Source organism: Pontibacillus salipaludis, from assembly GCF_014642405.1.
GTDB lineage: Bacteria > Bacillota > Bacilli > Bacillales > BH030062 > Pontibacillus > Pontibacillus salipaludis.
This window is the reverse complement of record NZ_BMIN01000009.1, coordinates 114,538-162,517: the sequence shown is the minus strand read 5'-3', so window position 1 is coordinate 162,517 and position 47,980 is coordinate 114,538. Positions and strand designations below refer to the sequence as shown.

Below are 47,980 nucleotides of genomic sequence, written 5' to 3'. Positions count from 1 at the left end.
TGCCTCCGACTTCCTTTAGATTCTGGGTCGCCCCAGACACCCTTGTCTTTGGCTAACGGCTACAACGACCTTCACCGTTCGGGACTTTAACCCTAAAGCTTACGTCCATGCCGGGCACACCAAAAAAGGATTATTAAGAAAACCTTAATAATCCTTTAATACCTAGTCCATATTCTGATGTTTCAATAGGTGTACAAGAGGAATAAAAATCGCTACCAGCTTCCTTTGACTTAAGTAAGAGAGCTACCCCTTAACTCATGGTCTTGGATGTCCCCTTTTTCCTTCAAGAAAGAAAGAACGCAGTGGTTAAACTCTTTAGGTTTATCAATATTTACTACATGTCCGCTACCAGGAATAAGAAGTAATGTCGAGTTCCCTGCCTCTTTAGCATCTTCCCTAATATACCTCTTAAACATATGATCCTCTGCACCAGTTAAATAAAGTTTAGGAATATGAGAGGCTACTTCTTTAACATTCTCAAATGTTCGTTCCACCGTGTGGAGGATTCTATACCAACCGAGGAACTCTTTTCGTTCCATTTCTGTAGCTTCTTTGATAAAAGCGTCTCTAGAAGATTTATGACTATTCTTAGGCATTAATATATAAGCAAATAAAGAGTAAATCCACATATGAGGTGCCATGTTTTTTAACATCCCTCCAAGAGTAAGTAAGACTCTTGATAAAGGATTTATTCTTGTAATTGCACCTCCAAGTACAACTGTTTCTATCCGTTCTGGAGCAATAGACATAATGTTGTGTATGAGCACCGAACCTAAGGATATTCCGACAAAATGAGCTTTATCTATACTCAAATAATCCAATACTCTTAGAACTTCTTTTGAAGCTAATTCAAACGAAAAATCTTCATTATAACGATCGACACTTGGTGAATTCTTATGTCCTGGTAGATTAATAGCAATGATATTAAAATTCTTTCTAAACTCCTTAATTTGCGGGAAGAAGATACTTGAATTTCCTCCAATCCCGTGTAAAAGAACAACATATTCCTTACTACTGTCTTGGCCCAATACTTTATGTTCTAACAAAACGACAATCCTTCCTCATATGCTTTATAACTAGTTGTGGTGATCGTAAAAATCCATTCAATCTGAGATTTTTTTATCCTTAAAGATACAGTATCAGATCATTTGCTCTCTAGGCAATTGAAATTAGAAAAAGGATTATCCACTAGAAGAGAAATTTTACAATTAGCTCCCTAATAACAGCAAGTAATCTACCTATCTATCTGATCGCCCGAGTAGCTATGAATGTACGTATATACTGATCGATCAATCTCTCTCCTCCAAAGTCATCTTCGTAAAATCCAGCAATAACAAACCCTGCATCAATTTGGCCTTGAATTTGGTCTTCTAAAGAATGAGCATACTCAATCGTATCCCCTGACTCAACATAGGCCTTTACTTCTTCCGGATCAAGATGATCAAGCGTGGAAGATGGAACGGCATATTTTACATCCAAAACACCTTGCTCTTCTTTCAATTCATCAAATAACCATAGTAGAGGGTTCGTAAATCCAGAGATCAAGCTACCACCATCCCTCAGAACACGATATGCTTCTTTCCATACCGGGCGAATATCATCAACAAATAGATTGGAAACAGGATGGACAATGATATCAAATGTTTGATCCATAAAGGCACTCAAGTCAGACATATCTCCCTGAACGGCCTTAATCTTTAAACCTTCACTCTCTGCAACAAGTTTGTCCTGCTCAAGCTGCTTATCTGAAATATCTAGAACGGTTACATCAGCACCTGCTGCCGCTAAGATAGGCCCTTGTTGTCCACCTCCTGAAGCAAGACATAATACCTTATTCCCTTCTAACGATTCCGGAAACCATTGACGAGGCACTGGTTTCTCTGTCGTGACACAGATCTCCCAATTTCCAAGTCTACTTTGCTCGATAATTTCTGAATCTACAGCTTTCGTATACCTTGATTCAGCCTCTACTTTTTTGTTCCAAGCTTTCCGGTTATGTTCTGATAGATTCATTTCGGTGTTCCTTCTTCCTTTATGAAATTATTATTTTCGGCATACATAAATCATCTCTTTGCTAGTAGAGGTAAGCGGACCTTCTTCCCAATCCCCATATATATGAAGAATAGATAGTCCATGCTTCTCTAGAAGTCTCTTCATTTCTTTCGGAAAAACAAATCGGAGGGCTATGTGAGATTTTTCTTCGTTTATCATCTCATCAAATTCATTCTTGTATCGCCGTGTTGTGGTATTATACTGTACCTGACTTAAAGCGTCATATTGACTAGAGTGATAAACATCGACTAAAACCCCCGTTTCTTCATCCTTGTAAGAATGCTCAAATACCTCTTCCGGTTCACTTAAGAGTTCATAGGCATTCGGAAAGCGAGTACCAAATATAAACACACCATTCTCTTTCAGGTGGCGCCTAACGGATGCCAGCAACCCATCCTGAGAGTCATTGGTGAGAAAATGTTGAAATGAATTTCCAACAGTAAAGATGAAATCCACTTTCTTATGGAGGTTCAAATCTGCACAGTCTTCTAGGATCCAGTTAATAGTGTCCCCTGCTCTTGTTTTTCGTTTTGCTTCCTCTAACATGCCCTGATGTACGTCTATACCAGTCACATCATATCCCGCACGCGCTAAGGGGAACGTTGCTCGACCTGTGCCACAAGCCAGATCAATAATAGGACCATCTTGTTTCTTCGCCCACTTCAACAGAAGAGGAATATCACGCTTATTCGCATTATTCTGTCCATCATAACGAGCCGGATCATCATATTCTTCTAAATTATATATTTTATCAAGGTTTTCCATAGATCTCTCCAATTATTAAACTAACAGATTGTAAAGACATAAAACGAAAGGGAGCATTAGAGTACTCATTCCTACAGGACGTTTACCATAGTATTACGATTATGTATCTTCTTGATTTACTAAGGCGTTTTTTATAACAGGCGCATCAGGAGGATTAAGTGAAGAAGGGAGGCTAAAGGGAGAGAAGAATTGTAAGTCCGCTACTTCCTCTTCTTGTTTTTGCAATGTGCCACTATAATCGTTGCATAAATAAGCTGCTGTCACGTTATACACTTCATCCCCGTTGGGCAGTTTGTAATAGAATTCTTCACCAGAATACACTCTTAGTAATTTTAGATCTTTGGCTTTTAACCCTGTTTCTTCCTCCAGTTCTCTATAGGCCACTTCTTCTAAGTTCTCCCCTAACTCCATAGATCCTCCAGGAAGTCCCCAGCACTGATTGTCTTTCCTCAACTGTAACAATAATTCTCCTTGTTTATTAAATAGCAATACACATGAGCCCGGCATAAGAAGAGGCCTTGTTCCTACCTCTTTTCTTAAATCTTTTATATATCCCAACACCTATTCCCCTCTACTGTTTTTTAGCTTTTCAACCAATTCTATAACCAGCTGGATGGATCCTATTATCTTCTTCATGTTTTCTACGAACAATTACACACTCCACATTATTCCAAATGAATGGACTGTATTCAATTAAAATTCTAAAACAACAGACGTACCCTGAGAGAGTACGTCACTTCTTATGAGTTAACGACTAATTCATGTTGATCATTAACTATAATTCGGTCACCTGTGTCGAGGAGTATCTCTAAAGGGTAAACTTCCGCTTGTTTGTCTGAGAAGATCCACCGTCTTCCTGGTTCGATTAACAATAAAGAATTCCCATCCTCTCTTCTCCCCATAAAATTAAGAGCAGAACCGTCAATCGGTTCCTGGTCTCGTTCTAGGATACCGATACGACTTAATTTCTCTCCCGCACTTTGAGCATCTTGAACGGTTACGCTGATCTCACTGATCTTCAAAAGGCTTTGCGAGGAAAATGGATCGTCACTATCTTTTGATATAGAATGTCTAGCAATGAACTCAACAATATTTCCTGCAGGGTCATAGAAATATAAAGAATGAGCAGGAAGGTCTGAAAAATCTACTTCATCTTCCCCATCTTCCGTGTTCAATTGAACTCTTGATTCTACCCAGCTTTTTGCTTCGTTAAATTTGTTAGAAGGAATATTAAATGCAAAGTGATAATATGGATTTCCTTTTACATTCGTTGAAGAAAACTCTAATAAACTAGAGCCTACGGCAAGCTGAAGATTTTTTTCATCTTCTTTTATAACTTTCATACCTAGTACAGTTGAATAGAAATTTTTTAAAGCTTTGATGTGATTTGTTTTTAAGCTAACTTTTTTAATATCCATCATGCTTACCTACCTTCACAAGTATTTATAATTATTATAATTGAACATAATAGATTAAAATAATACCAGATTGTAATAGTTAGGTATAACATTTACTTATATTAAAAAAACGCTCCATCCTTACTGTAAGGATGGGCGCAACTTAAGTTTAGCGATAAACGCTAGCGCACGTATTCGCCTGCGGTTCATAATAGCAATGATTCTTATATTGTCCTGCAAAAGGCTGACCGAACCATGTGGGAGGACATGCACCTGATGGGTTGAAGTACCAAAGGGAGTACTTTGCAGGGAACTGTCTCCAGAATTTTAAATTCTTCTCTGCTAATCGTTTTTCAGCCGATCTAGCTCTGTTGTAAAACAGATTCCCCTTTTGTACAGCTTCAAATGAGTAATTTCCTCCTTGAACTTGATAAATAACATCAGAAATGGTTCTGAGATCTTTAAAATCTAAACAATCTGATGCAGTTCGGTTTACAATAACATTACCGACATACAACATTCCTTGTTTTCCTTCACTAACCGCTTCTGCTCTCATCATCCTCGCCATTAAAGCAACGTCTGAATCTGTATATTTCACTCTCGGCATACTTTCACCTCACAATTTTGTATGCAAAATTTCTTTCGTTGTCTAACTACTTGTGAAAACCCAATATTTATAAGTATGTAAGAGCTGCTTATCCTATTATTCATTTTCTATTTACTCTTCAGGTAAGGAGTAAATATAGAGAAATCATGAAATTTTTTCCCTTAAGACCTTTTCGTTCATGCCCCAATAAAAAACAGGGCAAAATCTACTTGATTTCGCCCTGCAAAGACATTCAGTTCTTCATTACACCTGACTTTTCTCTTCCTCCTGCAACTTCCTCCACAGAATCTTCCCGGAACTTGTTGTCGGAAGGGAATCGCGAAACTCTACGAGCCTAGGATACTTATAGGCAGCCATGTGTTCTTTCGCCCATTCAATGATCTCTTCCTCAGCTACTGTGCCTTTTGCCTCCTCATTTAAAATCACGAAGGCTTTTACTGTTTCACCCCGTCGTGGATCAGGAACTCCAACAACACATGCTTGCTGTATGGAAGGATGATTATAAAGTAGTGACTCCACTTCTGTAGGCCACACTTTGTACCCTGAAGCATTGATCATCCTCTTAACCCGATCAACAATAAAGAAGTATCCTTCCTCGTCCACTCTTCCTATATCCCCTGTACGGAAAAATGTTTTCCCGTCAATATCAAGAAATGACCCTTCATTATCAGATTCATTGTAATACCCTACAAAGACTTGAGGGCCATTTACAACAATTTCCCCTGTCTCATTTACTCCAAGCTCTAGTTGAGTAGCAGGATCAATAATACGTGCATCGACATCGAATGAAGGAACACCAAGGCACTGAAGTTTCGGACGATCAGGTGGATTGAAGTGAGTATGGGATATCGTTTCTGATAAACCATATCCTTCAATAAACTTAAGCCCCGTCATCTCATATAGCTTGTTACCAACAGCCTCAGGCAATGCAGCTCCACCACCTGCTAGTACTTGCAGACTTGAGATGTCATATGAAGAAAGAGTAGGGTTTGAAAGAAAATCAATCAGCATCGTACTGATCATAACCCAGTGTGTCACTTGATTTTCCTCAATCATTTTAGCTGCCATCTCTCTGTCCCAGCGAGTTACTATGACCATTGTACATCCGCCATATACTGGAGCGTGAAGACTATGAAGCATCCCCGTTACATGGAACAGAGGTAAGGTAGTAAGGTGCACACTATCCATTGTAATGCTTACCCAGTTGTAAGCAGATACTGCATTCGCTTGAACAGTTGAATTTGTATGCATACACCCTTTCGGTTTTCCTGTAGTACCAGAAGTATATGGCATAACACATAAGTCATCAGGACCTGCTTCAGCTGGCTTAGGTGAAAGACCAGCTGCCAGGGCATCTTTCCAATAATACGTTCCGGCGTGATGGAAAGATTGACGTGGCGCAAGCACTTCAGGCGGGAGATCTTCCATATGCTCTGCAGGCAGATAATCACTGTAGGAAGCTACCACAATGGACTCAAGAGAAGTCGATTTTAAGAGAGGTTGTACTCGATCGTACAACTCTTGTCCAACGATCGCGTTCTTAATTTGACTATCTTGAATGAAAAAGGCAAGCTCCTCCGACGTGAGCATGGGATTAATCGGGACGACAAGGGCATCCGCACGATTAATACCATAGAAGCTTACTGCATATTGAGGAGAGTTCTGCATAAAGATCAGAACAGGTTCTCCTTTTTCAACATTTAGCTTGTGCTGCAAATAACCAGCAAGTGCCCCTGCTTCTTCTTTAAACGTTCGATAGGAAATCTCACTTCCGTAATAAAGCATTGCTGGATGATCAGGAAAACGTGCTGCTGCCACCTCCAAATTATGATAGAGTGTCGTTTGTGGTACAGACAGACTTTTCGTTACACGATTCGGGTAGTACTGAAGATGATTCGTAAACATAAATCGCCATTCCCCTTTCCACTCTTAGGTATAGTAGTTAACCTACGTTATGGTACAAGCACTAGCTTCCCTTTCGTTTTTCTGCTCTGAAGTAATTCATGTACGTTTGCTGCTTCAGCAAGAGGATAGACTCCCCCAATTGTAAGTTTCAGCTCATCCTTTTGAACAAGAGCTAAAAGTTCCTGAAGGCTTGAACTGAATAATTTAGGTTTTTTCATAATTTGTGGTAAAAAGAAGCCGACAACTGATAAGTTCCGGTTCATTAAACCTGAAGGATACATTTGAGCTGGGTTTCCACTCGCGACACCATACACCACGACACGTCCAAATGAGCGCATGCACTTAACCGTTTCATGGAAGATCTCGCCACCTGCCATCTCTAATGCAACATCAACTCCCTTTCCGCCGTTTGCTTCTATTACCTTCTCTCGCCAGTTATCTTCCGTGTAATTCACAATCGCATCTGCCCCGAGTGACTTGGCAAGTTCTAACTTCTCTTCTGTACTAGCGGTAGCAATAACCTTACCTGCTCCGAATGTTTTAGCCAATTGTACAGCAAGAGATCCAACACCACCAGCGGCTGCGTGAACAAGAACTGTTTCTCCTGTTTCAAGCCGTCCCATCGTTTTTAAAATATGATAAGCGGTCAAGCCTTGAAGAGGGAGAGCAACAGCTGTTTCAGGTGTTACGCCTTCTGGTATTGGAATTAACATCTGAGCATTAGCCACAGCGTATTCAGCATATCCCCCTTTCTCAATGAGCGTAACGACTCGGTCTCCCTTTTGTACGTTTGAAACACCTTCTCCAATCTCCTCAACGACTCCAGCAACTTCCGCACCAGGGATAAAAGGCAGTGGAGTTGGAACAACATATGCTCCCTCTCGGCGAGCCGTATCTGCATAATTCACCCCAATAGCCTCAACTTTAAGAAGCACCTCCCCTTCAGATGGACTAGGATTATTTAGATCTTTGATTTCTAACACTTCTGGTCCTCCATAGTTCTCAAACTGAACAGCTTTCATAAAACTCCTCCTTATTGGCCTGTAAATGCAGGCTTTCGTTTCTCAACAAACGCGCTAACGCCTTCCTGATGATCCTCTGTTGAAACCATGACCGTCTGAGTAATTCGCTCTTGCTCAAGAATCGAAGCAAGATCGGCTGTTTCAGACTGGTTGACGAGCTTTTTCATCATACTGATCGCACGACCTGGTCCCATTGCAATTTTAGTAACGTATCCTCTTGCTGAAGCTTCAAGTTCGCTTTGCTCATATACTTTATTGACTAACCCAAGCTCCATGGCCTGTTGGGCTGATACAGGTTCCGCATTAAAAAGAAGCTCTTTGGCTTTATACGGACCAAGCTTTTTCGTTAAGAAATAGCTGCCACCTCCATCTGAAACCAATCCCACCTGGGCAAAACTTAAGACAAACTGACTTTCTTTAGCGGCGAGAATTTGATCACAAGCAAGTACCAAGTTCCAGCCAGCTCCTGCTGCGAAACCATGAACGATTGCTATAATCGGCTTCGAGCATTCTTTCATCGTCAGTATGAGTTCATTTAAATACCCTAAATGATCATACACATCTGTAGCCGTTGCTTGCCCCATCTCTTTTACATCTCCACCTGCGGAGAAAGAACGTCCTGCACCAGAGATGGTAATCGCTTTAATAGAATCAGAGCGATCTGCTTGTTTCACCGCCCGTGTTAATCCAGTAATCATTTCTTCACTGAATGCGTTAAGGCGATCTGGCCTGTTTAACACACAAGATAAAACAGGCCCCTCTTGAGTAATTTGTAAATGATCATTGCCTTGTATCAAATCATATCCTCCTTTATATTAGCGAACGTAATTGGTCGCTTCGATCATGTGAGACGCTATGACACGGTTTCGTTCTATGCGATTCTCTGTAAGAAAGGCATTCAAATTAACGGAAACACCCATCAGGAATTGGGATCGGATTTCGCCTTTTAACAAGGATGCACCGAGATACTTCGCGTTCGTTTCAACTTGTGCTAAAGAATGCTCCACAAACGTCTCCGCAAGTTTTTCTTTTAAACTATAGGTACGATCCCCATGTTCTCTCGCTTTCTCTGCCCGAACTACGCATGATTCTGCCTGATAAAGAGCAATCGCAATATTAGCAAGCTTCATCAGGGTTTCCTGTTCATTCTTCATAGCGTCCCCGTAGGCTTCGTAGGCAGCACCCGCACATACTAAGAAAATGTTTCTGTAGGTATCTACGACTTGATGGAGGGAAGCGAGAATGTCGTCTTCTTTCTGAATACCACTTTCAAGCTTTGCTTGTGCCTGCTCAATTAATGAACGTGCATCTACTTCCCCTTTCGCCACTCGTTTAAAGAACGCCCCAGGGATTAGTAACCGATTAATTTCATTCGTTCCTTCAAATATTCGATTGATCCGTGCATCCCTGTAGGCTTGTTCAACTGGATATTCCTTAATAAAGCCGGCTCCCCCATGAAGCTGAACGCCTTCATCTGCCATGTAATCAAGAGTCTCAGAACCTACAATTTTACAAATTGCCGATTCTAGAGCATGTTCATTCATTGCTTTAGCAATCGCTTTATAATCGACAGAATCCTCATAGCCTCCTAGAGCTGATTCTACAAGCCCTGCTGTACGGTACATAACCGACTCGGCTGCAAATAATTCACTCGCCATCGTTGCAATTTTTTCTTGTGTTGCCGGAAAGTCTGCAATGCGCCGTTTAAATTGCTTTCGTTCCGTTACCTGTGACAAGGTCGCATCAAAGACAGCACGTGAAGCGCCAGTGGTTGCAAAGCCAAGATTAAAGCGCCCTAAGTTCAGCACATTTAAAGCAATAACATGACCACGGCCAACTTCCCCTAACAGATTCTTTACAGGCACCTCGCAGTCTTCAAAAATGACTGAACACGTTGAAGAACCTTTGATCCCCATCTTCTGTTCTTCCGGTCCAATCGTGACCCCAGGAAAATCCTTTTCAACTATGAAAGCAGAGAAATGCTCCCCGTCGACTTTGGCATAAACAATAAAGGTATCAGCAAATGCAGCATTCGTTATATAAATTTTAGTTCCATTCAAAATATAGTGCGTGCCCGCTTCGTTCAAAGCGGCTGTCGTTTTAGCCGCTAATGCATCTGAACCTGCCTCAGGTTCAGTCAGGCAATAAGCTCCAATATATTCACCTGAGGCAAGTTTAGGAAGGTATGTCTCTTTTTGTTCTTTTGTTCCGAAGTACGTAATAGGTAGGGTCGCAATACAAGTATGATTACTGTGCGCTACAGAATATCCGCTCGCACTCCCCAGGGCTTCACCAACAATCCCTTTGCTAATTTTGTCTAATCCCAATCCTCCATAAGCTTCTGGAATGCTGTGCCCAAGTAAACCAAGCTCCCCAGCTTGCTTCATAAGGGTTGCAACTAATTCAAAGTCTCCATTCTCGATGGTCTCCCTTTGAGGGTAGACTTCTCCTCTTAAGAACTTCTGAGCTGTTGTCTGAATCATCTTATGCTCATCTGATAAATCTTCTGGAGTAAACATTTCTAGAGGCGTTATACGATCCGTTAAAAACTGACCACCCCTGATCATCTTATCGACTGGATTCATATTCCTTAACCTCCTTAATCGACCCGCTCCTCTTGGAAAATACGGGGACAATATTATATTGGTTTTCATTAGACACAAACGATAGATCCTCTTCTAAGCCATAAGCAGTCATCATTTCTCCAACTCTCGTTTCAGCTAAGACTTCTTTAGCGGTCCGTTTTTCGTTGCTGTATACCATTAAGGCACCTCGAGCCGCATCAGATAATTCCCAGTCACCTTTTTGTATCAATGAATGTAGGAGTCCCCCCGCACCGTAATAGTCCTCAAGACAGAACGAGTTCGCTGATCCGGAGCACACAAGTACAATATTTTCTGTTCGGTGTTCTTGGTAGAGCCGGTCGGCTATAGCACCTATATTTAAGAGTGAACATAGATAGACCATTGAAGCTCCCTCTGAACGGCGAGTGGCAACTGTACCATTTGTTGTCGATAATATGAGTAGACGATTATAAACAACTCGATTTAACGCTAGTGGATTAGGTGGGAGAAAGCCTTTAATTGTGATGCCTCCATACTCCCCTGCAACGAGTGGGTTTTCATGCTGAAATCTTTTTGATACTGATTTCGCTTCCTGTTCGTTTAGAACCGGTATTACTTCCCGTGCACCATTCGCTAAACTTGCCGTAATAGTGGAAGTAGCAAGGAGTACATCAAAGACAACGGCAACTGAGTTGTTCTGCCACCTAGAAGGATCAATATCTTCTTTTTTCATCACTACATGAATGCGCCCCACCTCTACACCCTCGCTGTTTCTTCTGCTAGATCAATAAGGTGATTCACAAAATGATTCATATGCGCAAATCGTGGGTCGCTTGTCTGCCCCATTTTGTAACGGTAATAGATTTGTTGTACAATCCCAGCGAGCTTAAAATAAGCGAACGATAGATAGACGTCCATATTCGTTACGTCCCTACCACTTTTCTTCGCATACCGTTCTATAAAGTCATCCCGAGAGAAGAAACCTTCTTGTATGGTTAATGGTGGCTTCCCTAATCCTTTTCGTAACGACTCTGGGTCATCCTTCTGGATCCAGTATCCTAAAGCTACTCCAAGATCAGCCATTGGGTCACCAACCGTCGTCATCTCCCAGTCAAATAAACCCACCATCCTGCTATAGTTGTTTCTATTAAACATCGCGTTATTTAGTTTGTAATCATAATGGATAACTGAAGCTTCAGAAGAAGATGGTATGTGATCGATGAGCCATTTCTTAATTCGCTCACCTGATTTCACATCATCTGTCAGGGCTTTGTCATAACGCTTAATCCAACCGTGCACTTGGCGCTCCATAAATCCTTCAGGTTTCCCCATTGTTTCAAGTTCAGTTCCTTGATAGTCAAGGTTGTGTAGTTCGACAAGTCTGTCGACCATCTCTTTAGAAATCGATTGTCCTAGTTGATGAGAACCTTCTACTCCTTCTGGCCATTCCGTATCAAGAACGATCCCCTTTTTCCTTTCCATTAAAAAGAAGGGGGCTCCTAAAACGGATTCATCACCATACACAATAGGTCTAGGGGCAAGAGGGAACTTATCGTGAAGCGCTTTCAAAATTGTGTACTCTCGATTCATATCATGAGCTTTTGGAGCAACCGGTCCAAGAGGGGGGCGACGTAGTACCGCTTCAAAGTCCCCTTTCTTCAATTCATAAGTTAAATTCGAATGACCTGCACCAAATTGACGAACCTGAAGTTCTCCTGATGGATAGGAAGATAAATGACGCTTAAGAAAATCTTCGAGCGCTCTACTATCAAGTTCTTCTCCGCTCCTTACGGGTTGTGTATCCTGCATGATTTTCCCCCTTTTTAAACGTTCACTACAAACTGATCTAACTTCTCTCGAATAGGATCAGAGAGTGGTTTACTTTTCTCTGTTTCTACATCGAATGAAACAATGACCGACTCTCCTCTAGCGATTAATGTATTTGTTTCATCATCATAAATCTCTTGAAGAGCCGTGAAACTACTATTACCAATGCGAACGACTTTCGTCTCAATAACAAGGACCTGCCTAAAATAAGCTTGCTTAATAAAGTCACATTTTGCCGATGCCAGAACATAATTCTGGTCTTCATCGAAAATATCCGCATCATAGAAAAACTGAATTCTAGCATCTTCTAAATAAACAAAATAGTTACTATTATTTACATGCCCGAGTAAGTCTGTTTCACAAAACCGAACCATTACTTTATGTTGATGCACATCGTCACCTCACCTTTATGAGCGCACTCTTCCGTTTTCACTATATTCATAAAATCCTTTACCTGTCTTACGGCCAAGCTCGCCCGCTTCCACTTTATCCACGATCGTTTTAGGTGGCTGATCAAGTGGATTACCTGTCTCATTATATTGTTGTTGCATAACGTAATATCCAACGTCAATACCAGATAAATCTAGCAATTCGAACGGTCCCAGTGGATGGCTGAGGGCTTTTTTCGTAATCGTATCGATATCTTTGAAATCAGCATAGCCATTTTCATAGAGACTCATGGCTTCCTTTTGAATAGCAAATAAAATACGATTTGCTATAAAGCCAGAGATCTCCTTATGAAGAAGGACAGCCGTTCGATTCATCTGCTCACTAACTTCCATAGCAATTTGTGCTGTTTCTTCAGAAGTATGGTCTCCCTTTACCACTTCCACACAATCCATGACTAGGGCCGGGAAGAAAAAATGCATATTGCATACGCGGTCTGGACGTTCTGTCACGTCAGCGATCAGGGAACTGACAATAGTAGAGCTGTTCGTTGCAAGAATCGTTTGCGGAGGAGCAATGTTATCAAGCTGTTGAAACACTTCACGCTTTACGTCTAGCTTCTCAACTACGGCCTCAATAACAAAATCAGCATTTCCTGCCGCTTCTTCAAGACTTGGTGTAAATGTAAGGCGATTAAATGCTTCATTCTTATCTCCTTCTGAGATCTTCCCTTTCTTCACCCATTTATCCATAATCCCTTCGAGTGTTCCCTTTGCCTTCTCAAGTGCCTCTTCATTTAAGTCTTGAAGTACTGTTGAATACCCACCTAAAGCCCCAAGCATCGCAATCTGATGCCCCATTGAACCCGCTCCAATAACCGCTAACTTATTCACTCTCATATACACTACCTCCTTATAGTTGGATCCCTTCTAGGACCATTTTCATATAAAGGTCAGTCAGTTCGTCTTCTGTTACCTCACCGTCAGGTTCATACCAAAAGTAACTCCAGTTGGAAACGCCTAAAACAGCAAATGATAACATATCAGCACGTAAATCACTTCGAAATTCTCCATTGTCTATTCCAGCTTGGATAATATGCTGTAAGTTTCGCTGAAATTCGTCTCGTTTAGGAAGTACTTGTGAGGTATGCTTCTCACTTAAGTGTCGCATTTCCCGGAAGAATACACGGGCACTTTGGGCACCTGACTTAATATTACTGATGATCATCTTTACATTAGCGTAAAGCTTCTCACGCTCTGTAAGCTCTTCATCTTGTAAAATGGATTCCTGCTGTTCTAGCAACCCTTCAATAAACCTAAGATGAATATGCATCAACACGTCTTCTTTATTAGTAAAATAATAGTAAAAGGTTCCTTTAGTCACACCTAATTCTCTTGTGATATCCTGAATCGATGCTTCTCGGAAACCTCTTTCTCCGAATAGAGCTATGCTTGTATTGATGATTTTCTCTCTCATGTATAAGTTCCTCTCGTTAGTAAGTTGTGATTATGATTAGCAGTGGGCCTGCATGCCGCCATCCACAACAAGCGTCTCGCCTGTCACGTAATTAGATGCAGCTGATGCAAGAAAAAGGGCAGCCCCTTTCAAGTCCTCTTCACTACCAAAACGGTTGAGTGGAGTGCGGTCTAAAATATACTGTCCACCTTGCTCTAGGACAACCTTGGACATTTTCGTTGGGAAGAAACCTGGTGCAATTGCATTTACATTCACACCATATGCCCCCCACTTTACTGCAAGGTCCTTCGTAAGTGTTAAAATGGCTCCCTTACTTGCGTTATAGCCAACCGTATCCATAAAGCGCGGATCAGCTCCGCCTAATCCTGCTACGGATGCAATGTTAATGACTTTCCCAGACCCTTGTTCAACCATAACTTTACCTACAGCCTGAGCCATGAGGAAGGTCCCTGTCGCATTTACATTCATAACTTTCTGCCACGCTTCTAAAGGCATCTCAAGTGATGGCGCTCCCCAAGTAGCACCGCTGTTGTTAACCAAGATATCAATTGTTCCAAATGCTTCTGTTGCTTGTGCTACAACTTCATTCACTTGTTCTTGATTCGTGACGTCACATTGTAAGGCAAGCGCCTTCATCCCATATTGTGTTTCTAATTGAGTGGCAACTTTTTCACAAGCTTCTTTTTTACGTGAGCATAGGACAAGGTTAGCACCTGCTTCAGCAAAAGCTTCTGCCATTTGCGCGCCTAACCCCCTCCCTCCTCCTGTAATTATTGCTGTCTTACCTGCTAAATCAAATAATTGTTGAATACCCATTATACTCCTCCTTCACTGATGTTTAGAGAGTTCGAGTTTTGCAATTTGACGACGATGAACTTCATCAGGCCCATCTGCTAAACGCAACGTTCTAGAGTTTGCCCATTGAGCTGCTAACGTGAAATCGTCACTAACACCTGCACCACCATGAGCCTGAATGGCACGGTCAATAACATTCAAGGCCATTTGCGGGGCTACAACTTTAATCATAGCAATCTCTGACTTAGCCTCTTTGTTCCCGACTGTATCCATCATATATGCGGCTTTTAATGTCAGCAGTCTCGCTTGTTCGATTTCAATTCGTGAGTTTGCAATCCACTCCCGCACAACCCCTTGTTCAGCAAGTGGTTTATGAAAGGCAACACGAGTTTGAACGCGTTTACATAAATCATCAAGCGCCCTCTCAGCAGCCCCAATTAATCTCATACAATGATGGATCCTACCTGGACCAAGACGCCCTTGCGCAATTTCAAACCCTCTGCCTTCTCCAAGAATGATATGATCTGCAGGAACCCGAACGTTTTCAAAATCAATCTCTGCGTGACCATGAGGAGCATGATCATACCCAAATACTGGCAACATTCGATTAATCTTAACGCCTGGTGTATCTAATGGAACTAGGATCATCGACTGCTGCTTATGACGCGGGGCATCAGGATTTGTTTTCCCCATAAAAATGGCAACCTTACAGCGGGGATCCCCTGCCCCAGAGGACCACCATTTGCGACCGTTTAGAACATATTCGTCCCCGTCTCGTTCAATCCTCGCCTCGATGTTCGTTGCGTCAGAAGAAGCAACATCAGGCTCTGTCATAGAGAAACAGGACCGAATTTCACCATTTAATAAAGGTATGAGCCATTGTTCCTTTTGAGCATCACTCCCAAATCGTGCGAGCACTTCCATGTTCCCTGTATCTGGTGCATTACAGTTAAATACTTCTGGACCGATTAACGAGCGCCCCATTTCTTCACACAAAGGAGCATATTCAAGGTTTGTTAATCCGGCCCCATATGTAGCTTCAGGTAAAAAGAGATTCCACAACTCCTCTTTCTTAGCCTTTTGTTTCAATTCTTCTATAATAGGCGGAACTTGTTCAAAGCGAGATGTTTGGTTATTAAGCTGTTCTTCGTACAACGATTCATTTGGATAAACGTAATCCTCCATAAAGGAACGTACCCGCCCTAATAAATCGTTTACTTTGGTGGAGTAATCAAAATGCATGGTAGACCTCCTTCCGGCTTACATACTAACCGGTTAGTATGTAATTCCATTGTATGCTGATTATTCAGAAAATTCAAGGGAAAGGTTTAACGAATATAGGCAGAGGTTACATGAGATATAACCTGAACTCCCTTGATGATTAACAATATATACCATCATCATCGGATTGAATCACTTTGTTACTAGATGCTACTATGGAAAGAAGACTGTACAGAAAGGTGATGTCATTTGAATTTTGGCGATCAAGTTGTTTCGGTTAAGAAATGGCTTCTCTATTTAATATTATTAGCAATTCCAGGCGTTAACATTGTCACCCTTTTTATATTGGCATTTGGGAATAAAAATGAAACGGTTAGAAACTATGGTAAAGCCTCTCTCCTATTAATCGGGATCATTCTACTATTAACTTTAATCATTGCTTTCATAGGATCTTCATAATAGAAGCCCCATACTTGTTTTGTATGGGGCCTTTTGTTAATCATCACCTATGTAAAGAGCACTTGATCAGCCTTTGATAGAGGCTGAATTGTATCCATATAATACTCTTCAGCTTTCCAATACCTTTGCTGAAATTTACCTAAATCTGCTTTCGTATGTTCCGATTCCCTACTAAACCTCGTTTTTCTTGGACACTCTATATAAAAAACATAGTCTAAGTATTGTCTCCATGCATTTCTTTGTAAGAAAACCCCTTCTACTATAACCACTCCATCCGTAGGCAAATTAATTATTTCGTCCCGGCATTCATCTTTTGAAGAATAATAGAAAGGAAGAGTGAGAGAAGACGCTGTTGTAAGTTTACGGAATAGCTCATCCCTTAACTGTTTAACTTCCCATTGGAGATGATAATACTCCATCCACGGATTTAACCCTGTTTGATACCTCTTATGTCTTTCAACAATATGATGATCTAAATGGATAATGGTACTAGCTATCTCTTCTTCATCCAATTGAGCTTTTACTTTTTCAGCAAAAGTCGTTTTTCCAGAACGACTTAAACCATCGATTCCAATGACGGACCTCCCTTTTTCTTTGGACGAACCTTTCAATTGATTAAAATCCAACATGCTCTTCCCTCCGTTCTATTTCAACAAGACTCATTTCGTTCTGCTCTTTTTAATCCAAAGTACACAATCAGATTCAAACTCAACAGGATTTGCATCATACCTTCTTTCTCATTAAAACCTACCCAAATAAGAAGTAACATAGAAATGATCATAGCCATAAGCCATATTAAACATTTCTTCATATAATCTTCTCCCAAATACTATTAGGGTCCTTAAGGTGCAAGTGGTGTGAACAGAAATATACCATACATAGTAATAACACTTGTTAAAATAAGAGTAAGAAACAGCCCTACTGAGGGTATGAGTTTCTTTTCATCCATTTTAAACAATGCAACTATAGAGCAAATTAAACTCACAAATGTCCCAATCGGCAAACCAACTAGCAAAACCCCTGTAGCTGATGTGGGTGTAAGGTACATAAGCATAAACAGTAATATCGGAACGCCTAAAGATAAATAGCTAAGCCACGTGATTTGTCTGTGTTCTACCTCTCGTCCCCTATACAACGCTAACCCTACCAATAACATGCCAATTGTAAAATTAATAATGACTACGGTAGTCATATGCATCTCCCCTATCGTTATGATTGAACCTTCATAACCAACTTGATCTACTTCCTCTATTTGATTTGCTCCCCTTTGAGGTGGAAAGGATTATCCGATTACAAAACGGACTTTACAACACCAGCTTAGTATAGCTAGACCCCAATAATGAAAAGGCGAATTCTAAATAGAATTCGCCTTTTCATTATTATTTTTCTGTCTCTTCTATAAACTTCTTGATCCGCTTCTGATATTCCTCCTCCGCAACCGTATACCCGTCCGTGTGAGTTGCATTTGGAACAATCCATAGCTCCTTTATACCAGGAGCTGTTGCATAGAGGCGCTCTGCCATTTCTGTCGGAACTAATTCGTCGTCCTCTCCGTGGATAATAAAGATCGGTACTTCAGACTTCTTCACCTGATCAATCGTTGAAGCTTCTTCAAACGTATATCCTGCCCGTAAACTTGTTACCATACTTGTAACTTGAAGCAGAGGGAAAGAAGGAAGGTTATACAGATGCTTCATCTGGTGCGCTAGCTCTTCATTTACCGAAGTATACCCACTATCAGCAATAACCCCTTTGACTTCTTTCGGCACATCTTCGCCAGCAGTCATCAAAACCGTCGCAGCCCCCATGGAGAAACCATGCAAGATAATCGATTCAGCCCCCTTTTTTTCAACTAGAAAATCAATCCATTGCAAATAATCAAAACGATCGTGCCAACCGTAACCAATGTAATCCCCTTCACTGTCACCATGCCCTCTGGCATCAGGCTTTAAAATATCATAGCCTTGTTCATAATAAAATTTTGTAATTCCTGGCATTTGTTCTTTATTGCCTTTATAGCCATGAGAAAGAATGATAGTCTTCCCGCTCGGTTTTTCATTTTCCAAGAACACAGCTTTAAGAGTTAACCCATCATCGGTCTTCAATTTAACATCCTGAAAATCCTGCTCCTCAGTCCATTCCCTTACCATTTCTTCTTTACGCTGTTCTTCATCTAGTACACTAGCTGCTTTTGCAACGTCTGCTTCTCCCCCGTGTAATTCAACCGCTCCACTACTGCTGTTGATTGCTACTCCATAAAAATAATTCCCAGCACCGATCAGACCAATAACTAAGAACAACAAGACAGCAATTAAACTCCAGCCGATTCTCTTTTTCATATTCCGCTCTCCTTTTTCTAGTATCGTGTCCAGCTAACAAAACAAACAAGAAAGCGCTTTCTTTCACTCGTAATCTTCTACCAAAAAAATCAAATATAAGATATATATTATACATAAATATCTGACTAATTGGTAAGAGGATGAACATTACCTTGACCACCCACGATCATCTTGTTATCCCTCTCCAAATGATTCTTTCTCTTTTTGCAAATTTTATATATAATAGATTTGTAAAGCTTATTATGCTAGGAGGACCATTATGTCTGAAAAAACTTTCTCAACTGTAATTACATGTATGGACGGACGTGTCCAGCTACCCGTAAACGAGTGGATGCAAAATCAATACAATACCCCTTATGTTGATACGATCACAGCAGCTGGTCCCGAAAAGGTTATTCTCGCAGGAGCCGCTTCAGAAGTGGATTCCATGAAAGAGAAAGTCACCATTTCTTGCGACGCACATGGATCTGAAGTTGTAGCGGTAGCAGGCCACCATGACTGCGCTGGAAATCCGGTTGGCCGTGAACAAAAGGTTGAAGAAATCAAACAAGCTGTTGAAGCTGTACAATCTTGGGGCTTTCCTGTTCAAGTAGTAGGACTTTATGTTAATGAAAAATGGGAAGTCGAAACGATATAAGAGAGAAGATCAGCTCCTATCGAGCTGATTTTTTCTTATTCATTTCTCTCCACTCGCCTTCTAACATTGCCATTTCATATAAACTCCAGTACTCTTCTCCAATCCTACGATGATCTCGGAGAAGTCCCTCTGTTTTAAAGCCAACTCTCTCATAACAACGAATGGCAGATTCATTGAAATCAAACACACCAAGCGTAACACGATGTAATCCCATATCCTCAAACGCTTGTCTCAACACCTTTTCTATAGCTACGTGAGCGACCTTCTTTCCCCTCATAGAATCATGGACAAATACTTTCCCTATACGAGCAGAACGATTACGATAATCAATTCTTCCTAAGGAGATATGACCAATCATACTGCCTGTTTCATCTTCTATTATTTTATATATGAATCGATCAGAACCATTTTGATTTGCACCAGCTATATAATTTACAAGCTGACTTTCGTTCAATGGGTAAGTGAACTGTGTGCCACTCCATTGTAAAAGAGATTCTTTGGATGGAATCCAACTGATCAGTTGTTCGAAGTTTGACTGATTGAAGTATTGAAGAGTAATCAAAATATACCACCTTCATAGATTCACCTTTATAAGTAAATACAAATTTTAATAGGAAAAATTACTTTTTACTAGTTTAACATATTATCCCATTAGGATAGCTGCAAATTTTTATCCCTTTAAACATATGCGTTTATTACTCACAATAAAAAGAGGCCTAAATCGTGACAACGATTTAGGTCTCCTGAATTTATTTATGAGGTTTTCTTTTCTAATTCTTGTGTTTGCTGTTGTTTCTCCTCAAGTACGATGCCTTGATCAACCGCCATCTCTCGAGCTACTTTAGGTGCTAACCATACCGGTGGTAGCATGAGAATGGATACAGGTACAGCCGTCACAACAATAAAGTTTTGTAGTGTTTGAATACTACTCTCACCAATACCAAGTAACGTTGAAGCAATGGCTCCAAATAATAATGCCCAGAACACGCGCAACAAACGAGGTGGATGCGCATGACCTGTAAGCGTTACAGCCACAGAATAGGACATGGAATCTGCTGTAGTAGCAACAAATACAATGGTTACAACAAGGAATCCACTAGCCATCACGGTACCAAAAGGAACTTGCTCCATAATCGCCATAACAGCAGCCGGCATTCCTGAATTATTGAGCGCATCAGAAATAGCTCCTGGATTCTCCATTTCATAGAAAAGTCCCGATCCTCCAACAGCCGCAAACCAAAAATTACTAACGATTGGGGCTAATATTGCCACAGCCAAAATTAATTCTCTAATTGAACGACCTCTTGAGATCCGGCTGATAAACATCGCCATTGCAGGTCCGAATCCAATGAACCAACCCCAGAAGAAGATCGTCCAGTAACCTAGCCAACCATCATCCCCTCTGTATAGACTCATGCGCACAAAGTTCTGTATTTGGTAAGCCTCAGCTCCAATAAATGAATCAATAATAAAGAGTGTTGGTCCTAGAATAAGCATTCCTAACATCAGGATTAGAGCTAACCCAACATTAATACGACTTAAAAGCTGAATCCCTTTATCAACACCTGTAGCTGCTGAAATAGAAGCGACCACTACAAGAAAGATAATCACAATGGATTGGGTGAAAATCGTATCAGGAACATTAAATAAATACTGCAAGGCATATCCCACTTGAAGTCCTAAAAATCCAATTGGCCCAATTGTTCCTGCTGCTACTGCAATAATCGATACAATATCAGCAACTGAGCCCACTATGCTACCTTTGCGAAAGATTTTCTCTCCAAACATCGGATATAGCATCGTACGTGGCTTAAGGGGATACCCTTTGTGATAATGTGCATACATCAAGACAATAGTCGTTACTGTACCAAGACTCGCCCATGCAGTGAAGCCCCAGTGGAAGAAGCTTTGTGCTAATCCAGGAACTACAGACTCAGCAGGGCTCATTCCTTCCTCTGCAAATAAAGGAGGTGTCGTTAAATAATGGTACAACGGTTCTCCGGCTGCCCAGAAAACACCTCCTGCTGCTAATAACGTACATAAAATCATAGAAACCCAACGGAATAGGCTGTATTCAGGTGTATCAAGCTTTCCTAATTTCACTTTCCCATATTTCGAAAGTGCTAGCGCAACTCCGACAACAAATGTAGCGAGTAATAATAATTGCCAGAATGCTCCAAAGAATGTAACAGAAAAGTCGAACGCGCTTGTAATCCATTCTCCCATTAGTGTGTCATTAACAAGGGACATTACAAGAAATAGTATGAGGAATCCTCCACTAATGATGAATGTGACCCAATCAAGCCCCGTTCTTCTATTCGTTTCGTCTGTCATTGTTTTCCTCCTGGTTTTTGTTATATCTTTTGCTAGATATAGTTCGTATTTTGTTCTTAGATGCTCTGGAATTTTTCATTCTTTTATTAGAAAGCGTTTCTCCCCTTTATTTCCGACCTTTTTCACATAGTGTTTAATTATATAGATTGTGAATAAAGACGTCAAAATGAAATTTTCAATGATTTAAGAGGAATACAGAGGATTTAGAACCTAAACAAATACGATACCAGTGAGGCTTTAAATTATGAAGCGATTTGAAAGGTTTTGGCTTATTTTATTAATTGACCTGGATAAGTTTTTCGTGTTCATGGCGATGTTCTTTATAATAAGTAACTTCTTGTTGTAGGTAGTCTGCTAGGTTAGGGCATTCAATACCAGACCCTCTCAGGTGCTCACAAGCTTGATCGCAATTATACGCTGCCTTCAATTGAAAATAGTCTAGGGTTTCTCGCTCCACCTGAACCCATTTACGGAATGAGGGGACAGATAATGTCTTATATACGATTGAGGTCGGTAAAGTATAGGAAGGCTTCTTTCCAAGGAGGGTCTCACAAATTAATCGATAGGCCTTCCTCGCCGTTAAAGGATTAGGATCTGTTAAGTGATAAACACTCCCTGACGCCCTCTGATCATTGGCCAGAAAGACAGTAGCATTTACTACGAAATCGATTGGTACTAAGTTAATAAGGGCTGCTCCCTTACCGATATAAGGAATTGGAATTCGGGCAAACTTATCAAGAAATCTCATTACAAAGTACGGACCATCAAATTTTGCCGTTTCCCCAGTTTTAGAATCCCCCATTACAATACCTGGGCGAATAATAGTAGTAGGCAGTTCCGAAATATGCCTCTGTACCCGTAGTTCAGCTTCATATTTTGTAGCTTCATAATGATTCTTAAAAGACTGGCCACAATCAAGTTCTGTCTCCAATATCTCTCCCGCCCGATCCCCGGAAACAAAAGCTGTACTAAAATAGACAAACCGCTCCAACGAATAGATCTGTCTGACAAACTGCAGCACATGTTCTGTGCCAGTTACATTTACTTTATAAGCTAGATCCTCAGGCACAGCCAAGTCATAAATAGCAGCTAAATGAAAGACATGTGTCACTTTATTGTATAATCGATTCTTAGTTTCTTCGTCCACACCTAAATCAGGAAGAGTAATATCCCCTTTAATAATAGTGTATCTAGAATCCTTAACAAGCTTATCCATCTCTATAGTAGCTTTATAGTATTGATCCTTGTAAACCAGCAATTCAAAATGAGCGTTTGGGTCCTCCATCAAAAGCTTTTGAATTAATTTTGATGAAATAAATCCTGGAAATCCCGTTATAAAGTAAGTTCGCTTCAAAACATAACCTCCTTTTTATCTATGAACGTCTATTTATAAATCTATTCCTTGTTTACAACAAACAGACTAAAAGAGAGGGAGGAAGAGCTAGTAAAGGATATATTCAAAACGAGTAAAGACATTTGCTCTACTAGAGTACACCTTGTAAGTTGAGGTTACTTCATTGTTGTAGGATATCGATGTTTGATGAAATTTATAGATTGTTGTATGAGCGAACGAAGCACCTCCATATCTATATCATCTAGTTTGTTGACATACACACAAGCCTTCCCTGTTTTATGCTTCCCTAATTGACTGAGGAGTTCTTCTCGGTTTGGTTCTCCTTGCGCTAAGTAGAGACTATGCTTCGCTTTTCTGGGGGAGAATCCAACAACAGGCGCATCCCCCTCATGTCCTGAGTCATATTTATAATGATAAGATCCAAACCCAATAATCGATGCCCCCCACATCTTTGCCTCGCATCCTGTAATTTCAGTAAAAAGATCAAGTAACCGGTAGGCATCTTCTCGCTTTTTCACACTCTCTATTTGTTCAATAAATTCTAGTACACCTTGATCATTAGGTTGCGTTTTCAATGTATACAAAGATAAACCATCCTTTTCATTTTATTTAATCCATGCGTATTATTTGCCAATACGATCATATATTGCCATACTTACAAATGGGCCAAAAGACTCAACCCTTTTCTATCAATCTATTAGGAGGTTATTTACATGAGCATTTATAATTATTCGGCTATGGCCATGAACGGACAAGAACTATCACTTGAACACTATAAAGGTAAGGTGCTGTTGATCGTGAATACTGCCGGAAGGTGCGGCTTTACATATCAATACGAGGATCTACAACGCCTTCATGAACGTTATCAGGACAAAGGGCTTGTCATCTTAGGCTTTCCATGCAATCAATTCGACAACCAAGAACCTGATGAAAATGAGAAGATCCAAACAACATGTCTATTAAACTATGGAGTCTCCTTCCCCCTTTTCCAAAAGATCGACGTAAGAGGCGAAAACGCTCACCCTCTCTTCGCCCATCTATCAGGTAAGAAAGCGTTCGAAGGATTTGATAAAACACACCCTGTTGCGAAAGTGCTGATCCCACTACTAAACGAAAAACATCCCGAATATCTTACTGATGACTATTCTATTAAATGGAACTTCACCAAATTCTTAATTAATACAGATGGAGAAGTAGTCAATCGATTTGAGTGTACAACAGACACAATCGATATGGAGCAAGATATTGAAGCTCAGCTTTCAAAAATGACTGTTTAACTGAACATCTTCTAAACCGCTCAGGAATTAGTTCTGAGTGGTTTAATTTTAGATCTACTTTCTTTTGAGTTTCCTTCTAAAGCTGCCCCTTTTCTCTTATAACCCTGGTCCATTCTAAGGAGCTTGTTGATTTAATCTTTCTTTAATAGCCTGTATAACAATTTTATTTGTTTTAACCCTGGCAAAATATTTATCTTCCCCTTCAATAACATGCCACTTACATTGAGGAGGTGACGTCTTATGTAGCATGTCCTCTACAGCTTCCTCATACAGTTTCCATTTCGATCGATTTCTCCAATCCTCTTGAGTAATCTTCCATCGTTTTAAGGGATCTGCTTCTCTTTCCTGAAAACGCCTTAGTTGTTCTTCATTTGAAATATGGAACCATAACTTGATAATGATATATTGATCATGGAGGAGCTTACGTTCAAACTGGTTTATTTCCTCATACGCTCTGCTCCATTCTTCCATATTAGCAAACCCTTCTACTCGCTCGACCAACACTCTTCCATACCAAGATCGATCGAATATGGCAATTTTGCCGTAAGGTGGTATCTTCGTCCAAAAGCGCTTTAGATAATGATGACTCTTTTCTTTTGATGTAGGTGCGCTTATTGGATGTACTTCAAAGCCACGTGGATCGAGACCGCTTGTCAGTCGTTTAATGGCCCCTCCCTTACCAGCTGCATCCCACCCTTCACAAACAATCAGACATCCCATTTGGTGATCGACTAATAACCGTTGGAGCTGAAGCAACTCCAACTGGGTTTCTTTTAGCTCTTTTTTGTATTGCTTTTTGTCACTTATCTTCAAGGAAAGATCTACAGACTCAAGCATATGTCCACCCTCTCTTTCTCCTCTTAAGCATGCTAGTAAAATCATGACCACTTATCGCACATGCATGAAATTAGTTTTCGTATGTTTACTTTATTCATAACGCTTCTAAATCCCAGCCCAATTTCGTCGTTTCATCACACTGAAAGCCTTCAAGACTAGTAGGGTTTATCCACTTATCAAGGGAGGCATGAGTGGAGAATAACAGACTAAACGGGCAATCGAAGTGACATGTAAGTCCAAATTCTTCATTGTCTCCAATAAGAGTAGTAGGTTGCTCACAAAGAGATATTAATTCTTCATCAGAGTAATCATCTAAATCGATCGCTCCCTTTTTTACATTAAGCTGGGAGTAATAAGCTTTTGAGCACCCCACTTCTTTTAGCATAGAGAAAAAAGCTGGGAGAAACAGTATGGGGAAACTATCTTCATAAGGAAAAATTATATCCTCTTCTAAGGAGTGTTGAACGGTAGCAAGTAAGTCTTGGCGCTCTGAAGACGTACGTAAAGCACCGTAGAAAGTCCTTAAAGCCACAGAAACTTGCTCATCCATCGTTAACCCCGTTTGTTCCTTTACTTCAACCCAAGTTACTAATTTTCCATAGTGTAAAATATCCTTGTTATCTATAAACGGTTCTTCCCTACCTTGTCTTACTTGTTCTTGTTCAACCCATCCTTTAGGCATTTGAACAAAAGGAGAGTAAACTATTGCAACTGAATGATAAAGATCTGGTAACTGTCCAATTATAGTTGAGGTGAAAGTTGAAGGTTCAGGATAAAAATATTCTATGCAAATAATCATTCACCTCCCTTTCTATTACATTCTCGACGAAACCAAGATTCCCCTTCAGATCCCTTTTATAGGTTTAAACGAACGAAGGATCGACCATAATCCTACTATATAAAGAAAGGCAGGAGTTGTTATGAGTTCATTTGTAACCGGCATGCATTGGGCCTATTTTGCTATCATGATGATCGGAGCTATTTACTTTTACTTTTTAAGTCGAAATCCACAAGGCGTCCCTTCGTATGAGTATGTACTTGCCATCACCATACCAGCTTGGTCTGGAGTTGCTTATTTATCGATCGCCTTAGGTCAGGGACTTCTCGAGGAAGCAGAGAAGACGATATATTTTGCTCGTTACCTCGACTGGGTCATCACAACCCCTCTACTTCTACTTGCACTGGGTTTAACGGCAATGATTGAACACAAGAAGAAAAACATTGCCCTTCTGTTCTCGCTTGTAGTCGCTGATGTATTTATGATTTTGACTGGTTTGATAGCAGATTTTTCTGATGGCGCTGTAAAATATATATGGTATGTACTGGGGGTATTAGCACTTTGTCTAATCTTATATATCATATGGTACCCTTTAAAAAGAATAGCTGATCATACGGGTGAAGAGTTGTCTAGACATTACAAACGAATTGCCCTTTACCTTACTGTCTTTTGGGTTCTCTATCCGACTGCTTGGATACTCGGTTCGTCTGGATTAGATGTGACTCAAGAAACAATGGAGATCCTTGCTTTCATTATCCTCCCTATATTTTCAAAAATAGGTTTTAGTGTACTGGATTTATATGGGTTGAGACGCCTCCAATTGAAACAACTTTAAAAGAGAAACGCGCCTTTCTATTAAATTTTGCTCGCTCCTACTATCGGAAATAGGAAATGACCTTTATAATAGACAAGCATGAACTTATCGAAGGAAAAGGTGTGTAAAACATGAGCTTACTCACAGTAAAGAACTTAAGTCACGGCTTCGGGGATCGTGCGATCTTTGAAGACGTTTCTTTTCGTTTATTAAAAGGAGAACACATTGGACTTATCGGAGCCAACGGTGAAGGTAAGTCTACTTTTATGAATATTATTACAGGTAAACTAGAGCCTGACGCCGGTAAAGTCACCTGGTCAAAGCGAGTGCGAGTTGGGTATTTAGATCAACACGCAGACTTAGCACAAGGTATGTCGATCCGTGATGTTTTACGAACAGCGTTCCAATATTTATTTGATATTGAAACAGAAATGAATGGTTTATTTGCCAAAATGGGTGAGGTAGAGCCAGAGGAACTTGAACAGCTGCTTGAAGAAACGGGTCGAATGCAAGATGAATTAACAAACAATGACTTCTACACCATTGATGCCAAAGTAGAAGAAGTCGCAAACGGTCTTGGCCTGGATGATATTGGCTTAGAACGAGATGTGAACGATTTAAGTGGTGGACAGCGTACTAAGGTACTACTCGCTAAGCTACTTCTTGAAAAACCAGATATCCTGCTACTCGACGAACCAACAAACTACTTGGACGTAGAACACATTGAGTGGTTGCGTACGTTCCTTCAAAATTACGAGAACGCCTTTATCTTAATCTCACACGATATCCCATTCTTAAATAGCGTTGTGAACTTGATTTATCATATGGAAAACCAAGAGCTTACAAGGTACCCTGGCGACTATGATGAATTCTTACGTGTATATGAAATGAAGAAGCAACAAGTTGAGGCTGCCTATAAAAAGCAGCAAAAAGAAATTGCCAACTTAAAAGATTTCGTGGCACGTAACAAGGCTAATGCTGCTACAAGTAAAATGGCGATGTCTCGTCAGAAGAAGCTTGATAAAATGGACGTTATTGAACTGGATTCTGAAAAGCCAAAACCAAGTTTCAATTTTAAACAAGCCCGTACACCAGGCAAATATTTATTTGAAACGAAGGATCTTGTCATTGGATACGATGAACCTCTTTCAAGACCATTGAACTTAGAGATGGAACGTAATCAAAAGATTGCCCTTTCAGGTGCAAACGGAATTGGTAAGACAACCTTGCTTAAAAGTATATTAGGAGAAATTCAGCCTGTCTCAGGTTCTGTTGAGCTTGGCGATCATCTCCATATCGGGTACTTTGAACAAGAGTTGAAAGAAGAAAGTAATAATACTTGTATAGAAGAAATCTGGGAAGAATTCCGTCACCTCACACAATATGAAGTTCGTTCCTCCCTTGCAAAGTGTGGCTTAACACAAAAGCACATTGAAAGTAAGGTGAAAGTGTTAAGTGGTGGTGAGAAAGCCAAAGTTCGTTTATGTAAGCTAATTAACAAAGAAACAAACCTGCTTGTTCTCGACGAACCGACCAACCACCTCGATGTGGATGCGAAAGCAGAACTAAAGCGAGCGTTAAAAGATTATAAAGGAAGCGTCTTAATCATCTCTCACGAACCAGACTTCTACCAGGATATCGTAACTGACGTGTGGAACTGCGAAGACTGGACAACAAAAGTATTTTAAACAAAAACAGGCCCCAAATAAGGGCCTGTTTTTGTTTAAAGACATCACTTTATCACTTCACAGCGCTAACGCGTGCCTGGCACCCTTTACTACTGTACAGCAAGACCGCGTGCCAGACACCCTTCATCTCTTTATTGTGATAAAGAACTCTAAAGGAATAGTAAACCTAGTGAGATGAATATGCCGCTTACGATAAGTACGATTAAGCAAAAGCCCATGATGTCTTTAGCTTTTAGGCCAGCGATTGCTAAGGCTGGCAATGCCCAGAATGGTTGAATCATATTTGTCCATGCATCTCCCCAGGCGACTGCCATGGCTGTTTTTGGGATCGATACGCCTAATTCTTTTGCAGCTTCAAGCATAATCGGTGCTTGCACTGCCCACTGTCCTCCACCTGAAGGGACGAAGAAGTTAACGATTCCAGCGCTAATGAACGCGAAAAACGGAAACGTAAACTCATTTGATATGTTTACAAACCACGAAGACATCTCTTGTGCAAAACCTGATGCAACCATCATCCCCATAATTCCAGCGTAAAACGGGAACTGAATGATAATCCCGCTTGCCCCACTTACTGCTTCTTTGACAGATTCAATAAATGCTTTCGGTGTTCCATGAAACAGAATACCAAGGAATAAGAAACCAAAGTTGACGATATTTAAATTGAGTTGAAATCCATTACTTGCAAAATAATAAACTAAAAAGGCAAGACCAAGCACCCCTGTGATCATGGCTAGAATTTTACTGTTCTCTAAACGATCAGCTGGTGTAAGCTCACTCTTTTCCACAGAAGCAGCTTGATAATCACGGCCTTCCTCTAAAATGGATCGATCAATCAAGACCCTTTCATCTTTAGATGGCATCATTCTGTGGTTCAGAATAGGTAGTACAATAAATAATGATGCGACAATCGCTAAGTTAAATACCGAAAAAATGGTTTCATTAGTCGAAATAATACCTATGATATCTTGTGAGAAATGGTCCGGTGTCGCAATTGTTAACGGAATAGAACCCGCTAATCCACCGTGCCATACGATAAAACCTGAATAAGCACTAGCTATTAATAAACGATAATCCACATTCCCCACTTGTTTAGCTAGCTCTTTCGCAAATAACGCGCCAATAACAAGTCCAAACCCCCAATTCACCCAGCTTGCGAGTAAGGATACCAGTGTGACAAACACGATCGCTTGCCCTGGTGACTTCGGTTTAGAAGCTAATGCACTAAGCATCTTTTTAAAAAATGGACTACTCGCTAACACAAATCCTGTTACAAGAACTAATACCATTTGCATAGAAAAGGATAATAAGTTCCAGAATCCCTCACCCCAATATTGAACCATGGCAACAGGCGTACTCCCGGTGACACCCATTCCGAGCAAGAATACAACGAGTGTAAGTATAATGACAAAAACAAATGGATCTGGTAAATATCGTTGCATTAGCCGATTTGATAAATGAATAGCTCGTTTCATACATCATCCCCCTTTTAATAAAGCGCTTTCAAAATACCCCACATACTAAGCTACCAAAACAAACGGCATAATTCAAAGAATTTTTTGATTATTACAAAATATATAAAAGAGTAGGACAATTTATACATAAGAAAAGAGCGAACCTCTAACTATGAGGATTCGCTCTCTGTAGTAGCTTTGTTAGTATCTTTTTCTACCTTTGGTCTCTTTCCATATTGCAACTCGCGAATAGAAAGTCCAAAGTCCATTTGGAGGTGAGGATAATCTTTAAAGGAACTCCAATCTCCCCCCCACTCAAAACCAAGGTCTTTGGCAATGGATACGACCTCCATCCAGTCAGCCTTTCCATTTCCATTACCATCACGCGTTGTGTCCCATACCACGTCTCCACGGTTCGTTTTCAATGCAAAATCAATAGCAAGACCGTAATTATGATACGATTCTCCTCCGTCTGCATTCGTAACCACAGAACCTTTACCTGATCGTCCTTGTTCATAAAGCTCATTTTGCCTCTCAATTGAACGATGACCATCTGTAATGACTACAGAAATTCCTTTCTCCTTAGCTCTATTAAGTAATTCATTTTTAGCTTTCTCAACTTCCGGGTGCAGTTCAGTAGGCATAGGGGCGTCTTTCTTTTCTATCGGCTGAAATACTCCCACTGAGTTCCCTGAAGAGTCTGTGTTGGCAATAAACCACAAAAGTAAAGCGCCTGTCCCTAAAAGCAGTATTAAAAAAGCTACAATATTCGCTAGTATTCTCAAGTGCTTCTGCATTCCTCTCCGCGTAACTTTCTTTATATCCTTACAATATCACACAGAAGGTCTACGAAACACAAGATTACTTCCATTGATGTGCTCTTTCGGTTTAACTCACTTACACAAGAGGAAATATATCCCTAAAGTATTAAAGCGGAGGGTTGAACATGGCTAATAAAAAAAATCAACAAAATCGAAAGCTAACAGAAGACGATCAAAGCTTTAAAGAGAAAAAAGAAAAAGAAGGATTGATTGACGGTGTTCCAACAGAAGATCAACGTCAAGAACTAGTAGAAGAACAAAAGAAAACCAAGTCGAAAAATGACTCCTCTACAGAAGAGCTCTACAGTGAAGATTTTCAAGAATAATATTTGCAGGTTTATAACTCTAAAGGTCAGGGTATTCTAATAATTAGTTCCCTTTCTAAAGGTAGTTGTTGTAGCAGTATAAAACATATTGACTTTTCACAAGTAAGATACTATAATTAATTATTGTGCCTTCGCTAAAAGGTAACTATATCGGAAATTGAAAGAGTGATGTGTATGAGACTGGCATTCTGCTATGTTTTAATACAACTTAATCACACTGGATCAGCTTCGGAGCTGTGAGGATGCAATAGAGGTAGGGATTGCGTCGTTTAAGTTGAAAAACTACCTTGTAGAATTTATAAACCGCGGCAGTGTTTGAATATCTAATCAAACACGTACCTTGCAAATAAGCAAGCAAGATAAATGAGTAAAATCATTTTTTCCTAAGTACGATAACAAAGCGAGTCAGGTGACGACCTGGCTCGCTTTTCCAATTTATAATCCCTGTTAAATACATTGCTTCAAGAGCAACATGCAACTACTTTATCCATATCACCTTCCCCCACCCAAATTTCACCATTTCTTATTTCATACCTAATATTCGCCTCATTTAATCGCTGTATTTGCTCATCGGTCTCTTCAGTCCAGTATGTATAAGTCTCTGTTGAACTACAAGCGGCTAATGTAATGAGTGTGATTAATAATATGAGTAACCAACATTTTTTCATTTATGTTCCCCCTTAACTCATGCCGTTATTATAAACACAATTTTGATTAAACTCAGACCTCTCCCCCCCACTTCCATTTCTCTAATTTTATCTCAGTCCCCCATCCTTTTCGTTTCATTCCACAAAACATTCCAAATTCAACCACAACTACTCCGGAATTTGATACGATACTGGTAATACATAAATGAAGGAGTTTCGGCGATGAGAAATAGATTAATGATGGGAATAGGTCTACTATTGTTAATTGGGGTTGGACTATATTCTGTTTTTGACTCCCCTGAAAAAGTAGAAAAGATTGATTTACCCCAGGTCAAAATGGCTTCGTCAATGAATGATGTAAAACAATACTTTTATCGAAACGTCCCTGCATTAGAGCGAGCAGAAGAATTATCACTTATAGGGGAAATCAATCAAACGTATGAATTACCTGGCGTTCAAGCGGAAGTTACAATAGATGAAGCTTGGTACAATGGAAGAACAATTTACTTGTTCTACCACAGGGATGTCGCTTCAATTGGGAAGGCTTCAATAAATAATAAAGAAGAGATGCCAGTACCACAGCTTTATACACCTAATGTACATAATCAATCTTTCATAGCAAAAGTTAATGACGAATCCATCCCTCTTCTAGCAATGGCTTCAGACATAGAGGGTAAACATGGCATCCAACTCGGCAACAAATTCTATTCATTTGTACCATTAAGCGTTGACAGTAACGTTCCACTTGAAGGAAATGCATTGACCATTAAAGGTTCCCCCATGATTAACGTAGACGGACAAGTTCAGGAAATAGACCTTTCCGTTTCTTTCAAAGCTCATGAAGATGTGGTTAAAAGCATGAGGATTAATGAAACGTTCTCATACAAAGATTATAACATCAGTTTTAATTCTATTAATTTTGGTACTTTTGGTACAGATCTCAGAGTAACCATTAAACATCCTAAAGATGAACTCCCAAAAAATATGCATGTTTCTGCAACAACGAACCAAGGAGAAAGGCTTCAATTTTCTGGCTGGTTCGTAGAAAATAAACAAACCCAAGAAATTGATAACGATTATATTATCAAAGGGCATCAAGTGGTCCAGTCATTGCCAAAAGAGATGAAATTCACGTTGCAAACGGTTAGCTTTGAAAGTGATCAATCCATTACTTTCAAAATGGACACGACCAGACTTCCAAATGATTTAGAAGAGAAAGATACCTATGAAGAACAACCTGAAGAAACCATTGAAGTCTTCGATCAGGCAGAGGTGAGTCTCGAATCCATCCGATATAATTCTTCAAACTTAACGATTAGACTTAGAAAGGAGCTGACAAACGGGCTAAAGGCACCATTTCGTACAGTCAGCTTCAGAGTAGACCCCTCTCAATTTCAGCCAATCGCTTCCACAGCTTCTGACTCTGACACTACCATCCTATACAGTGGAAGAGAATCACACTCTCTAGGTGAAATAGAAAAATTAAGCCTTTCAATCCCTTCTTCTGAAGTAAGAAACGAAGATTACGTTCAGATTTCCTTGAACAATCTTCCTTTTTCGATTGTTTTTAAGGAAGCAAGAAACGTCGAGCTTTAACCATAATGAGGCAGAGCAATCCTCAATGTAAGAACCTACAAGAATAACCAGCTCAAAAGCTGGTTATTCTTGTCTATACGTATAATATTGATAATCCAATTCCATTCTAATGTAATCCTGCACATCAACTAGGTAGTCCCGATTTAACGTGACCGTATAGCGTTCATTAGGGCCTGAGCTTTCATCTAACATGACCTGATCTATGCTGATTTGTTCACCGTTTGAGGTATAAAAAGCAACCTTCTCTTTCGGTTTAAAGGTTACCTCTCCAACACCTCTATTGAAGCTAGTCAGGAAACCGCCCTTCTCTTCATTCGAGAAGCTTTGACGAATATCAAACGTTAGCGTGTAGTTGCTTTCTGAGTCAATACTTACGCTTTCCAAGATGACAGTGGAACTACCTTTTTCCAGAACCTTTTCATCAACGTCCGTTTTCTTCTCGTTCATCCACTCTTTTTGAATGTTTACATCAGCTGTGACAGCAGGATCCTCAAGCTTCAACGTATATCCACTCTCTTGGAAAATCTCTTCTCGTATCCCTTCAGTGGATGAATAAAAGTAAACCGTTGTAAACACAACGATTGCAACCATGCTGAGCAATATGGCTACAATTTGTTTCATAATACCTCTCCTTTTGTCCTTCTATGATGATTGACCAAATGACTCTGGCATTTTAACCGCTACTACTTCACCAGAAGCACAGCAAACGCCCCTTGAGAAGACTTCTATATGTATCTTATATTTCTTAGGATGGATCTCCTCAATTGTACCCACTGCGTTTAAAGGTTGTCCTTGTGGTGTTGGCTTTGTGAAATTCACTTGTAGGGACGCAGTTACAAACCTAGGTGCCTCTACCCCATCCTCTGGCATATAGCCATTTTTCTTATGTAACGCTAATGAAGCAGACCCAGTGCCATGGCAGTCAACAAGAGATGCTAATAAACCTCCGTACACAAACCCCGGGATCGCTGTGTGTTCAGCCTTTGGCGTATACATTGTTACGGTTTTATCCCCGTCCCATCCCGTTCGAAACTGGTGTCCCTTTTCATTTAATCGTCCACAACCGTAGCACCAGGAAAAATCAGCTGGATACACATCTTGTATCGCATACTTGACACTTGTATTCATGTGAACACTCCTCCCTCTCCCATCCATTTCCTACTTATCATAATATGAAATCGCTCTATTTTACAATGTATAGACAGTGTTTCCGGTTGCCTTGATCAATAGTAAAGTGATTTAACGAAAAACAACCATCACTCATTAATAAATAAACATCGTTCGCACTAGAAAAAGAAGCAGAATTACAAATGCAACTACTATAATTATCTTAAACACGAGCATTCTTTTTTGAAATGGTGAGAGGTTTTTCATAACTCTCTCCGATTTTCTTTATAGGTTTCTTTAGCAATTGTCCCCTGGTGGAAGACCATCATCCAATTTCCATTCATATGTTTCCAAATCGAACTTCTCAATGAGCGTTGCTGCTTTAAGTGATTATCGATAGTGAATGTCGTCAGCACCACCTCTTCAGAAAGAGGATGGATTTCGAAATCAAATAAGGTCATGTCCACAACCCCAATATTCTCTGTCGTTATACCTTCCTTATATAAAACTTCACCACTACTACCAACTTCAAAAAAAGAAGGTGCTAATAAGTTTTGCAAAGATTCTAGAGATTTTCTCGTTTCTGGTTGGAGTAACGTCTCTTCTAACTCTTTTAGGTGATTGTACAGATCTTCCATAATAGGCCCCCTTTATGATAAAAAAATGCTCAAGGTCATCCCTAGAGCATTTTCCTCTTAAGCAGTTTCAAGTTGACGGATAAACTCATCCTCAGAAAGGACTTCAACGGAATGTCCTTGAGCAATTAGTGTTTCTACACGCTCTAATTTACTGCTTTTCTTACCTTGTAAATAATTCTCGTAAGCTTGGTTGCCTACTACAACATAATTGGTTGTGGATTGGACAGAAGATTCCCAGTTACCACCAAGATCAACGACTCTCTGAATAGCTTCGTCTCGTTTGAGTGCTTTCAGTCTACCAGTAAAGACAAACGTAGCATTATAAAACGGATGAGAGGTGTTGAAATCACGAGTTGCTGCCATATACTGTTTAGCTTCGGCTTTTTGACCTTTTTTACTAACACGTTTCTTCCGATTTAGACGCGCAGGCTCATAAGATGCATCAAACATCATCCCGTTAATGGTTTGACTTTTTTCTACGACTTCTTTCTCATCACTTGCTTCAAGATGTTTCCCTGCTTCTAAGAAAATCTGTGCAGCTGCCCGAGCATCATCAAGAGCATGGTGGTGATTCAAATCTATATTTAAATGATGCGATAGCTCTTTTAAATTGTACCTAGGGAATGACCACGTCTTCTTCGAGATGTTCATCGTACAATTGTAAGCAATCATAGGATAAGGGATCTTATATTCATCCAACACTGCACGCAAGACTCCCATATCAAATTGAGCGTTATGAGCCAGAAGGAACTTACCTTCAAGGAGAGGCTGTATGTCTTCGTGCCACAGTGTGTCAAACTCACGAGCTTCTTCTACATCTTCTTTCGTAATACCGTGAACGGATATATTAATTGGAGCAAAATAGTTCCGCTTTGGCTTTACTAATGAATAGTATTCTTGTTTGGGCTGACCATTTTCATATTCTACGAGACCGATTGAACAAACACTAGACCTCGAAGAATTAGCTGTTTCAAAATCAAGCGCTATAAAATTCATCTTTCCCCACCTACTCTAGTCTATTTCTTTCTATAATAGAGGGTATAGCCCCTATTCGTCTATTGTCTTGTTTTGGTATGCTCTGCTACAAAGAGCCCGTCTTGGAATAGAATGAAAAAGGATCATCCATTAGAGTCCTTCATATTCCTAGTCATGACTAAAGCAATCACAACAGCCATAATACCAGCTGAGGCTTTGCCAATCATGACAGGTATCATCATTTCCTTCTCTACCCCTGCTACGAACGCGAGGTGGCTTCCAATAACAAACGCTCCGCTGACGGCGAAAGCCGCGTTAACAACTTTCCCCCTGTCATTCATTTCTTTCATCGTACCTAGCATCGGTAAGTGATGAGCCAAGGAGGCCATAAGTCCAGTCATCGCGGTCGCATTCAGCCCAATGCGTGCCCCAAGCCTGGTAAAGAGCTTCTCTCCTATTCGATTTAGAAAAGCAACGAGTGGATAAGCTCCTGCAAGAGTAACAGTAATACGCCCTACAATTGTTATCCCTTCATTTAAAGGGGCCATCCCCGGAATGACAGTAAATCCTGTTAATGTTTCAATAATAATCGCTGCTAATCCTGTAATTACAATAAGTTCTACACCTTTTCCAAATATAGCGAAGAAACGAATAGTAGCATTCGTGAAAAGCCATAAACCAATGGCAATCATTACAGCAAGTAGAATAGAAGGGACAAGGTTTTGTACCATCCACAAAGGTTCATACCCTGCAATAAAACCTCCTGTAAAAACTCCAAGAGGAATGGTCATCATTCCAATTAAGATCCCCTTCGCAAAAAAGGGGCGATCATTCTTTTGGATAACAGTTAGAGCGATGGGAATTGTAAAAACAAGCGTCGGCCCCATCATCGTACCTAATAAGGACCAGGAGAAAATAGCCGCTTCTTCTGTAGCAGCAAGAGATGTAGCGAGCGGATATGCCCCCATATCAATAGCAAGAAGCATGGAAGCAAACATGGATGGGTCTGCTCCAAACCATTCAAATAGCGGAACAATAATCGGAGCGAGCCACTTGGCAAGAACAGGAGCCAATGAAATGATGCCGACCATAGAAAGGGCGAGTGGTCCCATCATCATAAAAGCTTCATAGAATCGCCAACCTAAATATAATTTATGATTCAATACGTAATAATCTAGTGCACCGAGCACCATAAATAAGCACATGATGGCTAATATTAGATCGTTAAGCCACAACCGCCTTCCTCCTTTGAAGATTCAACTATGTATTGGCGACTGATTCACCAACCTCATGTTAACATTAAATGTAAAGATGGGAACTATTTTTCTTCGCAGTATAAATAAAAGAAGCCCCTCTTCTTTAGAAGAACTTCTTCACCTCATTATATCCGTCAAAAAAATCATACTGATAAACCCAAAAATAAACGAAAGCGTAGCTACCCGTTCATTCCCATCACCGTGACTTTCAGGTATCAATTCTTTATAGACAATAAAAAGCATCGCACCTGCTGAAAAGGCAAGTCCATATGGAATAACGTTGCTAAAAAATTGCCCAAACCACATCCCTACTATTGCCGCTAGTAATTCCACAAGAGCTGTCACACTAACCAGTATCATCATTTTTAGTTGATGAACCTTTTGTAGCAATAAAAATAAAGCCACCAGAAACCCCTCAGGCATATTTTGCAGTCCAATGACAAAGGCTACGATTGATCCTAAATCTCTATAGTCACTGGCAAAGCTAATGCCTACTGATAAACCTTCTGGAACATTATGAAGAGACATCGCGATAATAAACAATAAAATAGAAGAACGTGACACTTTTTCCACTTCATGTTCTAAGTCCTGATGAGGTAAAAGAATTTCTAGGAGCATCAGCACCACAGTTCCAACTAAAATTCCTGTTATTAAGACAGGCACATTCGATAGTTTCAAAGCTGAAGGAATAAGACCATACGTTGAAGCTGCCACCATCACGCCAGCGGTGTAGGCAAGAAGCACATCACGTCCTTTATGAGAAAGGTTTTTTATGAGCAATACAGGTAAAGCACCGAGCAGCGTACATAAAGAAGCCACTAGCATACTTATCATTTCTACTCCCATTGAAATTCCCCCTCCAACTACTCTATGAGGACGAGCTTAGCTTCATGAATCAGGTGATTTTACATTTTTATGGAATTCCCTGAAACCTCACTGCAACGTAAACGTAAATAAGAGTAACAAAGATTTTGGAGGGTTTTTAATGATTGGGAATAGCAACATGCTCTGGAAGTTAATCGCGATATGTGGAGTCTTATTCCTTGCGGTTGGGTGTTCTTCTGTAAACTCAGAAGAGAAAGATGAAGACCGTGAAACAGCTGAAATCGTAGTCAAGGAGATGTTCACAGGCCCAAGCGAAGAGCTAGCAGAGAATTACGAGAATATACAACAATCAGCTAGTGAAATCGAGAGTTATTATGACGAAGAGTTTAAGCCCTATTTCTCAGAAAACTATTACGACGATGCGATAGCCAATCGCGCGATTAGCTTATTTCACAGTAAAGTCCAAGGAATCGATGGGAAGATGAATGTGGAGGATTTAACAATAGAACCAGTAGAGTCCGTTGATAACGCCTATACGTATACCGCTAGCGTTCAGATCACTAAAGCTGAGGCAGAGAATGAAACCGTTGAACTATCAGGAAGAATTAATTTTAATGAGGACGGTGCTATTACAAGAATCACACACAATGATCTCGACACCTTTACAAAAGCAGTTACAACAAAGTAAATAACGATGAGAAAAAGAGCTCAGTTCTGAGCTCTTTTTCAAATGATTTAATTCTACTCAATAGCCTTGTATTCTTTACCCAGCTGCTGAAATGATTTTTTCGTAGAGGTGACAAGAATCTTAGTACCAATTGGAATCTTCTCATAAAGGGCTTCTACATCTTTGTTATTCATTCTAATGCAGCCGTTTGATATATATTTCCCAATCGAATCAGGTCTGTTGGTACCATGCACCCCGTAAATTCGACCATCCGTATCTTTAGCATCGAATCCGATCCAACGAGTTCCAAGCGGATTCTTCGGATCCCCACCTGGAATGTTCAGTTTTCGATAATATGGATTTTTCGCTTTAACTGTAATCGTGTGAAGTCCTTCTGGAGTTAGATCAGAAGTTTTCCCTGTGGCAACCGGGTAGACACCTTGTATTTTACCTTCATCCATAAAAGCTAATTCATTCGTCGTTTTATTTACAATTACAAATGGGTAGCCTCTTGAGGGATTTTCCCCAATCGGCCAAATTGGAGAAACGAGCAAAATAAAAACGAGCAAGCCTTTCACCACAACACCTCCTGTTCGGTATGGTTTTAGTGGTAGCTTGCCCGCTCAAGTTACTAAATATCACTCTTTTTAAACGATCGCTTGATAATTAAATATTGTTCGATTTCATTTAACAAATTAAATAAACTTGCTCGCTCTTCAAACTCTTCTCGCGTTTGAGGAAGTTCTCCCTTTTTAAAGCCTTCTTTCATTTCTTTAATTTGCTTCAAGAATAGTACTGCTGTATTTCCCGGGTGGACGCTATCTGAAAGCTCATCAAAAAATTCGGCCATGATCATTGACTGCTGATAAGTATGGTTAACACGACTGATATGAGGCAACATGCGTTCGAGTAACTCAAATTGCTTCTGTCGCATCTGAAAGTAGTGGTAATATTCATGATGATTACGAAGCAAATGGTTCTCCACATCTCGATAAGCCAAGCTCTTTGCGTCTTCAAGCATAAGAGCCGTTTCAGTTAACTCTTGCCCAGACCATTTTTGGTCACCCGTTCTTAAGAATTCAGCAATTTCTTTAAGTATAATGCTGAAGTTATCCTCGATTTGTTTTTGTTTCTCTTTTAAATTGCTTTCAAGACTCGGCATGTACAAGTTCAGAATTAGGGCTACACCTATGCCAACGACAATCAGTAAAAATTCATTAATGAGGGTTTCTAAGCCAATATTGTTTGAACCATATAAGTGCAGAATAATAACAGAGCTTGTTACGATTCCCTCTTTTACCTTTAATTTTACCGTTGCGGGAATAAATAAGATCAGCATGATTCCGATTGCAAGGGGATGATAGCCAATCGTTTCAAATACAGCGTAGGAAAAGGCCATTGCCAATAAACAAGCTGCAAACCTGGATGATGCACTCATTATAGAGCGTTTTCTCGTGTTTTGTATACAAAGTATGGTAAGGATTCCAGCCGAAGCGAAATTCGTTAAGGCTAGGATTTGAGCAATCCAAATCGCTATAGGGGTCCCTACAGCGGTTTTAATCGTTCGATATCCAATCTTCACGTCTTAATCTCCTTTAATTTCGGTAACATTTCCATTTAAACGAGTAAAAAGATGGCCAAGTATGACCATCTTTTCACTTAAATTTCTTCACAATGTTCGTCAAAGATTGCTTGTAGTTTATTTACGACCTGAATTGGATCAAATCCTTCAATGTCGTGGCGTTCTACCATCGTTACAATCTTACCATCTTTTAAGAACGCGAAAGATGGTGAAGATGGAGGGAAGCCTTCGAAATATTCGCGAGCGCGATTGGTAGCTTCACGATCTTGGCCAGCAAAAACCGTCACCAAGTGATCTGGACGTTTATCGTAATGAACAGAGTGGGCCGCAGCTGGGCGTGCTACACCACCAGCACAACCACATACAGAATTAATCATAACGAGTGTAGTTCCTTTTCGCTGTAATGCTTCGTCTACTTCTTCAGGTGTTGTCAGCTGTTCGTAACCAACCGATTCAATTTCATTACGAGCCTGACCAACAGCGTCTTGCATGAAAATATTAAAGTCCATATGTGCATATCTCCTTTTTGTAGAGTGATCTACTAAGCCCATCATATCAAGATTTTCCGGGGCTTTCAACGAAATTACTCGCAAAATTCTAACGAGACATCCCTGAATATTCCTATTGACGCGGCTGGTCTCAACCCCTATATTACAAAATGAACACTTGGAAAAACCAAGAAGATTACTCATTTGGAGGAGGAACATCAATGGCTTATCTATTTGTCGCTCCTATCGCTATTATTCTCATTGTGATCGGTGGCATTAAGAGAAATAAAATTTTATTGGCAGTAGGCGCTTGTTTAGCTATTTTTTTCGCCTATACAACCTACACGACAACACCCCCTTCCACTATTCCTGATGGATTTAAGAAAGCAGAAGCATTAGAAGGTGAGCCTGGCGTTGATCGATTAACATCCTATTTAAGTGACAAGTTTCCTGATGCATCTTATCATTTAAAACCACAAGAACAAGGTGACAGTTCGTCTTCACTCATCACCGTCGCCTTCGAAGAAGAACCAGATTGGTTTTACAATTATCTCGTTAAAGAAGACGGGATTGCCCAAGTTGGCGTACTAGCTCCTAAAGATGAAGCTCCAGAAGATGGAAAATTTTTCGAAGAGATTGAATAACAGCCAAATGAGAGAAACGCCAAACTCAGTTACATAAAAAAGACTGGCCTCATAAAGTCCTTTCAGACTTCTAGGCCAGTCTTTTTATTGTGTACATCCTATTCATGATCACTTGAGTTCTTCTTGTTCCCTTTAGCGTATTTCCCCTGGCGGCCGTACTCTTTATTTTGTTCCTCTGTTCGGTTCTCGCCACTTTTACCTTGATTGTTATTGTTGTTAGCCATTGTAAATACCTCCTTAGAAGTTCTTTTGTTGACTACAATAGTCTATACCCGCTTCTCAACTGGAAATAAACACGCGAACTGGGATCATTTGTTTTTATCCGCATCGACAACGTTCTATACAAGATTGAGCGATCCTATTGATAGATTCGCTTTCAAACAAAATCCCAACACCTGATTTCTCTTTCCTGGCTACTAAGCCAACCTCTCGTCCATCCTCTAGATCAAATACGATCATTTCATCTACCATTAGTGTTACCTCATCTGTTTCTACTTCCTTTGCAAAAATGGAAATGCCCCTGATCTCTGTGACAAAAAGCTGATCAACAGAAATATGATACAGAATATTGTCTTCATCCTCTTCTTCACGGTTTAATTCAGAAGGATGCAGTTTAGTTACATCCCAATACCTAACAAAACCCTCCGATTCAAGTCTTGTATTATGAATCGAAATGTATTGATGATTCACTTCAATTAGGATTGAATCGTATTCATCCAGGGCTTCGTTTTGAACATGGAGGCTCGTTGAAGTTGCAATAATGGAATCAAGTCGCTGACCGACTAAATAAGCAAGAGCTACAACATCCTTCTCAGATAGATGTGCTTTAAAGGGTTTCATTCCGATTTCTCCTTCCCCTATTAACCTTCAATCATTTAAGTAGCGATGTTTATCCTTCAGAATTATAATGGATGAGGTGATTCTAATAAGAAAGGACACATCCGACATGCAAACGGAAAGCAAACTGGGAATACTTTATACGACTGGTGCTTATATCTTGTGGGGGATCTTGCCGATTTACTGGAAATTGATTCAAGAAGTGCCGGCTTTTGAAATTTTGGCTCACCGTATTATTTGGTCGTGTCTCTTTATGTTCGGAGTCATCGTTATACTTCGAAAAAGCAAACCATTTAAGCAGGAAGTTAAACGCATCTTCACGAATAAAAAACAGGTTATTGGCATCAGTCTTGCTTCCATCACTATAAGTATTAACTGGGTTACCTATATTTGGGCAGTAAACACAGATCACGTAGTAGAAGCTAGTCTAGGCTATTATATTAATCCACTTGTAAGCATATTCTTAGGAATGCTTGTATTGAAAGAATCGTTTAATAAAGCTCAATGGCTTGCCATCCTTCTTGCAGCAGTCGGTGTAACCTATATGACGTGGAACTTCGGATCCTTCCCTTGGATTGCAATATTACTTGCGTTTAGTTTTGGATCCTATGGTTTATTAAAGAAGATGGTGAACGTAGGTGCAGTGTTTGGATTGACGATCGAGACATTATTGGTCACTCCTATTGCGTTACTGTATTTATTAAGCCAACAAGCAGGAAGCTTTGGAGAAATAGAATGGTTATCTATGACTTCTATCTATGTATTTGGAGCAGGAATCGTAACTGCAATACCACTCCTTCTGTTCTCAAGCGGAGCGAAGCGTATTCCTTTATCCCTGGTTGGCTTTCTTCAGTACTTTGCTCCAACCATTATGCTAGTTATTGGCGTCTTTCTATATAATGAACCCTTCACTCATGTACATATGATCGCCTTCTCATTCATCTGGTCCGGATTGGCCATCTATACCATCACAAGACTCAAACGCCCCCGCACCTTAGCGCAGTAAAGCACTACAGGGTGCCAGGCACCCTGCATCTCACTAAAGCACAGAAGCGTGTCTGGCACGCTGTTGCAGAGCACAGCAATAAAGGATAAGCTGCCCATCATATAAGAAGCAGGTAGGTGCGTAGCCTACCTGCTTATCCTTGTTTCATTTTAAGTTGTTGATCAGCGAATTGTTGGTAAGTTGTATGGGATTGGTAAAGCTCTCTGTGATTACCGATTCCCGTTACCTTTCCTTGATCGAGAAATACAATTTGATCGGCATTTACAACGGTCGATAGTCTATGAGCGATCACGATCGTCGTCCTGTCTTTCATCAGATTATCGAGTGCTTTTTGAACAACCATTTCAGCTTTACTGTCCAAACTTGAGGTGGCTTCATCTAATAACAGAATGTGTGGATCGCGTATTAACGCACGAGCAATGCCTATCCGCTGCCGTTGACCACCAGAAAGCTTTATACCTCGTTCCCCTACTTCCGTATCGTACCCAGCCGGGAATCCGGTGATAAATTCATCTGCATAAGCCATGCGTGCAGCCTGGCGAATCTCTTCCTCAGTAGGTTCTTGGTCTAATCCATACACGATGTTCTCTCGAATTGTACCGGCAATAATTGGACTCTCTTGTGAAACGTATCCGATCTGACTTCTCCATTCTTGTAGTGAAAACGAATCAATCGGAGTGTTGTTATACATAATCTCTCCCTTGGTGGGAGAGTAGAACCGTTCAAATAAAGAGAATAAAGTAGTCTTCCCACTCCCGCTTGGGCCAACTACTGCTGTTACAGCATTTGGAGAAACGGTAAACGAAACGTCCTTAAGAACAGGCTCTGAAGGATCGTATGCAAATTGGACCTCATTAAGCGTAATTGGAGCTTTCCCTTCTCCTAAACTTATGCCTTTCACAAGTGGCTCCTCTTCATGAGAAAGGATATCCACGATTCGTTCAGTAGCTCCAACAGCTTTCTGAAATTGAGTGAAGAAGTTGGTAAACTGGCTTAAAGGAACGACAATCTGGAACAAATATAAGATAAAGGCGACAAGGTCCCCTGCAGTAAGGGCACCTGAAGAAACGCGGAAGCCTCCATATCCTAACACAATAACAAGCATAGCCATCATCACAAGTGTCATTAATGGACCGATAACTGCTTGAATCTTCGCTTCTTTCACACCGTACTGAAATAAGTAAAATATTCCCTTTTGTCCTTTGTTAAATTCTCTGCCTTCAGCATTAGATGCCTTCACAAGACGAATCTCAGAAAGTGTCTGGCTTGTTGTGGATGTAAACGTAGCTGTCTCATCTTGTAAACTTCTAGAGATCTTATACATCTTCCGACCAAGAGGCAAAATGATTCCAACAGCTAAAGGAACCGCAATTAACATCACTATTGTCATTTTCCAATCGAGATAAAGAAGGATGACAATTGAACCAATGATCGATATTAATCCAGTGAAGAAATTCGTTACATGCTCAGTAATTAAGTTCTTTACAATACTCGTATCATTTATAATGCGCGATATCATTTCTCCAGTCTTTGTCTGATCATAAAATGAGACTGGAAGCTTAATATGTTTATCCCATACTTTTGTGCGTAGGCTTGCGACAATTTGCTGACCTACATAATTTAAAAGAAAGATCGATACACCACTTGCAATCGCTTGTAAAAGGAAAATCACAAATAATCCTGCTACATATCCCCATTTGAAGGACTCAAGTGTAAAATCATCAATGAACCCTTTCGTAAGGAGCGGTATGATTAGCCCAACAATAGTAGAGAGTACACTAAATGCTACAGCAACAACCATACGCCCCTTCGAAGGGTTTGTCCCACGAACCAAATGCAGAAAATCCTTCCACCCTATTCGTCTCTTATTATCTTCTTCCATCTCTATTGCCTCACTTCATTCAAACTTCACCCTAAGTTTACCATAACAACAGACACATCATCTTACTAAAGCACTAAAGGGTGCCTGGCACCCTTTAGTGCTTTAGTGCAGAAAACGGTGTCTGGCACGCTTTATCCTGCTAAAGTGTTGTGACATAAAGAAACATCTAGCCATTCTGCTAGATGTTTTTAGAGAGGTTATTGAAGTCCTATCATTTCGACTAGCTTGAGATAGCCAAAGGGTAGCAGGGTAGCTATAACCAGTCCTGAAGCTATGGTAATGGTTACATATGTTTTATATTGAACAATTGTAATGTCACTTCGTTTTTTCGCAATATTGAATACCCTTACCATTGAATAAACAGTCATCAAAATGATGATAGCCGAAAATATTGATAATAATGTAACCTCCAAACTACTCACCTTACCTTCTACATAAAGATCTCATTAACGCACAGTGAGGTCCCTTATTGAATGGCTATACTCGGGTCAAAATCATCCCTGTTAATCTTCGTTTCCTTCCCCATAGCAATGTTCGCAAGTTCCATTCCAAAATACGGACCACTAGTTAACCCAGAAGCTCCTAAACCATTTGCAACAAACAACCCTCCTACACCAGATACCTTACCAAGTACAGGGCGTGAGCCTGGTGTAAATGGTCGAAAGCCGACTTTAGTTTGAACATAATGACTTTCTGACAGCCCTGGAGCAACACGCAGAACTTTATCCAACAGTTCAGAGACACCACCAGCTGTGACGTCATTATTAAACCTGGCTTCATCCTCTTTAGTAGCGCCAACGACAATCCTTCCGTGTTCAAATGCTAAAATATAGTGATTGTATGGTGGCAAGACGACTGGCCATTCATTTGTATGACTATTAGGTAAATCCAAATGAATAATTTGTGCTTTTTGAGGACGGGCCTCAAAATGTAGACCTAATGGTTTTAGAATCCCTTTAGCCCACGCACCACCTGTCACCAAAACTTGATCACTTTTATACACTTCTTCGTCTACTTTAACACCTGTTACAGAATTACTTTCATAAACAAGAGAAGCATCTCCTGAAACAATTTCAGCTCCATTTTTCTCAGCTGCACGCAGAAGAGCATCACGAATGGCTCCCCCATTAACACGAGCACCACCACTTATATGGACAGCACAGTACTCCTCTGATAGTACAGGGAACAGCTTATGTGTCTCTTCAGCTCCGAGCCTTGTAACTTCACCCATTTCAGGAGTCGTTTCTCTACGCTTTAACGCGACTTCCATTTTACGGTCTAGCTTCTCTTCAGTATCAAAAATATTTATAGCACCAACCTGTTTATATCCAGTTTCTGTCTCCCCGTCTTTTTCTAGCGCTTCGATCAGCTCAGGGTAATAAGCAGCTCCATTCTCAACGAGTTGGTACCAGGATTTATTTGAACGATTTGTTAACCAAGGGCAAATAATACCCGCTCCTGCTTCAGTGGCTTGCCCAGGATCTTGCCTGTCAACGAGCGTAACCTGCTCACCTGCTTTAGCCAGATGATAAGCGGTGGAGGCCCCAACGATGCCGCCTCCAATAACGATATGTTTTTTCATGATGACACCTATCCCTACTCAGTCTTATGTACACTCGCCATTGTACAAGATCTAAGAGCACAACTCAATTAGCCCTCTGTTCGCTTTTCACTAAAGAGAAGCAATAACGTCGCAATGGGACCCGTAAACAACGACAACAAGAACCAATTTAGACCAGTTCGATTCTTTCCTTGAGCAAGTGCAGCATTAATTAAAGCAAGCGTCCCCCATCCTACATAATAGGACTCATCCATCGTAATCACCCCCACTAAAATCTTAACATAACGCTGGTAAATAATGTTTGTTAGATTATTCTAACTCTTTTATACTGTAAGAAAGAGGAGGAATAACATGAGTACAAAAGAGAAAGTTTTTCAATCTCAATTCAAAGAAGGCGCCTATCCGTTTTACGAAGAGCTTCGCCAAGATAACCCGATCTTCAAGATGTCAGAAGTACATAACCAGACGACCTGGATGGTGACACGCTATAGTGATGTAAAAGAACTATTAAAGACACCGAGTTTCTTAAAAGACTTCTCTAAATTATATCCAAATGAAGATGAGGAAAATGTTGAACAAACTATTTTCAGCAATATGATGCTAGATCTTGACCCACCTGACCACACACGCCTCCGGAAACTCGTCACACCTTACTTTAATCCCAAAACCATCTCTCGATTAAGCCCGAGAATCGATGAAATTGCCAAAGAATTAATCGAAAACATGAAAAATAAACAGGGCCCAGTCGATCTAATTGATGAGTTCGCCTTCCCATTACCGATTATCGTCATTAGTGAACTTCTTGGCGTTCCACCGGAGGACCGTAACTCGTTCAGGAAGTGGTCGAACACGATTGTATCTGCCTCCGAAGGGGAACACCCTCAATTCTCACAAGACGTCAAAGACTTTGTTGCATATTTAGATGATCTGTTCGAACGCCGTCGAACGGACCCTAAAGACGATCTCATTTCGAACCTCATTCAAGCCGAAGAAGAAGGGGAACAGTTAAGTCGTAATGAGCTTTATTCAATGGTTGTACTTCTTATCATCGCTGGCCATGAGACAACCGTGAATTTGATTGCCAATACGATATACGCACTCTTACAACATCCCGATCAGTTTAATCGATTAAA

At 40.3% G+C, this 47,980-nt stretch carries 55 protein-coding genes (1 of these 55 cut by a window edge); 11 read left to right on the top strand and 44 right to left on the bottom strand.

The genetic code is table 11. The features are described 5' to 3' along the window. Positions 1-230: 230 nt before the first annotated feature. The 17 genes from IEW76_RS11785 to IEW76_RS11705 all read right to left on the bottom strand — a co-directional run bounded on the left by IEW76_RS11785 (position 231) and on the right by IEW76_RS11705 (position 16,039). Positions 231-1,046 carry an alpha/beta fold hydrolase gene (locus IEW76_RS11785; protein ID WP_188654057.1) on the bottom strand — a complete coding sequence of 272 codons (816 nt, stop codon included), beginning with the start codon at positions 1,044-1,046 and terminating at the stop codon, positions 231-233. Between the two features lie 196 nt (positions 1,047-1,242). Next, positions 1,243-2,013 carry a class I SAM-dependent methyltransferase gene (locus IEW76_RS11780; protein WP_188654055.1) on the bottom strand — a complete coding sequence of 257 codons (771 nt, stop codon included), beginning with the start codon at positions 2,011-2,013 and terminating at the stop codon, positions 1,243-1,245. A 30-nt stretch (positions 2,014-2,043) separates the two neighbouring features. Then, the gene (locus tag IEW76_RS11775; protein ID WP_188654053.1) at positions 2,044-2,817 is read right to left on the bottom strand and encodes a class I SAM-dependent methyltransferase; all 774 of its coding nucleotides are present in this window, start codon (positions 2,815-2,817) and stop codon (positions 2,044-2,046) included. 99 nt (positions 2,818-2,916) lie between these two features. Beyond that, positions 2,917-3,375, bottom strand: coding sequence for an NUDIX hydrolase (locus IEW76_RS11770; RefSeq protein ID WP_188654051.1), 459 nt, complete (start codon positions 3,373-3,375; stop codon positions 2,917-2,919). Positions 3,376-3,557: 182 nt separating this feature from the next. Next, on the bottom strand, positions 3,558-4,238 hold the full coding sequence (locus IEW76_RS11765) for a toxoflavin lyase-like VOC family protein (protein ID WP_229721218.1): 681 nt from the start codon (positions 4,236-4,238) through the stop codon (positions 3,558-3,560). 145 nt (positions 4,239-4,383) lie between these two features. Continuing rightward, on the bottom strand, positions 4,384-4,821 hold the full coding sequence (locus tag IEW76_RS11760; protein WP_188654048.1) for a cell wall hydrolase: 438 nt from the start codon (positions 4,819-4,821) through the stop codon (positions 4,384-4,386). A gap of 243 nt (positions 4,822-5,064) precedes the next feature. Next, a complete protein-coding gene (locus tag IEW76_RS11755; RefSeq protein ID WP_188654046.1) occupies positions 5,065-6,726 on the bottom strand; it encodes a long-chain fatty acid--CoA ligase in 1,662 nt (553 codons plus the stop codon). A gap of 47 nt (positions 6,727-6,773) precedes the next feature. Further along, on the bottom strand, positions 6,774-7,748 hold the full coding sequence (locus IEW76_RS11750) for a quinone oxidoreductase family protein (protein ID WP_188654044.1): 975 nt from the start codon (positions 7,746-7,748) through the stop codon (positions 6,774-6,776). An 11-nt stretch (positions 7,749-7,759) separates the two neighbouring features. Next, positions 7,760-8,545, bottom strand: coding sequence for an enoyl-CoA hydratase/isomerase family protein (locus tag IEW76_RS11745; RefSeq protein WP_188654042.1), 786 nt, complete (start codon positions 8,543-8,545; stop codon positions 7,760-7,762). A gap of 18 nt (positions 8,546-8,563) precedes the next feature. Next, positions 8,564-10,333: an acyl-CoA dehydrogenase FadE gene (locus tag IEW76_RS11740; protein WP_188654040.1), complete on the bottom strand. Its 1,770-nt coding sequence runs from the start codon at positions 10,331-10,333 to the stop codon at positions 8,564-8,566. Beyond that, a complete protein-coding gene (locus tag IEW76_RS11735; protein ID WP_188654038.1) occupies positions 10,317-11,066 on the bottom strand; it encodes a 2-phosphosulfolactate phosphatase in 750 nt (249 codons plus the stop codon). Before IEW76_RS11735 ends, IEW76_RS11740 begins: the two co-directional genes overlap by 17 nt. Positions 11,067-11,068: 2 nt before the next feature. After that, on the bottom strand, positions 11,069-12,121 hold the full coding sequence (locus tag IEW76_RS11730) for a phosphotransferase family protein (RefSeq protein ID WP_188654036.1): 1,053 nt from the start codon (positions 12,119-12,121) through the stop codon (positions 11,069-11,071). Between the two features lie 14 nt (positions 12,122-12,135). Then, positions 12,136-12,531 (bottom strand): acyl-CoA thioesterase, encoded by a 396-nt coding sequence (locus IEW76_RS11725; protein WP_188654034.1) that lies wholly within the window; start codon positions 12,529-12,531, stop codon positions 12,136-12,138. Positions 12,532-12,546: 15 nt separating this feature from the next. Then, complete coding sequence (locus IEW76_RS11720) at positions 12,547-13,425, bottom strand: 3-hydroxyacyl-CoA dehydrogenase family protein (protein ID WP_188654032.1); 879 nt, start codon at positions 13,423-13,425, stop codon at positions 12,547-12,549. Between the two features lie 13 nt (positions 13,426-13,438). Next, positions 13,439-14,002 carry a TetR/AcrR family transcriptional regulator gene (locus tag IEW76_RS11715; RefSeq protein WP_188654030.1) on the bottom strand — a complete coding sequence of 188 codons (564 nt, stop codon included), beginning with the start codon at positions 14,000-14,002 and terminating at the stop codon, positions 13,439-13,441. Between the two features lie 36 nt (positions 14,003-14,038). Further along, the gene (locus IEW76_RS11710; RefSeq protein ID WP_188654028.1) at positions 14,039-14,818 is read right to left on the bottom strand and encodes an SDR family oxidoreductase; all 780 of its coding nucleotides are present in this window, start codon (positions 14,816-14,818) and stop codon (positions 14,039-14,041) included. A 12-nt stretch (positions 14,819-14,830) separates the two neighbouring features. Continuing rightward, positions 14,831-16,039 carry an acyl-CoA dehydrogenase gene (locus IEW76_RS11705; protein ID WP_188654026.1) on the bottom strand — a complete coding sequence of 403 codons (1,209 nt, stop codon included), beginning with the start codon at positions 16,037-16,039 and terminating at the stop codon, positions 14,831-14,833. Between the two features lie 228 nt (positions 16,040-16,267). Between IEW76_RS11705 and IEW76_RS11700 the strand changes: the two genes are divergently transcribed. After that, entirely contained in the window at positions 16,268-16,477 is a 210-nt protein-coding gene (locus IEW76_RS11700) for a hypothetical protein (RefSeq protein WP_188654024.1), read from the top strand. Positions 16,478-16,524: 47 nt separating this feature from the next. On the opposite strand, the gene IEW76_RS11695 is transcribed toward IEW76_RS11700, so the two are convergent. The 4 genes from IEW76_RS11695 to IEW76_RS11680 all read right to left on the bottom strand — a co-directional run bounded on the left by IEW76_RS11695 (position 16,525) and on the right by IEW76_RS11680 (position 18,816). Continuing rightward, entirely contained in the window at positions 16,525-17,106 is a 582-nt protein-coding gene (locus tag IEW76_RS11695) for a kinase (RefSeq protein WP_188654022.1), read from the bottom strand. Positions 17,107-17,126: 20 nt separating this feature from the next. Beyond that, positions 17,127-17,288, bottom strand: a complete 162-nt coding sequence (locus tag IEW76_RS11690; RefSeq protein WP_188654020.1) for a hypothetical protein — start codon at positions 17,286-17,288, stop codon at positions 17,127-17,129. Between the two features lie 30 nt (positions 17,289-17,318). Next, complete coding sequence (locus IEW76_RS11685) at positions 17,319-17,669, bottom strand: hypothetical protein (protein ID WP_188654018.1); 351 nt, start codon at positions 17,667-17,669, stop codon at positions 17,319-17,321. A 187-nt stretch (positions 17,670-17,856) separates the two neighbouring features. Beyond that, positions 17,857-18,816: an alpha/beta hydrolase gene (locus IEW76_RS11680; RefSeq protein WP_188654016.1), complete on the bottom strand. Its 960-nt coding sequence runs from the start codon at positions 18,814-18,816 to the stop codon at positions 17,857-17,859. A 259-nt stretch (positions 18,817-19,075) separates the two neighbouring features. On the opposite strand from IEW76_RS11680, the gene IEW76_RS11675 reads away from it, so the two are divergent. Beyond that, on the top strand, positions 19,076-19,453 hold the full coding sequence (locus IEW76_RS11675; RefSeq protein WP_188654014.1) for a carbonic anhydrase: 378 nt from the start codon (positions 19,076-19,078) through the stop codon (positions 19,451-19,453). Positions 19,454-19,469: 16 nt separating this feature from the next. Here the strand turns inward: IEW76_RS11675 and IEW76_RS11670 are convergent, their stop codons facing one another. The 4 genes from IEW76_RS11670 to IEW76_RS11655 all read right to left on the bottom strand — a co-directional run bounded on the left by IEW76_RS11670 (position 19,470) and on the right by IEW76_RS11655 (position 23,725). Further along, complete coding sequence (locus IEW76_RS11670) at positions 19,470-20,015, bottom strand: GNAT family N-acetyltransferase (RefSeq protein ID WP_188654012.1); 546 nt, start codon at positions 20,013-20,015, stop codon at positions 19,470-19,472. A gap of 191 nt (positions 20,016-20,206) precedes the next feature. After that, complete coding sequence (locus tag IEW76_RS11665; RefSeq protein WP_188654010.1) at positions 20,207-21,787, bottom strand: BCCT family transporter; 1,581 nt, start codon at positions 21,785-21,787, stop codon at positions 20,207-20,209. A gap of 277 nt (positions 21,788-22,064) precedes the next feature. Continuing rightward, on the bottom strand, positions 22,065-23,141 hold the full coding sequence (locus IEW76_RS11660; RefSeq protein WP_188654008.1) for an SDR family oxidoreductase: 1,077 nt from the start codon (positions 23,139-23,141) through the stop codon (positions 22,065-22,067). Positions 23,142-23,296: 155 nt separating this feature from the next. Then, complete coding sequence (locus IEW76_RS11655; protein ID WP_188654006.1) at positions 23,297-23,725, bottom strand: DUF1801 domain-containing protein; 429 nt, start codon at positions 23,723-23,725, stop codon at positions 23,297-23,299. Between the two features lie 129 nt (positions 23,726-23,854). On the opposite strand from IEW76_RS11655, the gene IEW76_RS11650 reads away from it, so the two are divergent. Continuing rightward, a complete protein-coding gene (locus IEW76_RS11650) occupies positions 23,855-24,418 on the top strand; it encodes a glutathione peroxidase (RefSeq protein ID WP_188654004.1) in 564 nt (187 codons plus the stop codon). 114 nt (positions 24,419-24,532) lie between these two features. Here IEW76_RS11650 and IEW76_RS11645 read toward each other — a convergent pair whose 3' ends face one another. Beyond that, on the bottom strand, positions 24,533-25,255 hold the full coding sequence (locus IEW76_RS11645; protein ID WP_188654002.1) for a polyphosphate kinase 2 family protein: 723 nt from the start codon (positions 25,253-25,255) through the stop codon (positions 24,533-24,535). 94 nt (positions 25,256-25,349) lie between these two features. Then, on the bottom strand, positions 25,350-26,054 hold the full coding sequence (locus IEW76_RS11640; RefSeq protein ID WP_188654000.1) for a DUF2711 family protein: 705 nt from the start codon (positions 26,052-26,054) through the stop codon (positions 25,350-25,352). A gap of 121 nt (positions 26,055-26,175) precedes the next feature. Between IEW76_RS11640 and IEW76_RS11635 the strand changes: the two genes are divergently transcribed. Both IEW76_RS11635 and IEW76_RS11630 read left to right on the top strand, forming a co-directional pair. Then, positions 26,176-26,868: a bacteriorhodopsin gene (locus tag IEW76_RS11635; RefSeq protein WP_188653998.1), complete on the top strand. Its 693-nt coding sequence runs from the start codon at positions 26,176-26,178 to the stop codon at positions 26,866-26,868. A 110-nt stretch (positions 26,869-26,978) separates the two neighbouring features. Continuing rightward, positions 26,979-28,535, top strand: coding sequence for an ABC-F family ATP-binding cassette domain-containing protein (locus tag IEW76_RS11630; protein WP_188653996.1), 1,557 nt, complete (start codon positions 26,979-26,981; stop codon positions 28,533-28,535). Between the two features lie 149 nt (positions 28,536-28,684). On the opposite strand, the gene IEW76_RS11625 is transcribed toward IEW76_RS11630, so the two are convergent. Both IEW76_RS11625 and IEW76_RS11620 read right to left on the bottom strand, forming a co-directional pair. Then, the gene (locus tag IEW76_RS11625; RefSeq protein ID WP_188653994.1) at positions 28,685-30,010 is read right to left on the bottom strand and encodes a short-chain fatty acid transporter; all 1,326 of its coding nucleotides are present in this window, start codon (positions 30,008-30,010) and stop codon (positions 28,685-28,687) included. A gap of 149 nt (positions 30,011-30,159) precedes the next feature. Then, a complete protein-coding gene (locus IEW76_RS11620; RefSeq protein WP_188653992.1) occupies positions 30,160-30,786 on the bottom strand; it encodes a M15 family metallopeptidase in 627 nt (208 codons plus the stop codon). 149 nt (positions 30,787-30,935) lie between these two features. Between IEW76_RS11620 and IEW76_RS11615 the strand changes: the two genes are divergently transcribed. Beyond that, positions 30,936-31,136 carry a YczO family protein gene (locus tag IEW76_RS11615; protein WP_188653991.1) on the top strand — a complete coding sequence of 67 codons (201 nt, stop codon included), beginning with the start codon at positions 30,936-30,938 and terminating at the stop codon, positions 31,134-31,136. A gap of 461 nt (positions 31,137-31,597) precedes the next feature. On the opposite strand, the gene IEW76_RS11610 is transcribed toward IEW76_RS11615, so the two are convergent. Continuing rightward, positions 31,598-31,804 (bottom strand): hypothetical protein, encoded by a 207-nt coding sequence (locus tag IEW76_RS11610; RefSeq protein ID WP_188653990.1) that lies wholly within the window; start codon positions 31,802-31,804, stop codon positions 31,598-31,600. 201 nt (positions 31,805-32,005) lie between these two features. On the opposite strand from IEW76_RS11610, the gene IEW76_RS11605 reads away from it, so the two are divergent. Then, positions 32,006-33,379, top strand: a complete 1,374-nt coding sequence (locus IEW76_RS11605; RefSeq protein WP_188653989.1) for a hypothetical protein — start codon at positions 32,006-32,008, stop codon at positions 33,377-33,379. Between the two features lie 63 nt (positions 33,380-33,442). Here the strand turns inward: IEW76_RS11605 and IEW76_RS11600 are convergent, their stop codons facing one another. From IEW76_RS11600 to IEW76_RS11575, 6 genes are all read right to left on the bottom strand, one after another. Beyond that, on the bottom strand, positions 33,443-34,000 hold the full coding sequence (locus IEW76_RS11600) for a hypothetical protein (protein WP_188653988.1): 558 nt from the start codon (positions 33,998-34,000) through the stop codon (positions 33,443-33,445). 21 nt (positions 34,001-34,021) lie between these two features. Next, complete coding sequence (locus IEW76_RS11595; RefSeq protein ID WP_188653987.1) at positions 34,022-34,507, bottom strand: PaaI family thioesterase; 486 nt, start codon at positions 34,505-34,507, stop codon at positions 34,022-34,024. 242 nt (positions 34,508-34,749) lie between these two features. Next, the gene (locus IEW76_RS11590; RefSeq protein ID WP_188653986.1) at positions 34,750-35,124 is read right to left on the bottom strand and encodes a nuclear transport factor 2 family protein; all 375 of its coding nucleotides are present in this window, start codon (positions 35,122-35,124) and stop codon (positions 34,750-34,752) included. Between the two features lie 57 nt (positions 35,125-35,181). Next, positions 35,182-36,120, bottom strand: a complete 939-nt coding sequence (locus tag IEW76_RS11585; RefSeq protein ID WP_188653985.1) for an exonuclease domain-containing protein — start codon at positions 36,118-36,120, stop codon at positions 35,182-35,184. Between the two features lie 122 nt (positions 36,121-36,242). Beyond that, a complete protein-coding gene (eutH, locus tag IEW76_RS11580) occupies positions 36,243-37,334 on the bottom strand; it encodes an ethanolamine utilization protein EutH (RefSeq protein WP_188653983.1) in 1,092 nt (363 codons plus the stop codon). A 138-nt stretch (positions 37,335-37,472) separates the two neighbouring features. After that, entirely contained in the window at positions 37,473-38,201 is a 729-nt protein-coding gene (locus IEW76_RS11575) for a ZIP family metal transporter (RefSeq protein ID WP_188653981.1), read from the bottom strand. 139 nt (positions 38,202-38,340) lie between these two features. Here IEW76_RS11575 and IEW76_RS11570 point away from each other — a divergent pair, with 139 nt between their 5' ends. Further along, positions 38,341-38,868: a hypothetical protein gene (locus tag IEW76_RS11570; protein WP_188653979.1), complete on the top strand. Its 528-nt coding sequence runs from the start codon at positions 38,341-38,343 to the stop codon at positions 38,866-38,868. A 53-nt stretch (positions 38,869-38,921) separates the two neighbouring features. Here IEW76_RS11570 and IEW76_RS11565 read toward each other — a convergent pair whose 3' ends face one another. From IEW76_RS11565 to IEW76_RS11555, 3 genes are all read right to left on the bottom strand, one after another. Beyond that, entirely contained in the window at positions 38,922-39,428 is a 507-nt protein-coding gene (locus IEW76_RS11565) for a L,D-transpeptidase (protein ID WP_188653977.1), read from the bottom strand. Positions 39,429-39,478: 50 nt separating this feature from the next. After that, complete coding sequence (locus IEW76_RS11560; protein ID WP_188653975.1) at positions 39,479-40,429, bottom strand: aromatic acid exporter family protein; 951 nt, start codon at positions 40,427-40,429, stop codon at positions 39,479-39,481. Between the two features lie 77 nt (positions 40,430-40,506). Continuing rightward, entirely contained in the window at positions 40,507-40,938 is a 432-nt protein-coding gene (locus tag IEW76_RS11555; RefSeq protein ID WP_036785285.1) for a BrxA/BrxB family bacilliredoxin, read from the bottom strand. Positions 40,939-41,138: 200 nt separating this feature from the next. Between IEW76_RS11555 and IEW76_RS11550 the strand changes: the two genes are divergently transcribed. Beyond that, positions 41,139-41,561 carry a hypothetical protein gene (locus IEW76_RS11550; protein ID WP_188653973.1) on the top strand — a complete coding sequence of 141 codons (423 nt, stop codon included), beginning with the start codon at positions 41,139-41,141 and terminating at the stop codon, positions 41,559-41,561. Between the two features lie 98 nt (positions 41,562-41,659). Here the strand turns inward: IEW76_RS11550 and IEW76_RS20980 are convergent, their stop codons facing one another. Both IEW76_RS20980 and IEW76_RS11545 read right to left on the bottom strand, forming a co-directional pair. Continuing rightward, the gene (locus IEW76_RS20980; protein WP_268235062.1) at positions 41,660-41,785 is read right to left on the bottom strand and encodes a hypothetical protein; all 126 of its coding nucleotides are present in this window, start codon (positions 41,783-41,785) and stop codon (positions 41,660-41,662) included. Between the two features lie 94 nt (positions 41,786-41,879). Further along, on the bottom strand, positions 41,880-42,401 hold the full coding sequence (locus IEW76_RS11545; RefSeq protein WP_188653971.1) for a hypothetical protein: 522 nt from the start codon (positions 42,399-42,401) through the stop codon (positions 41,880-41,882). Positions 42,402-42,507: 106 nt separating this feature from the next. Between IEW76_RS11545 and rarD the strand changes: the two genes are divergently transcribed. Next, positions 42,508-43,404, top strand: a complete 897-nt coding sequence (gene rarD / locus IEW76_RS11540) for an EamA family transporter RarD (RefSeq protein WP_188653969.1) — start codon at positions 42,508-42,510, stop codon at positions 43,402-43,404. A 133-nt stretch (positions 43,405-43,537) separates the two neighbouring features. On the opposite strand, the gene IEW76_RS11535 is transcribed toward rarD, so the two are convergent. The 3 genes from IEW76_RS11535 to IEW76_RS11525 all read right to left on the bottom strand — a co-directional run bounded on the left by IEW76_RS11535 (position 43,538) and on the right by IEW76_RS11525 (position 47,101). Beyond that, entirely contained in the window at positions 43,538-45,292 is a 1,755-nt protein-coding gene (locus IEW76_RS11535) for an ABC transporter ATP-binding protein (protein WP_308422068.1), read from the bottom strand. 460 nt (positions 45,293-45,752) lie between these two features. Next, positions 45,753-46,868, bottom strand: a complete 1,116-nt coding sequence (locus IEW76_RS11530; protein WP_188653965.1) for an NAD(P)/FAD-dependent oxidoreductase — start codon at positions 46,866-46,868, stop codon at positions 45,753-45,755. A gap of 68 nt (positions 46,869-46,936) precedes the next feature. Then, positions 46,937-47,101 (bottom strand): hypothetical protein, encoded by a 165-nt coding sequence (locus IEW76_RS11525; RefSeq protein WP_188653964.1) that lies wholly within the window; start codon positions 47,099-47,101, stop codon positions 46,937-46,939. A 97-nt stretch (positions 47,102-47,198) separates the two neighbouring features. On the opposite strand from IEW76_RS11525, the gene IEW76_RS11520 reads away from it, so the two are divergent. Next, positions 47,199-47,980, top strand: the 5' portion of a protein-coding gene (locus IEW76_RS11520; protein ID WP_188653963.1) for a cytochrome P450 family protein. Its footprint extends 406 nt past the window's final position; the window shows 782 of its 1,188 coding nt (coding positions 1-782); the start codon lies at positions 47,199-47,201; its stop codon lies beyond the right edge, outside the window.

Excerpts from the sequence above, each read along its gene's own strand:
- IEW76_RS11780 (WP_188654055.1), bottom strand. The coding sequence starts at position 2,013 with ATGAATCTATCAGAACATAACCGGAAAGCTTGGAACAAAAAAGTAGAG.
- IEW76_RS11775 (WP_188654053.1), bottom strand. The coding sequence starts at position 2,817 with ATGGAAAACCTTGATAAAATATATAATTTAGAAGAATATGATGATCCG.
- IEW76_RS11765 (WP_229721218.1), bottom strand. The coding sequence starts at position 4,238 with ATGATGGATATTAAAAAAGTTAGCTTAAAAACAAATCACATCAAAGCT.
- IEW76_RS11760 (WP_188654048.1), bottom strand. The coding sequence starts at position 4,821 with ATGCCGAGAGTGAAATATACAGATTCAGACGTTGCTTTAATGGCGAGG.
- IEW76_RS11755 (WP_188654046.1), bottom strand. The coding sequence starts at position 6,726 with ATGTTTACGAATCATCTTCAGTACTACCCGAATCGTGTAACGAAAAGT.
- IEW76_RS11750 (WP_188654044.1), bottom strand. The coding sequence starts at position 7,748 with ATGAAAGCTGTTCAGTTTGAGAACTATGGAGGACCAGAAGTGTTAGAA.
- IEW76_RS11740 (WP_188654040.1), bottom strand. The coding sequence starts at position 10,333 with ATGAATCCAGTCGATAAGATGATCAGGGGTGGTCAGTTTTTAACGGAT.
- IEW76_RS11730 (WP_188654036.1), bottom strand. The coding sequence starts at position 12,121 with ATGCAGGATACACAACCCGTAAGGAGCGGAGAAGAACTTGATAGTAGA.
- IEW76_RS11720 (WP_188654032.1), bottom strand. The coding sequence starts at position 13,425 with ATGAGAGTGAATAAGTTAGCGGTTATTGGAGCGGGTTCAATGGGGCAT.
- IEW76_RS11715 (WP_188654030.1), bottom strand. The coding sequence starts at position 14,002 with ATGAGAGAGAAAATCATCAATACAAGCATAGCTCTATTCGGAGAAAGA.
- IEW76_RS11710 (WP_188654028.1), bottom strand. The coding sequence starts at position 14,818 with ATGGGTATTCAACAATTATTTGATTTAGCAGGTAAGACAGCAATAATT.
- IEW76_RS11705 (WP_188654026.1), bottom strand. The coding sequence starts at position 16,039 with ATGCATTTTGATTACTCCACCAAAGTAAACGATTTATTAGGGCGGGTA.
- IEW76_RS11695 (WP_188654022.1), bottom strand. The coding sequence starts at position 17,106 with ATGTTGGATTTTAATCAATTGAAAGGTTCGTCCAAAGAAAAAGGGAGG.
- IEW76_RS11690 (WP_188654020.1), bottom strand. The coding sequence starts at position 17,288 with ATGAAGAAATGTTTAATATGGCTTATGGCTATGATCATTTCTATGTTA.
- IEW76_RS11685 (WP_188654018.1), bottom strand. The coding sequence starts at position 17,669 with ATGACTACCGTAGTCATTATTAATTTTACAATTGGCATGTTATTGGTA.
- IEW76_RS11680 (WP_188654016.1), bottom strand. The coding sequence starts at position 18,816 with ATGAAAAAGAGAATCGGCTGGAGTTTAATTGCTGTCTTGTTGTTCTTA.
- IEW76_RS11675 (WP_188654014.1), top strand. The coding sequence starts at position 19,076 with ATGTCTGAAAAAACTTTCTCAACTGTAATTACATGTATGGACGGACGT.
- IEW76_RS11665 (WP_188654010.1), bottom strand. The coding sequence starts at position 21,787 with ATGACAGACGAAACGAATAGAAGAACGGGGCTTGATTGGGTCACATTC.
- IEW76_RS11650 (WP_188654004.1), top strand. The coding sequence starts at position 23,855 with ATGAGCATTTATAATTATTCGGCTATGGCCATGAACGGACAAGAACTA.
- IEW76_RS11645 (WP_188654002.1), bottom strand. The coding sequence starts at position 25,255 with ATGCTTGAGTCTGTAGATCTTTCCTTGAAGATAAGTGACAAAAAGCAA.
- IEW76_RS11640 (WP_188654000.1), bottom strand. The coding sequence starts at position 26,054 with ATGATTATTTGCATAGAATATTTTTATCCTGAACCTTCAACTTTCACC.
- IEW76_RS11635 (WP_188653998.1), top strand. The coding sequence starts at position 26,176 with ATGAGTTCATTTGTAACCGGCATGCATTGGGCCTATTTTGCTATCATG.
- IEW76_RS11630 (WP_188653996.1), top strand. The coding sequence starts at position 26,979 with ATGAGCTTACTCACAGTAAAGAACTTAAGTCACGGCTTCGGGGATCGT.
- IEW76_RS11625 (WP_188653994.1), bottom strand. The coding sequence starts at position 30,010 with ATGAAACGAGCTATTCATTTATCAAATCGGCTAATGCAACGATATTTA.
- IEW76_RS11620 (WP_188653992.1), bottom strand. The coding sequence starts at position 30,786 with ATGCAGAAGCACTTGAGAATACTAGCGAATATTGTAGCTTTTTTAATA.
- IEW76_RS11615 (WP_188653991.1), top strand. The coding sequence starts at position 30,936 with ATGGCTAATAAAAAAAATCAACAAAATCGAAAGCTAACAGAAGACGAT.
- IEW76_RS11610 (WP_188653990.1), bottom strand. The coding sequence starts at position 31,804 with ATGAAAAAATGTTGGTTACTCATATTATTAATCACACTCATTACATTA.
- IEW76_RS11605 (WP_188653989.1), top strand. The coding sequence starts at position 32,006 with ATGAGAAATAGATTAATGATGGGAATAGGTCTACTATTGTTAATTGGG.
- IEW76_RS11600 (WP_188653988.1), bottom strand. The coding sequence starts at position 34,000 with ATGAAACAAATTGTAGCCATATTGCTCAGCATGGTTGCAATCGTTGTG.
- IEW76_RS11595 (WP_188653987.1), bottom strand. The coding sequence starts at position 34,507 with ATGAATACAAGTGTCAAGTATGCGATACAAGATGTGTATCCAGCTGAT.
- IEW76_RS11590 (WP_188653986.1), bottom strand. The coding sequence starts at position 35,124 with ATGGAAGATCTGTACAATCACCTAAAAGAGTTAGAAGAGACGTTACTC.
- IEW76_RS11585 (WP_188653985.1), bottom strand. The coding sequence starts at position 36,120 with ATGAATTTTATAGCGCTTGATTTTGAAACAGCTAATTCTTCGAGGTCT.
- IEW76_RS11575 (WP_188653981.1), bottom strand. The coding sequence starts at position 38,201 with ATGGGAGTAGAAATGATAAGTATGCTAGTGGCTTCTTTATGTACGCTG.
- IEW76_RS11570 (WP_188653979.1), top strand. The coding sequence starts at position 38,341 with ATGATTGGGAATAGCAACATGCTCTGGAAGTTAATCGCGATATGTGGA.
- IEW76_RS11555 (WP_036785285.1), bottom strand. The coding sequence starts at position 40,938 with ATGGACTTTAATATTTTCATGCAAGACGCTGTTGGTCAGGCTCGTAAT.
- IEW76_RS11550 (WP_188653973.1), top strand. The coding sequence starts at position 41,139 with ATGGCTTATCTATTTGTCGCTCCTATCGCTATTATTCTCATTGTGATC.
- IEW76_RS20980 (WP_268235062.1), bottom strand. The coding sequence starts at position 41,785 with ATGGCTAACAACAATAACAATCAAGGTAAAAGTGGCGAGAACCGAACA.
- IEW76_RS11545 (WP_188653971.1), bottom strand. The coding sequence starts at position 42,401 with ATGAAACCCTTTAAAGCACATCTATCTGAGAAGGATGTTGTAGCTCTT.
- rarD (WP_188653969.1), top strand. The coding sequence starts at position 42,508 with ATGCAAACGGAAAGCAAACTGGGAATACTTTATACGACTGGTGCTTAT.
- IEW76_RS11530 (WP_188653965.1), bottom strand. The coding sequence starts at position 46,868 with ATGAAAAAACATATCGTTATTGGAGGCGGCATCGTTGGGGCCTCCACC.
- IEW76_RS11525 (WP_188653964.1), bottom strand. The coding sequence starts at position 47,101 with ATGGATGAGTCCTATTATGTAGGATGGGGGACGCTTGCTTTAATTAAT.